General features: G+C 31.9%; 55 protein-coding genes and 1 tRNA gene (2 of these 56 cut by a window edge). 46 read left to right on the top strand and 10 right to left on the bottom strand.

What is annotated here, in order from left to right; genetic code table 11:
- The 12 genes from rsxC to M915_RS03645 all read left to right on the top strand — a co-directional run.
- Window positions 1-29, top strand: the final stretch of a protein-coding gene (gene rsxC, locus M915_RS03700) for an electron transport complex subunit RsxC (RefSeq protein ID WP_036729452.1). Its footprint begins 1300 nt before the window's first position; the window shows 29 of its 1329 coding nt (coding positions 1301-1329); its start codon lies beyond the left edge, outside the window; its stop codon occupies window positions 27-29.
- 11 nt (window positions 30-40) lie between these two features.
- Window positions 41-1024, top strand: coding sequence for an RnfABCDGE type electron transport complex subunit D (locus M915_RS03695; RefSeq protein WP_009221924.1), 984 nt, complete (start codon window positions 41-43; stop codon window positions 1022-1024).
- Entirely contained in the window at window positions 1025-1612 is a 588-nt protein-coding gene (locus M915_RS03690) for an FMN-binding protein (protein WP_036729448.1), read from the top strand. It begins immediately after the preceding gene.
- A gap of 11 nt (window positions 1613-1623) precedes the next feature.
- Window positions 1624-2220, top strand: a complete 597-nt coding sequence (rsxE, locus tag M915_RS03685; RefSeq protein ID WP_009221926.1) for an electron transport complex subunit RsxE — start codon at window positions 1624-1626, stop codon at window positions 2218-2220.
- A gap of 1 nt (window position 2221) precedes the next feature.
- Window positions 2222-2800: an electron transport complex subunit RsxA gene (gene rsxA, locus M915_RS03680; protein ID WP_009221927.1), complete on the top strand. Its 579-nt coding sequence runs from the start codon at window positions 2222-2224 to the stop codon at window positions 2798-2800.
- Window positions 2801-2810: 10 nt separating this feature from the next.
- The gene (locus M915_RS03675) at window positions 2811-3761 is read left to right on the top strand and encodes an RnfABCDGE type electron transport complex subunit B (protein WP_036729445.1); all 951 of its coding nucleotides are present in this window, start codon (window positions 2811-2813) and stop codon (window positions 3759-3761) included.
- A 157-nt stretch (window positions 3762-3918) separates the two neighbouring features.
- A complete protein-coding gene (locus tag M915_RS03670) occupies window positions 3919-4431 on the top strand; it encodes an NUDIX hydrolase (RefSeq protein WP_036729442.1) in 513 nt (170 codons plus the stop codon).
- Window positions 4432-4639: 208 nt separating this feature from the next.
- The gene (cysS, locus tag M915_RS03665) at window positions 4640-6037 is read left to right on the top strand and encodes a cysteine--tRNA ligase (protein ID WP_036729439.1); all 1398 of its coding nucleotides are present in this window, start codon (window positions 4640-4642) and stop codon (window positions 6035-6037) included.
- Window positions 6022-6447, top strand: coding sequence for a Mini-ribonuclease 3 (locus M915_RS03660; protein ID WP_009221931.1), 426 nt, complete (start codon window positions 6022-6024; stop codon window positions 6445-6447). Before cysS ends, M915_RS03660 begins: the two co-directional genes overlap by 16 nt.
- The gene (gene thyX, locus M915_RS03655) at window positions 6437-7204 is read left to right on the top strand and encodes an FAD-dependent thymidylate synthase (protein ID WP_009221932.1); all 768 of its coding nucleotides are present in this window, start codon (window positions 6437-6439) and stop codon (window positions 7202-7204) included. Before M915_RS03660 ends, thyX begins: the two co-directional genes overlap by 11 nt.
- Complete coding sequence (gene rlmB / locus M915_RS03650; protein ID WP_036729436.1) at window positions 7201-7917, top strand: 23S rRNA (guanosine(2251)-2'-O)-methyltransferase RlmB; 717 nt, start codon at window positions 7201-7203, stop codon at window positions 7915-7917. The genes thyX and rlmB overlap by 4 nt, the downstream gene beginning before the upstream one ends.
- Window positions 7904-8437, top strand: a complete 534-nt coding sequence (locus M915_RS03645; protein WP_036729434.1) for an NYN domain-containing protein — start codon at window positions 7904-7906, stop codon at window positions 8435-8437. Before rlmB ends, M915_RS03645 begins: the two co-directional genes overlap by 14 nt.
- A gap of 157 nt (window positions 8438-8594) precedes the next feature.
- On the opposite strand, the gene M915_RS03640 is transcribed toward M915_RS03645, so the two are convergent.
- Together M915_RS03640 and M915_RS03635 are read right to left on the bottom strand one after the other, a co-directional pair.
- Entirely contained in the window at window positions 8595-9326 is a 732-nt protein-coding gene (locus tag M915_RS03640) for a radical SAM protein (protein ID WP_036729431.1), read from the bottom strand.
- Window positions 9319-10848, bottom strand: a complete 1530-nt coding sequence (locus tag M915_RS03635) for a YjjI family glycine radical enzyme (protein ID WP_036729429.1) — start codon at window positions 10846-10848, stop codon at window positions 9319-9321. Before M915_RS03635 ends, M915_RS03640 begins: the two co-directional genes overlap by 8 nt.
- Before the next feature lie 108 nt (window positions 10849-10956).
- On the opposite strand from M915_RS03635, the gene M915_RS03630 reads away from it, so the two are divergent.
- Window positions 10957-11622 (top strand): Crp/Fnr family transcriptional regulator, encoded by a 666-nt coding sequence (locus M915_RS03630; RefSeq protein WP_036729426.1) that lies wholly within the window; start codon window positions 10957-10959, stop codon window positions 11620-11622.
- 164 nt (window positions 11623-11786) lie between these two features.
- Here the strand turns inward: M915_RS03630 and M915_RS03625 are convergent, their stop codons facing one another.
- Together M915_RS03625 and M915_RS03620 are read right to left on the bottom strand one after the other, a co-directional pair.
- Window positions 11787-12692 carry an LCP family protein gene (locus M915_RS03625; protein ID WP_051259782.1) on the bottom strand — a complete coding sequence of 302 codons (906 nt, stop codon included), beginning with the start codon at window positions 12690-12692 and terminating at the stop codon, window positions 11787-11789.
- 97 nt (window positions 12693-12789) lie between these two features.
- Window positions 12790-13359: a hypothetical protein gene (locus M915_RS03620; protein ID WP_036729423.1), complete on the bottom strand. Its 570-nt coding sequence runs from the start codon at window positions 13357-13359 to the stop codon at window positions 12790-12792.
- A 93-nt stretch (window positions 13360-13452) separates the two neighbouring features.
- Between M915_RS03620 and M915_RS03615 the strand changes: the two genes are divergently transcribed.
- Both M915_RS03615 and M915_RS03610 read left to right on the top strand, forming a co-directional pair.
- On the top strand, window positions 13453-14520 hold the full coding sequence (locus M915_RS03615) for a M24 family metallopeptidase (protein WP_036729421.1): 1068 nt from the start codon (window positions 13453-13455) through the stop codon (window positions 14518-14520).
- 9 nt (window positions 14521-14529) lie between these two features.
- Complete coding sequence (locus M915_RS03610; RefSeq protein WP_036729418.1) at window positions 14530-15372, top strand: bifunctional 5,10-methylenetetrahydrofolate dehydrogenase/5,10-methenyltetrahydrofolate cyclohydrolase; 843 nt, start codon at window positions 14530-14532, stop codon at window positions 15370-15372.
- A 110-nt stretch (window positions 15373-15482) separates the two neighbouring features.
- On the opposite strand, the gene M915_RS03605 is transcribed toward M915_RS03610, so the two are convergent.
- Both M915_RS03605 and M915_RS03600 read right to left on the bottom strand, forming a co-directional pair.
- Window positions 15483-16712: an MFS transporter gene (locus M915_RS03605; protein ID WP_036729416.1), complete on the bottom strand. Its 1230-nt coding sequence runs from the start codon at window positions 16710-16712 to the stop codon at window positions 15483-15485.
- Entirely contained in the window at window positions 16709-17509 is an 801-nt protein-coding gene (locus M915_RS03600) for a zinc dependent phospholipase C family protein (RefSeq protein ID WP_036729414.1), read from the bottom strand. Before M915_RS03600 ends, M915_RS03605 begins: the two co-directional genes overlap by 4 nt.
- Before the next feature lie 124 nt (window positions 17510-17633).
- Between M915_RS03600 and M915_RS03595 the strand changes: the two genes are divergently transcribed.
- The 7 genes from M915_RS03595 (at window position 17634) to tuf (ending at window position 30646) form a co-directional block, all read left to right on the top strand.
- On the top strand, window positions 17634-18461 hold the full coding sequence (locus M915_RS03595) for an endo alpha-1,4 polygalactosaminidase (RefSeq protein WP_036729411.1): 828 nt from the start codon (window positions 17634-17636) through the stop codon (window positions 18459-18461).
- A gap of 157 nt (window positions 18462-18618) precedes the next feature.
- Window positions 18619-22374, top strand: coding sequence for a DNA-directed RNA polymerase subunit beta (gene rpoB, locus M915_RS03590; protein ID WP_036729409.1), 3756 nt, complete (start codon window positions 18619-18621; stop codon window positions 22372-22374).
- Between the two features lie 33 nt (window positions 22375-22407).
- Window positions 22408-25977: a DNA-directed RNA polymerase subunit beta' gene (gene rpoC, locus M915_RS03585; protein ID WP_036729406.1), complete on the top strand. Its 3570-nt coding sequence runs from the start codon at window positions 22408-22410 to the stop codon at window positions 25975-25977.
- Between the two features lie 386 nt (window positions 25978-26363).
- Window positions 26364-26777 carry a 30S ribosomal protein S12 gene (gene rpsL / locus M915_RS03580; protein ID WP_009221948.1) on the top strand — a complete coding sequence of 138 codons (414 nt, stop codon included), beginning with the start codon at window positions 26364-26366 and terminating at the stop codon, window positions 26775-26777.
- Between the two features lie 89 nt (window positions 26778-26866).
- Window positions 26867-27337 (top strand): 30S ribosomal protein S7, encoded by a 471-nt coding sequence (gene rpsG / locus M915_RS03575; protein ID WP_009221949.1) that lies wholly within the window; start codon window positions 26867-26869, stop codon window positions 27335-27337.
- 15 nt (window positions 27338-27352) lie between these two features.
- Window positions 27353-29431, top strand: a complete 2079-nt coding sequence (gene fusA / locus M915_RS03570; protein ID WP_036729403.1) for an elongation factor G — start codon at window positions 27353-27355, stop codon at window positions 29429-29431.
- Window positions 29432-29452: 21 nt separating this feature from the next.
- A complete protein-coding gene (gene tuf / locus M915_RS03565; RefSeq protein ID WP_036729400.1) occupies window positions 29453-30646 on the top strand; it encodes an elongation factor Tu in 1194 nt (397 codons plus the stop codon).
- A 55-nt stretch (window positions 30647-30701) separates the two neighbouring features.
- Here the strand turns inward: tuf and M915_RS03560 are convergent, their stop codons facing one another.
- Together M915_RS03560 and M915_RS03555 are read right to left on the bottom strand one after the other, a co-directional pair.
- A complete protein-coding gene (locus M915_RS03560; RefSeq protein WP_009221953.1) occupies window positions 30702-31085 on the bottom strand; it encodes an SdpI family protein in 384 nt (127 codons plus the stop codon).
- Between the two features lie 35 nt (window positions 31086-31120).
- Window positions 31121-31588 carry a YbaK/EbsC family protein gene (locus tag M915_RS03555; RefSeq protein ID WP_036729398.1) on the bottom strand — a complete coding sequence of 156 codons (468 nt, stop codon included), beginning with the start codon at window positions 31586-31588 and terminating at the stop codon, window positions 31121-31123.
- Between the two features lie 157 nt (window positions 31589-31745).
- On the opposite strand from M915_RS03555, the gene M915_RS03550 reads away from it, so the two are divergent.
- From M915_RS03550 to pyk, 13 genes are all read left to right on the top strand, one after another.
- Entirely contained in the window at window positions 31746-32021 is a 276-nt protein-coding gene (locus M915_RS03550; RefSeq protein ID WP_009221955.1) for an autorepressor SdpR family transcription factor, read from the top strand.
- Between the two features lie 2 nt (window positions 32022-32023).
- Complete coding sequence (locus M915_RS03545) at window positions 32024-32662, top strand: SdpI family protein (RefSeq protein ID WP_051259781.1); 639 nt, start codon at window positions 32024-32026, stop codon at window positions 32660-32662.
- Window positions 32655-33254, top strand: coding sequence for a YhfC family glutamic-type intramembrane protease (locus M915_RS03540; protein WP_051259780.1), 600 nt, complete (start codon window positions 32655-32657; stop codon window positions 33252-33254). The genes M915_RS03545 and M915_RS03540 overlap by 8 nt, the downstream gene beginning before the upstream one ends.
- Complete coding sequence (locus M915_RS03535) at window positions 33251-33658, top strand: DUF3887 domain-containing protein (protein WP_036729395.1); 408 nt, start codon at window positions 33251-33253, stop codon at window positions 33656-33658. The genes M915_RS03540 and M915_RS03535 overlap by 4 nt, the downstream gene beginning before the upstream one ends.
- Before the next feature lie 188 nt (window positions 33659-33846).
- A complete protein-coding gene (pyrB, locus tag M915_RS03530; protein ID WP_009221959.1) occupies window positions 33847-34761 on the top strand; it encodes an aspartate carbamoyltransferase in 915 nt (304 codons plus the stop codon).
- 1 nt (window position 34762) lies between these two features.
- A complete protein-coding gene (locus tag M915_RS03525; RefSeq protein ID WP_009221960.1) occupies window positions 34763-35191 on the top strand; it encodes an aspartate carbamoyltransferase regulatory subunit in 429 nt (142 codons plus the stop codon).
- Between the two features lie 3 nt (window positions 35192-35194).
- Window positions 35195-35896: a dihydroorotate dehydrogenase electron transfer subunit gene (locus M915_RS03520; protein WP_036729392.1), complete on the top strand. Its 702-nt coding sequence runs from the start codon at window positions 35195-35197 to the stop codon at window positions 35894-35896.
- Window positions 35889-36788, top strand: coding sequence for a dihydroorotate dehydrogenase (locus tag M915_RS03515; RefSeq protein ID WP_009221962.1), 900 nt, complete (start codon window positions 35889-35891; stop codon window positions 36786-36788). Before M915_RS03520 ends, M915_RS03515 begins: the two co-directional genes overlap by 8 nt.
- 137 nt (window positions 36789-36925) lie before the next feature.
- Window positions 36926-37882, top strand: coding sequence for a DNA-binding protein WhiA (gene whiA, locus M915_RS03510; RefSeq protein WP_036729390.1), 957 nt, complete (start codon window positions 36926-36928; stop codon window positions 37880-37882).
- Window positions 37863-38132, top strand: a complete 270-nt coding sequence (locus tag M915_RS03505; RefSeq protein ID WP_009221964.1) for an HPr family phosphocarrier protein — start codon at window positions 37863-37865, stop codon at window positions 38130-38132. The genes whiA and M915_RS03505 overlap by 20 nt, the downstream gene beginning before the upstream one ends.
- 63 nt (window positions 38133-38195) lie before the next feature.
- Window positions 38196-41645, top strand: a complete 3450-nt coding sequence (locus M915_RS03500) for a DNA polymerase III subunit alpha (protein ID WP_036729387.1) — start codon at window positions 38196-38198, stop codon at window positions 41643-41645.
- A gap of 10 nt (window positions 41646-41655) precedes the next feature.
- On the top strand, window positions 41656-42615 hold the full coding sequence (locus M915_RS03495) for an ATP-dependent 6-phosphofructokinase (RefSeq protein ID WP_036729384.1): 960 nt from the start codon (window positions 41656-41658) through the stop codon (window positions 42613-42615).
- Window positions 42616-42630: 15 nt separating this feature from the next.
- A complete protein-coding gene (gene pyk, locus M915_RS03490; RefSeq protein ID WP_009221967.1) occupies window positions 42631-44379 on the top strand; it encodes a pyruvate kinase in 1749 nt (582 codons plus the stop codon).
- Window positions 44380-44413: 34 nt separating this feature from the next.
- Here pyk and M915_RS03485 read toward each other — a convergent pair.
- Window positions 44414-44490 (bottom strand) — tRNA-Pro (locus M915_RS03485).
- Between the two features lie 59 nt (window positions 44491-44549).
- On the opposite strand from M915_RS03485, the gene M915_RS03480 reads away from it, so the two are divergent.
- Window positions 44550-45185, top strand: a complete 636-nt coding sequence (locus M915_RS03480) for an epoxyqueuosine reductase QueH (protein WP_036729382.1) — start codon at window positions 44550-44552, stop codon at window positions 45183-45185.
- 9 nt (window positions 45186-45194) lie between these two features.
- Here the strand turns inward: M915_RS03480 and M915_RS03475 are convergent, their stop codons facing one another.
- Window positions 45195-46241, bottom strand: a complete 1047-nt coding sequence (locus M915_RS03475) for an aspartate-semialdehyde dehydrogenase (RefSeq protein WP_051259779.1) — start codon at window positions 46239-46241, stop codon at window positions 45195-45197.
- Between the two features lie 106 nt (window positions 46242-46347).
- Here M915_RS03475 and M915_RS03470 point away from each other — a divergent pair, with 106 nt between their 5' ends.
- The 10 genes from M915_RS03470 to M915_RS03425 all read left to right on the top strand — a co-directional run.
- Window positions 46348-47535 carry a homoserine dehydrogenase gene (locus M915_RS03470; RefSeq protein WP_036729377.1) on the top strand — a complete coding sequence of 396 codons (1188 nt, stop codon included), beginning with the start codon at window positions 46348-46350 and terminating at the stop codon, window positions 47533-47535.
- Window positions 47536-47659: 124 nt separating this feature from the next.
- Window positions 47660-47986 carry a hypothetical protein gene (locus M915_RS03465; protein WP_036729374.1) on the top strand — a complete coding sequence of 109 codons (327 nt, stop codon included), beginning with the start codon at window positions 47660-47662 and terminating at the stop codon, window positions 47984-47986.
- 11 nt (window positions 47987-47997) lie between these two features.
- Window positions 47998-51306 (top strand): S-layer homology domain-containing protein, encoded by a 3309-nt coding sequence (locus M915_RS03460; RefSeq protein WP_051259778.1) that lies wholly within the window; start codon window positions 47998-48000, stop codon window positions 51304-51306.
- 140 nt (window positions 51307-51446) lie between these two features.
- Window positions 51447-51776, top strand: coding sequence for a hypothetical protein (locus M915_RS03455; RefSeq protein WP_036729371.1), 330 nt, complete (start codon window positions 51447-51449; stop codon window positions 51774-51776).
- A gap of 12 nt (window positions 51777-51788) precedes the next feature.
- Window positions 51789-52739 (top strand): 2-hydroxyacid dehydrogenase family protein, encoded by a 951-nt coding sequence (locus tag M915_RS03450; protein WP_036729368.1) that lies wholly within the window; start codon window positions 51789-51791, stop codon window positions 52737-52739.
- A gap of 12 nt (window positions 52740-52751) precedes the next feature.
- On the top strand, window positions 52752-53195 hold the full coding sequence (gene rpiB, locus M915_RS03445) for a ribose 5-phosphate isomerase B (RefSeq protein ID WP_036729365.1): 444 nt from the start codon (window positions 52752-52754) through the stop codon (window positions 53193-53195).
- A gap of 59 nt (window positions 53196-53254) precedes the next feature.
- Window positions 53255-54757 carry a glycoside hydrolase family 26 protein gene (locus M915_RS03440; RefSeq protein ID WP_235043756.1) on the top strand — a complete coding sequence of 501 codons (1503 nt, stop codon included), beginning with the start codon at window positions 53255-53257 and terminating at the stop codon, window positions 54755-54757.
- Window positions 54758-55232: 475 nt separating this feature from the next.
- A complete protein-coding gene (locus M915_RS03435) occupies window positions 55233-56828 on the top strand; it encodes a CTP synthase (protein WP_036729360.1) in 1596 nt (531 codons plus the stop codon).
- A gap of 88 nt (window positions 56829-56916) precedes the next feature.
- Window positions 56917-57285, top strand: a complete 369-nt coding sequence (locus M915_RS03430) for a NusG domain II-containing protein (RefSeq protein WP_036729358.1) — start codon at window positions 56917-56919, stop codon at window positions 57283-57285.
- On the top strand, window positions 57282-57671 hold the 5' portion of the coding sequence (locus M915_RS03425) for a Gx transporter family protein (RefSeq protein WP_036729355.1). 123 nt of this gene lie beyond the right edge of the window; 390 of the gene's 513 nt are visible here — the first part of the coding sequence; it begins with the start codon at window positions 57282-57284; the stop codon falls past the right edge of the window. Before M915_RS03430 ends, M915_RS03425 begins: the two co-directional genes overlap by 4 nt.

Here is a 57671-nt window from a genome sequence, read left to right as displayed (position 1 = left end):
GTGAAATTAAATCAAGGGTTAAGAGATAGGAGGGGCGATAATGGAAAATAAAAAAATAGTAAAAGAGCCCGCAACATTAAAGGGCAATGAGTTTTTTGTTTCTCTTGCACCTCATTTAAGGTCAAAAGATTCTGTTCAGAGGATAATGCTTGATGTGATAATAGCATTAATACCTGCATTAGCAGGAAGTGTTTATTTCTTCGGGTTAAGAGCGTTGATGCTTGTTATGATTTGTGTAATTTCATGTGTTGCTACGGAGTATGTATTTCAAAAATTTATGCACAAAGAAATTCAGATTGCAGATCTATCTGCAGTGGTTACAGGTATCTTAATTGCATTTAACTTACCGGCAACTGCACCATGGTGGATGGCGGCATTCGGATCTATATTCTCTATTGCAGTTGTTAAGGAATGTTTTGGCGGTATAGGTTGCAATTTTATGAATCCTGCGCTTGCAGCTCGTATAGTTATAATGGCATCTTGGGCGAAAAAGATGACGGATTATGTAGCGCCTGTTCGTCAAGTTGCAGTAGATGCGGCAACATCGGCAACACCGTTACAACTTATTAAGGCGGGAGATTTTACAAATTTACCGGCTTTGAAAGACATGATAATAGGAAACATATCAGGTGTAATAGGAGAGACGTCAGCAATATTGCTTTTAATAGGCGGCATATATCTTGTAGTTAGAGGAGTAATAAACTTCAGAATACCTTTAGTATATGTAATTACGACAATAGTATTTTTATTTATATTCGGAATTCCGGCAGAAATAATTCCTTATGAAGTATTTGGAGGAGGACTTTTCCTTGGAGCTATATTTATGGCTACGGATTATACGACAACGCCTATGAATAATAGAGGAAAAATAATTTTTGCTTTAGGATGTGGAATTATAACTGCTGTAATAAGAGTTAAGGGTTCACTTCCGGAAGGAGTATCATATTCAATATGTCTTATGAATGTTGCAACTCCACTAATTGATAAACTTACAAGAACAAGTGCTTATGGGGAGGCGAAATAAATGAAAGAACCTGTAAAATTTGGAATAATCTTACTTTTATTTTGTGCATTGTCAGCGGGGCTTTTAGCTGTGGTAAATGGATTTACAGCTCCTATAATTGCACAAGCCGAGCTTGAAAGCACATTAGAATCATACAAAGTTATATTTGGAGAAATTGCAGATGAATTTGAGGAGTATGATCAAGAAAAATTAGCAGAAATTCAAAATGTATATCCTGAAGTTTTAAATATATTTGTTGCAACAAAATCAGGCGAAGTTGTCGGATATGGAATTAATGTTACAACTAGCGGATTTGGCGGAGCAATGACAAATGCTATCGGAATAATATCTGAAAGTGATAGAATAGCAGGGTTTAGAAATATAGTTAATGCTGAAACCAAAGGATTTGGAACTCAAATAGAAGAAGAAAAATATTATTCTTCTTATAATGATAAGTCTGCAACAGGAGAACTTAAAATAAATATATCTCCTGAGGCGGAAGATGAAGTTCTTCAGATAAGTGGAGCTACAGTTACATCAAAAGCGGTGTTAGTTGGAGATAATATTGCACTTTCAGCGTATAATGAGTTTTTAAAGGAAAATAAATAGGGGGGAATTAAATGAAACTAAGACAGGTTTTTATAAACGGTATAATAAAAAACAACCCCATATTTATGCAGTTAATAGGACTTTGTAGTGTTCTTGCGATAACGAATACTTTACAAAGTGCAATTGCAATGGGAATTGCAGTAACATTTGTACTTATAATGAGTAATGGAGTAGTGTCAATTTTAAGAAATGTAATACCTGATAAAATCAGAATTCCATGTTTTATAGTTGTAATTGCCACATTCGTAACTCTTGTTCAAATGGTTTTACATGCTTATGCACCTGCGATCTATGGAGCATTGGGTATATTTTTACCTTTAATAGTTGTAAATTGTTGTATACTTGGAGAAGCAGAAGGATTTGCATATAAAAATAAATTAATTCCATCTTTAGTTGATGGTCTGGGAACAGGTTTTGGATACACATTGGCAGTAGTCAGTATGGGGCTTATAAGAGAGTTATTTGGATATGGAACTCTTTTAGAGAAACAAATACTTCCGGCGTCATATCCCGGAATAGGACTGATGGGAGCTCCGGCAGGCGCATTTATACTTCTTGGATTTCTAATAGCCGGATTTAAAAGAATTTTAGCAAATAGGGGGGAATAGTATGCTTAATAATATTATAACGATTTTAGTTTCTACAATTCTCGTAAATAACTATATATTTGCTCAATTCTTAGGTATATGTCCATTTCTTGGAGTATCTTCAAAAACAGAAACTGCAGTTGGAATGGGAGTTGCGGTAACTTTTGTAGTAGTAATAGCATCTGCTATTACATGGTGTTTACAAGTATTTATTTTAAATAAATTTGGACTTGAGTATTTACAGACAATAGTATTTATTTTAGTTATTGCATCATTAGTGCAATTTGTAGAAATGGTTATTAAGAAAACATCACCTGCACTATATACGGCAATGGGAGTTTATCTTCCACTTATAACTACAAATTGTGTAGTTCTTGGAGTAACAGTGCTTAATGTTCAAAATGGATATAATCTAATTGAAACTGTATTTAGTGGATTAGGAGCATCAATCGGTTTTACGCTTGCATTAGTACTTATGAGTACACTTAGAGAAAGACTTGCATTTGCGAATGTCCCTAAGGCATTGCAGGGAGTTCCTATTGCATTAATAAGTGCAGGACTTATGGCTCTTGCATTTTCAGGATTTTCAGGGCTTGTATAGGGGGTAGAATATGGATTTTAAACTAATAATACTTCCAATGATAATATTAGCGGTAATTGGAGCAATATTTGGCGTGGTACTTTCAATAGCATCAAAAGTATTTGCTGTGAAGGTGGACGAAAAAGTTACAGCAATTAGAGATGTTCTTCCGGGAGCAAACTGTGGAGCCTGTGGATTTCCGGGATGTGACGGACTTGCACAAGCAATAGCCGACGGTAAGGCTCCGGTAACAGCATGTGCTATAGGAGGTAAAGAGGTTGCAGACTGTATTGCAGATGTAATGGGTGTAAACGCCGAAAATGTAGATAAAATGGTTGCGAATGTACTTTGCCAAGGAACTTGCGGTAAAGCTAAAGAAAAATATAATTATAATGGATTGGTTGATTGCAGGCTGATTTCAGATTTTCAAAGAGGTTCAAAGTCATGTAACTATGGTTGTGTCGGAGGCGGAACTTGTGTAACGGTTTGTGAATTTGATGCGATTCATATAGTTGACGGGGTAGCAAAGGTAGATAAAGAAAAATGTGTTGCATGTAAGAAGTGTATAGAAATATGTCCAAAACATTTAATAGATTTAATACCTTATAAGGCAAAGACAGTTGTAGATTGTCATTCAAATGATGTCGGAAAAGATGTCAGAGTTAATTGTTCTGTAGGATGTATTGCTTGTAAGTTATGTGAAAAGAATTGTCCTAAAGATGCAATTCATGTGGTTGATAATCTTGCAAGAATTGACTATACAAAGTGTATAAATTGTGGAATTTGTGTTTCTAAATGTCCGACAGGGGCCATATTCTGTGAATATCCTGAAAGAGTGGAAAAGATGAAAGAAAGACAAAGACTCGAAGCGGAAAAGAAAAAGAAAGAACTTTTAGAAGCTAAAAGAGCCCAACAAGAAGCGGCAGAAAAAGCTAATGCAGAAATTGTCAATTCTGATACTAAAGAAAAAGTTTTGAATTAATCTAAATAATAATTTATATAAAAGCACTGTAAAGGTGCTTTTATATTTTTATGTAAAGAGTTATTTTGAAATTATGATAAAAATGAAAGTCTTTATAATAATGTAATTTACTAAATGAGAATTAATGGTTATAATGTTATTAAAGGTGGTAGTTTTTATGGCTGAATTTTGGGATATTTATAATAAACAAGGTAAAAAAAAGAATAAAGTTGTAAGAAAAGGACAACCTTTATTAAATGGAGAATATCATTTAATTGTCGAAGGATGGATCAGATGTGGAGAAGATACTTTTTTAATTCAAAAGAGAAGTTCAAATAAAAAGTTATTTCCGAATATGTGGTATTGTTCATTAGGAGGATCTGTTCAAGCAGGAGAAGATGCCAAGCAAGGTCTTATAAGAGAAGCGAAGGAAGAACTTGGAATAGATATTTCTAATGATTTAATAAAATTAAAGAGAATTATAACTGAAAATTACTGTATCTTTTACATTTATTTGATTGAAAGAGATATTGATTTAAAAGAAATAGTGCTACAAAAAGAAGAAGTTGCAGATGTTAAAATAGCAACCAAGTCTGAAATTTGTGACTTAATAAAAAATAATGAGATGATTTATCTTGATTATTATCAAAAATTTTTTGAGAATATTGAAAAGGTTCCTTATTTAAGATAAAATTATATAGTAATGACTGTGATGCAGGAGATTGTATTTAAACTTTTAAGAGAGTAGTCTTATTTGCTGAAAGAGATTATATAGTGAGAATACATGTGTGCACTTGTGGAGTTTTAGCATGTCGGCGTATAGACATTAAAGTTTTAATTAGAGTGGAACCACGATAATACGTCTCTTTATTGAGACTTTTTTTTATATGGGGGTATTTATGAGATTATACAACACACTTACAAGAAAAAAAGAAGAATTTAAACCTTTAAAAGATGGATTGGTAACAATGTATAACTGTGGGCCTACAGTTTATAATTATATTCATGTGGGTAATGCAAGACCTCTAACTGTATTTGATACACTTAGAAGATATTTTATTTATAAGGGTCTTGATGTAAAATTTGTTGTAAATTTTACAGATATAGATGATAAGCTTATAAATAAGGCAAATGCAGAAGGAATTACAGTAGCGGAAGTTGCGGAGAGATATATAAAAGAATTTAAGGTGGATGCAAATGGACTTCATTTATATGATTATGAAACATTAAATCCACGTGCAACAGAACATATAAATCAAATTATAGATTTCATACAAATCCTAATAGATAAGAATGCAGCTTATGTATCAGAAGGAGATGTATATTTTGATATTAATTCTGCAAAAGACTATGGGAAATTATCTCATAAGAAACTGGAAGATTTAATAAGCGGAGCAAGAGTTGATGTATCTGACATTAAGAAAAATCCCGCTGATTTTGCTCTTTGGAAGGCAAAAAAAGAAGGAGAACCATATTGGACGGCACCGTGGGGTGAAGGAAGACCGGGTTGGCATATAGAGTGCTCTGTTATGGCAAAGACACTTCTTGGAGAAACAATAGACATACATTCCGGTGGAGAAGATTTACAATTTCCACATCATGAGAACGAAATAGCACAATCTGAAACTTGTAATGGAGTTCCATTTGCAAAATTTTGGTTACACAACGGAATGATTACCGTTGATAATGAGAAAATGAGTAAGTCTAAAGGAAACTTTTTTACAGTTAGAGAAGTATCGGAAGAATTTAATCTTGAAGTACTTCGATTTTTCTTACTGGGTTGTCATTATAGATCACCAATTAATTTTTCAAGAGAGATAATGGAACAGACTAAAAACGGTTTAGAGAGAATTTATAATGCTAAATATAAATTAGAAGAATTTTTGGAAAATTGCATAGATAGAGAATTTAGCGATGAAGATAAAAAACAATTGGGAATTATAGCTGATGAAATTAAATTTTTTGAAGAATCTATGGAAGATGATATAAATACTGCCGATGCAATAACTGCAATTTATAATATTGTAAAATTCATAAATGTAGAGTTAAATGAAGATTCAAATAAAAAATTAGTCGATGAAATTTATAATACATTATTAAGATTATCAAAGGTGCTTGGAATTTTAGAGCTCGAAAGAGAAAATATAGATGAAGAAGTGGAAAGGTTAATTAAAGAAAGAGAAGATGCAAGAAAAAATAAAGATTTTAAGCGTGCAGATGAAATAAGGGATATTCTTGCGTCAAAGAATATATTAATTGAAGATACAAGGACAGGTACAAAATGGAAGAGAGCTTAAAGTTTTTAGCACTTTCAAAAAAATATGATGAGAATTCTATAAGGGAACTGTCACCACTTGCCCTTGCGTTTTTAGGGGATGCAGTGTATGAACTTTTAGTTAGGACATATATTTTAAGTGAAAATAAAAATCCTAAGAAACTTCATATTGAGGCAATAAGTTATGTAAAAGCAAAAGCACAGGCAAATTCAATTCATAATATTTTAGACAGCTTGACTGAAGAAGAGATTGCTATTTATAAGAGAGGACGTAATGCGAAATCTCATACAATGCCTAAAAATGCTGATGTTTTAGATTATAGAGAGGCAACAGGATTTGAGTGTCTATTTGGATATTTATATCTTTTAGATAGGGGTAGTAGAATTTTAGAACTTTTTAAAAAAATGGAGGGGAATAAGAATGAAGGTTGAAATTATTGCGCACACGCCCAATCCTGAAGAGGTAATAGCACAAGCGGCTAAGTTGTGTTATTCTGCGGTAGGAGTTGGAGAAATTAAAGAAAAAATGACGGAAGAGAGCAGAGATAAATTTCTTTCAATGTTAATGAGTTTTTCTCATGCATCACCGCTTGAGCATGCAAGTTTTACTTTTGCTGTTGAAGGAGTTTCGAGAACTCTTACACATCAACTTGTGAGGCATAGAATAGCAAGCTATTCTCAACAGTCACAAAGATATGTAAGACTTGACAATTTTGAGTATATAATTCCACCTGAAATTGAAAAGGATAGCGAAGCTCTTGCAATTTATAAAGAAATTATGGAAAATGATAAGAAGGCATATCAAAAATTAACTGAAATTTTAATTGCAAATAAAGCTAAGAAGTTAATTGATAGAGGAATGGATGAAAAAAAAGCAAGGCGCCTTGTTGAAAAAGATTCTATTGAAGATGCAAGATATGTATTTCCTAATGCTTGTGAAACTAAAATAGTATTTACTATGAATGTTAGAACTTTGATACATTTCTTTGATTTAAGATGCTGTACAAGAGCTCAATGGGAGATAAGACAATTAGCAACGGAAATGTTAAAACAATGTAAGAAGATAAGTCCGATTTTATTTAAAGATTCCGGACCTGCATGTGTAAAGGGTCCTTGTAAAGAAGGAACTATGAGTTGTGGAAGAGCAAAAGAAATAAGAGAGTATTATAAAAAATTAGGTGAAGAATGAAAGAATATGTTTATGGAAGAAATCCTGTAATAGAAATTTTAAAGAATAAGAAAGCGGATAAGCTATATGTTCAAATGGGAAATTTTGAAGGCTCTATGAAGAAGATATATGCTATGGCAAAGGAACAAAATATTTTAATCACAGAATTGAACAAGAAGAAGCTTGATGAATTAAGCGAGGGGGCTAACCATCAAGGAGTTGTTGCTCTTGTAAGCGGATATGAATATTCTACACTTGAGGATTTAATTTTAAATGGAATAAATCAGATACTCATACTTGATAAAATTGAAGATCCGCATAATTTAGGTGCAATAGCAAGATCTGCCGAAGCTTTTGGGTTTAAAGGAATAATAATTCCGAAGCATAAAAGTGTATATGTAAATGATGTTGTATATAAAACTTCAGCAGGTGCCATTGATAATGTGAGTGTTGTGATTGAAACAAATTTATCCAACTCAATAGAGAAGCTTAAAGAAAATGGATATTGGATATTCGGAGCGGATATGGAAGGTGAGGAGTATTTTAAATCCGACCTTAAGGGTAAAATTGTGCTTGTAGTTGGAAATGAAGGCAAGGGACTTTCACCTGCAGTCAGAAAACACTGTGATAAAATAATTTCGATTCCAATGGCAGGAAAAATTAATTCACTAAATGCTTCATGTGCGGCATCAATTTTAATGGCAGAAGTTTTAAAACAAAATGAAGCCGATTAGGTATCTTAAAAATTATGAATATCTATTTGTAGATGGATATAACATAATAAATTCATGGGAAGTATTTAAAAATTATAGAGAAGATCTTGAAGATCAAAGAAAAAGACTTATAGATATACTTTCAGAATATTCTCACGTGATTCAAGAAAAAATTATACTTGTATTTGATGGATATATGGTAAAAAAATCACCGGGAGCCATATATGAGCATGATAACATTTTAGTCGTGTTTACAAGGGAATTTGAAACTGCGGATCATTTTATTGAGAGACAGCTTGATGAAATGGGACGTGTCAGAAAAATTAGAGTTGCAACCTCTGATAACATAGAACAGCAAATAATTTTATCTCGTGGAGGAATTAGAATATCGGCGAGAGAATTTGAAGTTGAGGTTGAAAATGGAATGAAAAAAATAAATAAAAACATTGTAACTCTAAAGAAAAATTATAAAAATGAATTATTGCTTGATGATGAAGTAATAAGGAAATTAAATAAAATAAGAGGAAGTATTAAGGAATAATATTTCCTCTTATTAATTATGTCATTTATTGTAAAATTCAATTATTATTGTCAGAATAGGTTAATAATTATAAATATTTTTAATCTTAAATTGCAAAGAAGATTTAAGATTAATATGTGTTAATAAAAAGAGAAATGTAATTTACATTTCTCTTTTTTTAGATTAAAACTATATCTGTAAAGCCGTTTTTCTGTGCAACTGTTTTTAAATATTCTTTTTCATTATCTGAAACGGAATGCAAATTTGAAAATTCACTTCTAACGCCAAAAGGCCTATAAGAAATAAGCTTATATCTAATATTTTTAATTTTCAAATAAGGAGATAATTCTTTTGTTATCGTATCAACTATTTTAAGATTATCTTCTCCCGCCATTAATACAGTTCTTATTTCTTCAAGTTTACCAAGTTTCGCAAGATAATGCATATTTTTTAAAACTGTCTTGTTTGAACTGCCGGTAATTCTTTTATGTGAGCTTTCTTCAAGTGCCTTTATATCCAGCATAAAGCCGTCAGTTAATTCAACGAGCTCTTTCATATTTTCATTTGACAAATCAATTAATCCGTTTGTATCCACAAGTATATTTAAATTCAATGTTTTTATTTTTTTAAAAAATTGAATTAAAAATTTATGATGAATAGTACATTCACCGCCACTTGTCGTAATACCTACGATAAACGGTCTGATTTTTTTTACTTTTTCAAATAATTCATCAACAGAATAAAATTTTATATCATCATTTTCTTCTTCCGAATGTATTATTTTTATAGTTTCAGGATTGTGACAAAAACTGCAATTTAGATTACAACCTTGAAAAAATATTGCACATCTGTTACCGGGACCGTCAACTAAACTCATCGGAAGAAATTGATTTACAGGAGCTCTACACATTTCTTACCTTACGATTTAGAAGTTCATACTTATTAAAAGCATCTTGTGCATATTGAACTGTATCATAAGAAACTTGTTCGCATCTATTTATTTTTTCTATGTCTGATTTTTTTACAAGATAACCTGTAACTCTTATTAAGTCAGAGTCACTTCCATAAGAAGAAATATATCTCATACCCATTTCAAATGCGGCTTTGAATATGTCAAGTACAGCTTTTGGATTCTTCTTTGCAGTATTTTCAAACGGAAAATGATCACCAACTCCTGACGGAAAATATTTATGAAATTTTGCAGCTTGAGTTATGTGTTCATACATCATAGGTTCTCTGCCAATTTTAATTCTAACACCTGCAGTTGTGCCCTCGTCATTTGCCGCACCTACTTGAGAGTGAAGCATAAATTCGTGATTCCATATATTTGAATACTTGCTTTTAAATGATTTAACTCTTTTTTCAAGTTCATCCATTACCCTAAGACCTATTTCATCTGCTTTATCACTATGTCCGAATTCAATATCTTCATTGAGCTTTTTTGCAAGTTCATTTACACATTCATACAGTCCGACAACACCAAAAAGACCTACAAAATTTTCTTTCTTTACAAATCCTTCTTTTACTAAAAAATTTGTTTCAAAAAATTGGGTTTTATTAACTAAAAAATCAATTTTGCTTTCCATAAAATGGAGCATTGTATCTATTGCGTGCGGCATAGTATTTTCAAAAAAGTCATCATATGATTTTGCTGCAAGTGCTATTTTGTTAAGTCTCAGTCTTGAAAGCGTAAATGCTCCTCCACAAACCGGGAGTGCATTGTAGCAACTTGCGATGCCGAATTTATTTTTTCCGAAGTCTTTTTGATAATAATTTAAATTTGCAAATGCAGGATTGGCAGAGTCGATAGATGCCTCAATAGCTTTTTCCGCAAAACTATCGGGAGTTAAATCCTTATCATATAGCAGTGTTAGGTTTGGAGTTACATTTTGAAGTGAGGCAAGATTATTTAAAATTATGTTTCCTGCTTTTGTTTCTTCAGGACCTATGTTTGCATGACAAAATGAATCGTCGATTGTTCTGTCAAGTTGGATTAAAAATAATCTTATAATTTCATCGGCATCTTTTTCATCTTCAATAAACGGTTCAAGAAGTCTATCAAGTGAACCGATATAAACGGGAAACCTTGTAACTGACGGAACGTGATGATAAAAGATTAAAAGATTATTTATTGCTTCTCTTAAATTTTTTGCCGGAGTAAGTCTTAAAAACTCACAGCCTTCTTTAAGAAGTTTTTCATAGTCCGGAAGTATATATCTTGGAGCATAAGGAGCATGACCTTCGTCAAGATCACAAATCTCTCCAAGCTCATATAAATTATAAAAATCATCGTTTTCATTAACGGGATAATCCATAATATTTTCTGATATTTTAGCTAATCTTGAAGTTTGTTGCTCATATGTAAGAGCAGGATTTTGCATAGTATTTAATACTTCATTTTTAATTTGTTCTACTGTAAAAAATCTTTCCATAAAAATTCCTCCAAAGCTTTATATTATCTTGATAAGATTATATAATAGTGTCGATAGATAAAATATGACTTATGTCACTTTTAATTAAATTTACATTAGGAGAAAATTATGTTAGGTGCATTTTTAAAATCAATTTTCAATGGAGAACAAATTGACGAAAAGTTTTTAATTAGAAATAAAATGTCAATTTATGATTTTTTTCAGGGAGAAATAATTATAGCTGAAGATGAAAGAGTTGAGTATATAGATTTTTTGGTACAGGGTAGTGTATTTATAAGTAAATTTTCAAAAAGTGGAGAAAGAATTATAGCAAATAGCCTAAAAGCTCCGCAGATTTTTATGTTGCTTGAATTTTTAGGAGGAATGGACAATACAATTGGAACAATTACAAGCCTTACAAATATAAAAATAATCAGAATTCCATTGTCATTATTTAAAAAAGAGCTTAAATATGATATTGAACTTTTAAATTTAACATTAAATTATGTAAGTAATTTTGCTGTAGAACTTATGAGTCAGCAAATAATTAAAAAATCACACAGCATAGAATATAATATTTTAAATTATTTTTATAGCATAGTACTTGAAAATAAACTGCCATGTAAAATTGAATTCAATAAAAGTTTTTTAGCAGACTTGTTTAATATAAACGTAAGGACAGTTTATAGATATTTAAATGAGTGGGAGGAGAAAAATTTTATAAAACGACAAGGGCAAAATATTATAATAAATAAACAGGGATTTACGAAAATAGAAAAATTTTTAGATTTATAATCTGACATGCTGATTTTAAATATATTGTGTATTTATCAGAGCAGATAGGCGAAGTCAGACGAGTTTGCATGTAATTATAATGATGCCTGTTATCTTTATGTGTGAAGATAGTATTCTAAAAAAGCAAGATGAAATTTAACTCATCTTGCTTTTTAATCTAATTATTATTTTTCATAATCTTCTGAGAAAACTTTTCTTGCAACATCTTGATCTATTTTGTAGAAAGATATTTTTCCCGGTTTATATTCATCGCCGGGTAATGTCTTGAAGTTTATTTCATCTTTTTTTATGTTTTTTACTCCGTAGAATCCGAGTGAGAGGATTTCATTTCTCGTCATATTTGTCTGTGTGTTTTCGGCAATTATTTTCAAAAATTTAGGTATTAAAACTACATTTTTAGGATTTTTAACTTTTTGAAAAAGTTCCGCCATAAAATTTTGTTGCGCTTTTATTCTGTCTATATCTTGATTCTTATATATTTTTCTTGTTCTTAGATAGTTTAGTGCAGCTTGACCGTCTAAATGGTTGGGACCATGTTTTAAATCGATTACAAGAGGTGGATTTACCCATTCATCTGTATAGTAATAGTCGTCATATTCCCAATCTATATCCATACCTCCTACGGCATCTATAGTTTGTATTACTGTGTTATAATCGACGACTATATATTTATCAATTTTTGTATCTAAGAATTTTTCTATTGCAGCTATTGTTCCTTCTGCTCCGTTTATAAAAAAGGCTGCATTTATTTTTTGATGTCTTTTTTTAGAACCGGGTAGATACTCAAAGTATGTATCTCTTGGAATAGACACTACCTGCATTTTATTTGTAGCTTTATTTATTGTTGCAAGCATTAGTGTGTCTGAATGGGCAGGTGCATTAGGATCGGGCGTATCAAGTGTAACCGGTGATTCCTTTCCGATTAGTAATATATTTATTTTATCTTGACCTTTAAATAGGTTGTTTATTGCTGCTTCATCCATCTTTGGATATAAAAAGTATATTGCTGCTGCTGATACTATTATAATCGTAAAAATAAAACCTAGTAAAAATTTAAAAAATTTTTTCATATATCCTCCTGTTTTTGACATAATAATATAATACATTATTTTTTCAAAAAGTGTGAGTAAAAATTGAGATAATTTAAAAAATTTTTTATTACAATAGTTAATAAATGTTAAAGAATTTATTGCAAAACTCAAGACTCAATAGGAAAAAATAAGGCGCAGTAAAAATTGCCAACGATAACGCAATTTTCTTTTTCAAAATTTTTGTCAGGTCTGTTTTTGTAAAACTGTATTTTGAATTAAATATATAGATTAATATGCCTGCTATTACTATTGCGGCAAAGACTAACAAAAAGCTCGGCAAATTTTTTGTAGGATTATAAAACGCAAACTCAAAGTAATCTATGAATGGTTTATTTTTGAATAATCCCTGTAATATTTTGCTGTTACGTGAAATTGCCGTTAAACCCATTAGAGAGAATAATAGAGCTATTCCTGCTATAATATCACTTAGAAAACCGAATATAACTATTTTCATAATTGATTTTTTATATATTTCTTTTTTATTTTCAATGTTTAAAAATTTCAATGTGAATAAAAATACTATACTGTCTACTATAAAATTTGCAGGGATTGTATATATCCAGACAACTGGAAATGCTATTAAAATCCATATCGGCAAAATTAAGTTATATAATTTTATTTCTTTTTTATTTTTTGTTTTATTCATAAAATTATCCTCCTTTTCCTTGTATTATACCATATTAGTTGATAAAATTTATTATATTAATTGATGGAAAATTAATTAAGAGGAGTGATTTAGATGAACAGTAGAATTAATAATGTTAAATTGTATATGAATAGAGAAGAAATTAATAAGCTGCTTATAACTGACCCGTATTCAATATTTTATTTGATAGGTAAGTGGTTTAGTCCGGGAGAGAGATTACTTATGCTTTTAATAGATGCAAATGGAAATATGAAATTATTTTTAAATAGATTATTTCCTGCAAGTGATGATTCAGAACCTGAAATTATTTGGTATTCTGACTCTGAAAATCCTTTTGATATGATAGCTTGTAATTTATCGGGTGTTGTCGGTGTGGATAAGAATATGCCGGCAAGATTTTTATTACCTCTTATGCAAAACTGCAATGAGATTGATTTCGTTGAAGGATCATATATTGTAGATGATTTAAGAGGGGTCAAGGATAAAGATGAAATTGAAAAGATGATAAAGGCCTCTGAAGTAAATGATGCGGCTATGGATATGATGAAAAGAAAACTTTCGGAAAATTTAAGTGAGGAAGAAATGGCAAAGTATCTTTTAACTGCATATGAAAGTTTAGGGTCCAATTCCTTCAGCTTTGAACCTATAATAGCTTATGGGGTCAATGCTTCTGATCCGCATCATGAAAATGACAACTCTCTAAAAAAAGAAGGAGATTGTATTGTAGTAGATATGGGATGTTTACTTGATGGATATTGTTCCGATATGACAAGAACATTTTTTTATAAAAATGTAAGTGAAAAAGCTAAAGAAGTTTATGAAACTGTTCTTGCGGCAAATCTTGCAGGTATTGCAAAAGTAAAACCCGGAGTTAGATTTTGCGATATAGATAAAGCTACAAGAGATGTAATAGAAAATGCAGGCTATGGCGAATATTTTACACATAGAACAGGACATTTTATAGGTCTTGAAACTCATGATAAGGGAGATATTTCTTCTGCCAATACTAAGGTGGCGGAGGTTGGAAATATATTTTCTATAGAGCCGGGAATTTATATTCCGGGTGTTGTTGGCGTTAGGATTGAGGATTTAGTTCTTGTAACGGAAGACGGCTGTAAGGTTTTAAACAACTATCCTAAGAAACTTACTATAGTAGAATAGGAGGAAATTATGATTATAAGAGGAGCTGAAATTGCAAAAAAACTTACAGTGGATATAAATGATTCCATAGATGAGTTAATGGGAATAATACCTTGCATTACAATTATAAGAGTAGGAGAAAAAGCTGCAGATCTTGCATATCAAAGGGGTGCTGTTAAAAAATTATCTGAATTCGGAATAAAATGTGTTATAGAAGCTTTTCCGATGGAGATTACACAAGATGAATTTATAGAAAACTTTAAGAGGATAAATGATGATGAAAGTGTTCACGGAATTTTACTTATGCGTCCTCTTCCTGATCATTTAGATGATTCTTTAGTAGAGAGGATAATAAATCCGCTTAAAGATGTTGATGGAATAAGTCCGATGAATCTTGCGGGAATTTATCTTGGAAATGAAAAGTTTTTTGCACCATGTACTCCACAAGCTGTAATGGAAATTTTAGAAAGTATTAATTATGAGCTCAGGGGTAAAAAAGTTGTAATAGTTGGTTGCGGCAAAGTTGTAGGAAAACCCCTTTCACTTCTTATGATGGCGAAGGATGCCACAGTTGTAAGTTGCAATGAATTTACGAGAGATTTAGTTTCGGAATGTAAAGATGCCGATGTTTTAATTTCTGCAGCCGGAGTTAGAAACTTAATAGGGAAAGAACATATATCATCAAAAACTGTTGTAATTGATGTTGGAATAAATCTTGATGAAAATAATAAATTGTGCGGGGATGTAAATTTTGATGAAGTATCTGAAATAGTCTTTGCAATTACACCTGTGCCCGGAGGAGTAGGTTCGATAACAACACATGTACTTGCAAAACATCTTATAAAAGCAGTTAAAAATTTAATGAATAACTGATAGTTGTTATTTTATAAATTATAAAGAAATTGGGAAAAATAAGAATTTTATTTTGATTATAAATTCGGTTTAATAAATAAAAGACTACATATTATTGTAGTCTTTTTCATTTATTGTTTAACTTTTGAAGCCTTATCAAATATGAAGTATCCTATTACAAAAAGTATTAGTAAAAGTGATATTGCTTTATTTTGTTGTCCGGTTATTTGAGACACAATCGAAATTAAAAGAGTTCCAAAAACAGATGCTCCCTTACCGCATATATCATAGATTCCAAAGTATTCTCCGGATCTTTCAGCAGGTATTATTCTTACATAGTATGAACGTGATAGGGCTTGTATAGCACCTTGGAACATACCTACTGCAACTGCCAGTATCCAAAATTCATATAATTGGTCAAGTTGTATTGCATATAGGGCTATAAGTCCATAAGCTATTATACAAATTTTAAGAAGCTTATCTGTTGAGTACTTTTTAGAAATATGAGCAAACCATATTGCACACGGAAAAGCTACAAGTTGTGTAACAAGCAGTGCAAGTATTAATCCGTTTGACGATAATCCGAGAGATTTTCCGTAAGCTGTTGCCATATTTATTATTGTGTATACTCCGTCAATGTAGAATAAGAAAGAAAGCAGGAACAAAAATACTTTTTTATCTACAAAGATTTCTTTAAGCGTAAATAACAGTCTTGAATACACTTCTTTAATCCCTACAACGCCGGTATCTAAAAAGTGAACTTGCTTATAGCTTTTAATAAGAGGAAGCGAAAATGCAAGCCACCATACTGCGTTTAATAAGAAAGAAATTATAATGGCATTTGACATACTTAAATGCAGTTTGTCTTTGCCGAATATTATTGCGATTGAGATTATAAAAGGAACGCAGCTTCCGATATATCCCCATGCGAAACCGTACGAAGAAACTTTATCCATATTTTCATCCGTTGTAACATCCGGCAGCATACTGTCATAAAATATCAATGAGCCGTTATAACCTATTTTTGTTATGACATATAGAACTAAAAAGAGCATATAATTTTTAGAAAACGGCATTAAACTTAGAGACATTACTCCAAACATAACAAATATTGAAAATAATAGATTTTTTCTTCCTTTATTATCTGCTATTGCACCTAAAACAGGACCTAAAATTGCAACCACAATCGTAGATATTGTTATACCGTACCCCCAATATGCAAGGTATGTAGCCGCATCAAGGAATTTCTCTGCAAGATTGTTAAATACAATAGGAATCATAGTTGTAGACAGCAATATAAAGGCGCTGTTACCTACATCATAAAATATCCACTTTTTTTCAAGCGGTGTTAATTTTTTCATACTTCCCCCTCATAATTAATATAAAAATCTTTTGCCGGCAGGTCATCTTCAAATATTACATTAAATATGTTGTCAATAAGTTTTGGAGCTGATTTAAGTGAACTATAAAAAATATCGGATAAAACTTCATTTGAGTGTTTAGATTCTTTAAAGGGAACAGCTCTTAGTATTTGACCGCTGTAATCTTTTTTAACTCCAAGTAAATCCATTAATGATAATAGAAAGTTCTCCTTAAATTTACTTTCGCAATGGAAAAATTTTTTCCAACTTCTAAAGCCGCTTAAGGAATTTTTTACATCGTTAAAGCTGACGTTGTAGCTTTCATAGAGTGGATGTATATTTTTGCAAATTGCATTTGTATTTGGGATTAAATTATATTCTTTAAATCTTTTAGGATCAGAATCATCTGTAATTAAAAAATATCTGTCGAGTTCATATTCAATATCACAGTGTGAATAATCAGATGTTATAAGTGCATTTACATCAGGATGAATTTTACTGTCCAGTATAAAATGACATATTGAACCCAAAAAATATGCACTTACAGGGGAATCTATTTTTTCACTCATTATAAGATTTTTATTTCTATTTAAAAAATCGATAAAAGATTTAGAATGAATTTCATCTGCAAGTTTTATTTTATGAATTATAAAACTTGTATTAAAATAAAAAGGATCAGGACCTTGTTGACCGATTAAATATTCCGCTTCATATTTGTATGCAATTTCCTTTAAATCTTCTCTTAAGTTATCTCTAAGCATCAGCCCGAATTTATTGTGTGTATATAAATTTGCCATATTGACCTCCCAAACTTATTTTAACACATTAGCCGAGTATTTAATATGTTAAAATAACTTAAAAAATATTGATTGATGATGTAAAATTATTTTATAGAATCTATTAGTTGAGGATGGTGATAGTATGAGAAATAAAACTGAAGTAAAAATTTTATCTATAATCATGATATTTAGTATTTTATTTTTTAGTGCATGCAATATTGATGAAAACAATAAAAAACCATATGGAGTTTTTATAGGGGCAGGACCTGATTCAATAGAGAAAATGAAGAATTATGAACTTATTGTTGTTGATGCGAGTAATTTTTCAGATACGGATATTGCAAAAATTCATTCTAACGGGCAGAGAGTGTATAGTTATTTAAATATAGGATCTATCGAAAGTTTTAGACCATATTATGATGAATTCAAGTCTATTACAATGGGAAACTATGAAAATTGGAGTGAAGAAAGGTGGATAGATGTTTCTGACAGCAGATGGAAAAAATTTATAATAGAAGATATTGCCGGAAGCTATATTGACAAGAAGATAGACGGTTTTTTTGTAGATAATATAGATGTGTGGTATGAATATCCGAGTTCCGAAATATATGAAGGTATTTTAAATATTTTATATGAATTAAATAAACTCGGTCTTCCGATAATAATAAACGGAGGCGACAGTTTTATGAGAGAGGCTGTTAAAAGTGATGAGATTTATAAAATAGTTGACGGAGTAAATCAAGAGTGTGTATTAACATCAATAGATTTTGAAAATGATAGACTTTGCGAGAGAAATAATATAGAAGAAATAAATTATTTTAAAGAATATTTGTCAATATGTAAAAATTTTGGTATGAAAGTATATGTTTTGGAATACAGCACAGATAAAAACATTAAAAATAAAATAAAACAATGGTGTGAAAATGAAAATTATCTCTATTATATTTCTGAATTGATAGAACTTTTATGAAATTAAAAAAATATCAATAAAGTTTTGTTAAAACCTTGCAAAAATGCTATGAAAATGGTAATATAATAAATTGCATAATAATAATTAGAGTGGCGTAGTGTTCTCTAAATTAGGTAGCAGTTTAATCTGCGATAGAATTTGAGGGGTGAATAATTTAATGGTACATCCTGTGAAATATGGGAAGAGAGAAAGAATGAGTTTTTCTCGAATAGACGAGGTACTAAGTCTTCCAAACCTTATTGAAGTGCAGACAGATTCTTTTGAATGGCTTTTAAAAGAAGGATTGAAAGAGGTTTTTGACGATGTATCTCCAATTGAAGATTATTCGGGAAATTTGATTTTGGAATTTGTTGATTATTATATTTCCGACGAGATTAAATATGATATTGACGAATCCAAACAAAGGGATACAAATTACTGTGCACCGCTTAAGGTTAAGGTAAGGCTTATTAATACCGAAACCGGGGAAGTGAAGGAGCAGGAAGTTTTTATGGGAGATATTCCTTTGATGACTCCTAACGGAACTTTCATAATAAATGGAGCGGAACGTGTTGTAGTATCTCAGCTTGTTAGAAGTCCTGGTGCGTATTATAAGGTTGAAACGGATAAAACCGGAAAAAAATTATATTCTTCAACTTTAATACCGAATCGTGGAGCTTGGATTGAGTTTGAAACGGATGCTCAAGGTGTAGTAAATGTTAGAATTGACAGAACAAGAAAAATTCCTGCAACAATACTTCTTAGAGCTATAGGTATTGAATCAAATCTTGAAATCAAGCAAATGCTTGGTGAAAGTGAAAGTCTCTTAAAGACATTTGAAAAAGATACAACTTCAAACAAGAATGAAGCTTTACTTGAAATTTATAAAAAGTTAAGACCTGGTGAGCCTCCTACAATAGATTCAGCTAAGTCTTTATTTGAAAATATGTTTTTTGATAATAGAAGATATGATCTTGCTCATGTAGGAAGATATAAGTTCAATAAGAAACTTGGAATTTCTGCAAGGATTTTAAATCACTATGCAAGTGAGGATATAGTAAATCCTGAAACTGGAGAAATTCTTGTATCTGAAGGAGAACTTATAAATGAAGAAATGGCATCTGCTATTGAAAGATGTGGAATTAACAGATTGACTGTTACAATTAAATCTCAACATGATGGAGAAGCTGATAGAGACGTAATAGTTATAGGAAATAATTTTGCATATGCGGATGATTTTGAATTACCTTTCGACTTAAGAGAGCTTGGATATAGAGAAAAAATTTATTATCCTCTTTTTAAACAAATAGTTGAAGAAAATTCAGAAGACGTAGAAACTTTAAAGAATGAACTTAAAAAGAATATTAATCTTTTAAGTCCTAAACACATTATAGTTGATGATATTATTGCTGCTGTAAGCTATGAATTCGGACTTTTTGAAGGAGTAGGCGTTGTAGATGACATTGATCATCTTGGAAATAGAAGAATAAGAAGTGTAGGAGAGCTTTTGCAAAATCAATTTAGAATTGGTATCTCAAGAATGGAAAGAGTTATCCGTGAGAGAATGACAATTCAGGATTCAGATGCAACAACTCCTCAATCGCTGATAAATATAAGACCTGTAACAGCTGCAATCAAAGAATTTTTTGGGTCATCGCAGTTGTCACAATTTATGGATCAAAACAACCCTCTATCAGAATTAACACACAAAAGAAGGTTATCTGCACTTGGACCTGGCGGGTTAAGTAGAGATAGAGCAGGATTTGAAGTGCGTGACGTCCATAATTCACACTACGGAAGAATGTGTCCTATCGAAACCCCAGAAGGACCAAATATAGGACTGATAACTTCACTTACAACCTATGCGAGAATTAATGAGTACGGTTTTATAGAAGCCCCTTACAGAAAAGTAAAGCTTGGCGAGGGGATAGTAACTAATGAAATAGAGTATATAACAGCTGATGTAGAATATGAGCAAATAATTGCTCAGTCAAATGAGCCTCTTGATGAGAATGGAAAATTTATTAATGACAGAGTAGTTGCCAGAGGACATGAGGGAATAGTAGATATTTATGATGCAAAGAGCGTAACATGTATGGACGTATCTCCTCAACAAATTGTTGCGGTTGGTACAGCTATGATTCCGTTTCTTGAAAATGATGACGCCAATAGAGCATTAATGGGAGCAAATATGCAGCGTCAGGCAGTTCCTCTATTAACTACTGAAGCACCTATAATCGGTACGGGAATTGAATATAGAGCGGCAAAAGACTCAGGAGTAGTAATTGTAGCTACTGATGATGGAGAAATAGTAAAAGTTGATGCCACAGAAATCCATTTAAAGAGAAGTGGGGATGGAGTGGTTGATAAATATAAATTGCACAAATTTGTAGGTGGTAACCAAGGTACTACTATTAATCAAAGACCTATTGTAGAAAAAGGCCAAATGGTGAAAAAAGGCGAAATAATTGCCGACGGACCTAGTACAGATCAGGGAGAAATGGCTCTTGGTAAAAACATACTGATTGCATTTATGAACTGGGAAGGTTACAACTATGAAGATGCGATACTTGTAAATCAAGAACTTGTAATAAAAGATACTCTTACATCTCTTCATATTGAAGAATATGAATCGGAAGCAAGAGATACAAAGCTTGGACCGGAAGAAATAACAAGAGATATACCTAATGTTGGAGATGACATGCTGAGAGATCTTGATGAGCGTGGAATTATCCGAATCGGAGCAGAAGTAAATCCGGGAAATATATTAGTTGGAAAGGTTACTCCTAAAGGAGAAACTGAACTTTCTGCAGAAGAAAGACTACTTCGTGCAATATTTGGAGAAAAAGCGAGAGAAGTAAGAGATACATCTCTTAGATTACCTCATGGAGAATCCGGAATTGTAGTGGATGTAAAGACATTTACAAGAAAGGGTGGAGATGAACTTCAACCCGGAGTAAATGAAATGGTAAGAGTTTTTGTAGCTACAAAGAGAAAAATCCAAGTTGGAGATAAGATGTGCGGTAGACACGGAAATAAGGGTGTTATTTCAAGAGTTCTTCCTAAAGAAGATATGCCTTATATGCCTGATGGAACACCAATTCAAATTGTACTAAATCCTCTTGGAGTACCTTCTCGTATGAATCTCGGACAAGTACTTGAGGTTCACCTTGGACTTGCAGCAAAAAAATTGGGTTGGCATGTTGCAACACCTGTATTTGACGGTGCAAATGAAAAAGATATAACAGATGCGCTTGACCTTGCGGGTTACCCTATTGATGGAAAAATTCAACTTAGAGATGGAAGAACCGGGGAAGAATTTGATCATCCGGTAACAGTGGGATATATGTATATGTTAAAACTTCACCATCTTGTTGATGAAAAAATTCACGCAAGAAGTACAGGACCTTATTCTCTTGTGACTCAACAACCTCTTGGAGGAAAGGCACAGTTTGGAGGACAAAGATTTGGAGAGATGGAAGTTTGGGCTCTTGAAGCATATGGAGCAAGCTATACTCTTCAAGAAATGCTTACAGTTAAGAGTGATGATATAGTAGGAAGAGTTAAGACTTATGAATCAATTGTTAAGGGAGAAAATATTCCTCAACCGGGAATTCCGGAATCCTTTAAGGTTTTAATTAAGGAACTGGAATCTCTTGCTCTTGAAATTAAGGTACTTGATGATGAGGGAAATGAAGTGGACCTTCAAGTTGACGATGATGATTTAGATAAGATTGATACTATCGGAAATGATTCTGATGAAGTAAAAGAATTAATTGAAAACAATCAAGCGCCTACACAGGGAGCTGTCAGAAAAATGTCTCATGATGAAGATGTTAATTATGATGATGATATTGAAGATGAAGAAGATGAATTTGAGGGCACTTTTGAGGAAGATTTAAGTTCCTTTGAAAATGAGCCTGATTATGAGTAGTAATAAGTTATCAAGGAAAGGAGAGTGTGCTCCTTGAGCGAACATGAATTATTTCATTCAATAAAAATCGGTCTTGCATCTCCTGAAAAGATCAGAGAATGGTCTTATGGAGAAGTAAAAAAACCTGAAACTATAAATTATAGAACTCTTAAACCTGAAAAAGATGGACTTTTCTGCGAAAAAATATTCGGGCCTACGAAGGACTGGGAATGTAATTGTGGAAAGTATAAGAGAGTTAGATATAAGGGAGTAGTATGTGAGAAGTGTGGAGTAGAAGTAACAAAGGCTAAGGTGCGTCGTGAGAGAATGGGACACATCGAGCTTGCTGCACCTGTTTCTCATATATGGTACTTTAAGGGAATACCATCAAGAATGGGGCTTGTACTTGACATGAGTCCAAGGGCTCTTGAAAAGGTATTGTATTTTGCATCTTATGTTGTAACATATGTTGAGCCCGGCGAAACAGCTCTTTATTTAAAGCAACTTTTAAGTGAAACTGAGTATAGAGAATATAGAGCTCAATATGGAGATAAATTTAAGGCTAAGATGGGTGCTGAAGCAATAAAAGAACTTTTGCAAAAAATAGATTTAGATGCTGAATCTAAGGCACTTACAGAAGAACTTGAAAGATCTACAGGACAAAAAAAGGTTAGAATTTCAAGAAGACTTGAAGTCATTGAAGCTTTTATAAAATCAAACAATAAGCCTGAATGGATGATACTTGAGGCAATTCCGGTTATTCCGCCGGATATCAGACCTATGGTTCAATTGGACGGAGGAAGATTTGCAACATCAGACTTAAATGATTTATACAGAAGAATAATAAACAGAAATAACAGACTTAGAAAGCTGTTAGACATAAATGCACCTGACATAATTGTAAGAAATGAAAAAAGAATGTTACAGGAAGCGGTAGACGCTTTAATAGATAACGGTCGCAGAGGCAGACCTGTAACAGGACCGGGGAATAGACCTTTGAAATCACTTTCTGAGATGCTAAAAGGTAAACAAGGACGTTTTAGGCAAAATCTTCTTGGAAAGCGTGTTGATTATTCAGGGCGTTCAGTAATTGTAGTAGGACCTGAACTTAAATTTTATCAATGCGGTCTTCCAAAAAATATGGCACTTGAACTATTTAAGCCTTTTGTAATGAGAGAACTTGTTGCAGGCGGGTTTGCACATAATATTAAGAGTGCAAAGAGAATGGTAGAGAGAATGCGTCCGGAGGTTTGGGATGTACTTGAAGAAGTAATAAAGGATCATCCTGTACTTTTAAATCGTGCTCCTACATTGCATAGACTTGGAATTCAAGCATTTGAGCCTGTACTTGTAGAGGGAAAAGCCATAAAACTTCATCCACTTTCATGTACTGCATATAATGCGGATTTTGACGGGGACCAAATGGCTGTCCATCTTCCGTTGTCAATGGAGGCTCAAGCAGAAGCAAGACTTCTAATGCTTTCTACTAATAATATTCTTGCATTAAAAGATGGTAAACCTATTACAACTCCAACACAGGATATGATTTTGGGTTGCTATTATCTAACACTTGATAGAAAAGATCACTTAAAAGGTGACGGAATGATCTTTAAAGATTTTGATGAAATGATGCACGCTTATTTAAGTGGGTATCTTCATTTACAATCTCATGTAGGCGTTAGAAAATATGCAGATGAAAATGATAGAAGCGGTAAAATTGTAAACTCTACTGTCGGAAGATTTATAATAAATTCATTTATTCCTCAAAATTTAGGTTTTGTAGATAGAAATGTAGATAAATATTCTCTTGAAATAGATAGAGTAATAGATAAAAAATTATTAGGTGTAATAATTGAAAAAACCTATAAAAAACATGGAAATATAGAGACTGCAAAACTGCTTGATAATATAAAAGCAACAGGATATCACTATTCAACAATAGGAGCAATTTCCATTTCCATGGGAGACGTAGAAGTTCCTGACATTAAACCTGAAATTTTAGCAAAAGCTGATAAAGAAGTACAAAAGTATGAAAAAGCTTATAGAAGAGGTTTAATATCGGATGAAGAAAGATATGAAAAGGTAATTGAAATCTGGAATAATGCAACTGATGAGCTTACAGATGAAGTTATGAACGGTTTTGATTCTCTTAATAATATTTATATAATGGCTGACTCAGGAGCCAGAGGTTCTAAAAACCAAATTAGACAACTTGCCGGAATGCGTGGACTTATGGCATCTCCGTCAGGAAGAACAATAGAAGTTCCTATAAAGTCAAACTTTAGAGAAGGGCTTTCAGTACTTGAGTTTTATATGTCTGCCCACGGTTCACGTAAAGGACTTGCAGATACAGCGCTTAGAACAGCAGACTCAGGTTATTTGACAAGAAGACTTGTAGATGTATCACAACAAGTAATAATAAAAGAAGAAGATTGCGGTACGGATGAATATTTAGTAGCAAAAGATTTTACGGACGGCAAGGAATTAATTGAAGGGTTAAAAGACAGAATTGAAGGAAGATATTCATTTGAAGATGTAATTGATCCGCAAACAAATGAAATAATTGTTCATGCCAATACTGAAATTACAGATGATGATGCAGATAAAATAGTAGCTGCCGGAATAAAAGAAGTTAAAGTTCGTACAGTACTTGGATGTAAATGTAAAACAGGCGTGTGCGCTCATTGCTATGGTAGAAATCTTGCAACAGGTTCTAAGGTTGGAATTGGAGAAGCGGTAGGTGTAATAGCGGCTCAATCAATAGGAGAGCCCGGTACTCAGCTTACAATGCGTACATTCCATACAGGCGGTGTAGCATCGGCGGCGGATATAACTCAAGGTCTTCCTCGTGTAGAAGAGCTTTTCGAGGCAAGAAAACCTAAGGGACTTGCAGTAATATCTGAAATTGAAGGTACAGTAGAAATTAAAGAACAGAATAGAAAACGTGAAGTCATAGTAACTTCTAAGAACGGAGAAAGACAAAGCTATAATATAGTTTACGGAGCAAGAATTAAAGTTAAAAACGGAGACTATGTTCAAAAGGGCGATGAACTTACTCAAGGTTCAGTATATCCTCAAGATTTACTTCGTGTAAAAGGCGCTAAAGGTGTTGAGGAATATATTGTAAAAGAAGTTCAAAGAGTTTATAGACTTCAAGGGGTAGATATTAACGATAAGCATATAGAAATAATTGTAAAACAAATGCTTTCTAAATATAAGATTGAAGATCCCGGTGATACAATGTTCTTACCAGGTTCACTTGTAGAAGCAAATGAATTTAAAAATACAAATAAAGAAATGATAGATAAGGGGCTTCAACCTGCAACAGGAGAAGTAAATCTACTCGGTATCACGAAAGCATCACTTGCAACTGACTCATTCCTATCAGCTGCATCATTCCAAGAAACAACAAGAGTGCTTACGGATGCGGCGATAAAAGGAAAGCAAGATATGTTAAACGGATTAAAAGAAAATATCATAATTGGACAATTAATCCCTGCGGGTACCGGAGCAAGACAAAACAGAACAGTGCAAATAGGAATTTCGGAAAAACTTAAAGAAAACTTTAAACTGCTTGAAAATTCAGAATTACTTGATGAAAGTGAGTTTGAAGAAGTTGAATAATATAAAAGATCTGTCGGAGAAATCCGACGGATCTTTTATATTTTTATTGTGTAAGACTGGTTTACAAGTCATGTTGTAAATATATTTGACTTTGTATAATATTATTCATATATATTTTTTATTTTTGATTTCAAATTTATTGAAATGTTACATACAAAAACAGAGAATTATCGGATAAATAAAGTTGACTTAAGACTTACTCAGTGATATACTTATTAGGTATTTTAGTAATTATCTAAGACTATCTATATGGATAGTCTTAGTGGTGTGTTATTTTAGATGTTCTTAATTGAAAGTTAAAAATTAATTTAGATTAGAACTGTTGGTATAGGTATTAATGCCATAAAGGCAATATTAATATAAAATTTAAACAAGGAGGTGCCTTAATGCCAACTATAAACCAATTGGTTAGAAATGGTAGAAAAAAGGTTGAAACAAAGTCAAAATCACCGGCACTTGATGTAAACTACGATTCACTTAGAAAAGTAGAAACAGAGGTAAACTCTCCACAAAAGAGAGGGGTATGTGTAGCTGTAAGAACAGTAACACCTAAGAAACCTAACTCTGCATTGAGAAAGGTAGCCAGAGTTCGTTTAACAAACGGATACGAAGTAATGGCTTATATTCCGGGAATCGGACACAATCTTCAAGAGCATAGTGTTGTATTAATTCGTGGTGGAAGAGTAAAGGACTTACCGGGGGTTAGATATCACATTATTAGAGGAACTCTTGATACAGCAGGTGTTGACACAAGAAGACAAGCAAGATCTAAATATGGTACTAAGAGACCAAAGAAGTAATTTGATTTTTAATACTTTTATATAGATTTTTGGCTTACGAAAAGTTCGAGTACCAATGAATCGACTATAAATAGTTAAGGAGGGAAGTTATGCCAAGAAAAGGACATATACAAAAAAGAGAAGTGATGGCTGATCCGGTTTATGAAGATGTTGTTATAACAAAGCTTATTAACAACGTAATGTTAGATGGAAAAAAAGGAACAGCTCAAAGAATAGTATATAAAGCTCTTGAAAGCATCCAAGAATCAACTGGAGAAGAAGCTTTAGAGGTATTCTATAAGGCATTGAATAATGTAATGCCTGTATTAGAAGTAAAGGGTAGAAGAATCGGGGGAGCAACATATCAAGTTCCAATCGAAGTTAGACCTGAAAGACGTCAAACATTAGGACTTAGATGGTTAGTAAAATTTGCAAGAGCAAGAGGAGAACATACAATGGATCAAAGGCTTGCTAAAGAAATTTTAGATGCATCTAACGGATTAGGCGCAAGCGTGAAGAGAAAAGAAGAAATGCATAGAACAGCAGAAGCTAATAAGGCCTTTGCTCACTATAGATGGTAAAAAGGGAGGAAGCCGATGGCTCGAGAAATACCATTAGATAAAGTAAGAAATTTAGGTATTATGGCCCATATTGATGCCGGAAAGACTACAACAACAGAGCGTATTCTTTACTATACAGGAAAGATTCACAAGATTGGGGAAACTCATGAAGGTGCAGCTCAAATGGACTGGATGGCTCAAGAACAAGAAAGAGGTATTACAATAACTTCAGCAGCAACAACTGCTTTTTGGAAGGGACATAGACTAAACATTATAGATACTCCGGGACACGTTGACTTTACAGTTGAGGTAGAAAGATCACTTAGAGTACTTGACGGTGCAGTGGCACTATTTGATGCAAAGAGTGGTGTAGAACCTCAATCAGAAACAGTTTGGAGACAAGCTGATAAATATCGCGTTCCAAGAATAGCACATATCAATAAGATGGATATAACAGGTGCTGATTTCTTCAGATCAGTTGAAACAATTGATAGAAGATTAAAAGGTAATCCTGTTCCAATTCAAATTCCTATGGGAGCAGAAGATCATTTTATAGGAATGATTGACCTTGTTGAGATGCTTGCTGAAATATACAAAAATGAAGACGGTACAGAAATTGAAGTAACAGAAGTACCGGAAGAATATAGAGAACTTGCAGAACAATATAGAGATAATTTAATTGAAAAAGTTTCTGAATTTGATGAAGAACTTATGATGGCTTACTTAGAAGGCGAAGAAGTTACTAAGGAACAGCTGAAAAAAGCAATCAGAAAAGGAACTCTTGCAGTTGAAATGACTCCTGTAACTTGCGGTTCATCATATAAAAACAAAGGGGTACAATTACTTCTTGATGCAATAGTAGATTATCTACCTGCTCCAACTGACATTCCTGCAATAAAAGGTATATCAGTAGATACAGGAGAAGAAATTGAAAGACATGCATCAGATGAAGAACCACTATCTGCATTAGCATTTAAGATAGTAACAGACCCATATGTAGGAAAACTTGCATATTTTAGAGTTTACTCAGGAAAATTAACAGCAGGTTCTTACGTATTAAATTCAACAAAAGGTAAGAGAGAAAGAATAGGTCGTATTCTTTTAATGCATGCAAACAAGCGTGAAGAAGTTGAAGAAGTATATGCAGGAGAAATTGCTGCTGCAGTAGGATTAAAAGATACTACAACAGGAGATACACTTTGCGATGAAAAGAGCCAAGTAATTCTTGAAAAGATGGAATTCCCTGAACCTGTAATATCTGTAGCAATCGAACCGAAGACAAAAGCATCTCAAGATAAGATGGCAATAGCACTTCAAAAACTTTCAGAAGAAGATCCGACATTTAGAACTTATACTGATGAAGAAACAGGTCAAACAATCATAGCAGGAATGGGAGAGCTTCACCTTGATATTATCGTAGATAGAATGTTAAGAGAATTTAAGGTGGAAGCTAATATAGGTAACCCACAAGTATCTTATAGAGAATCAATTACTAAGCCTGCAGAAGGTGAAGGAAAATATGTACGTCAATCGGGTGGACGTGGACAATATGGTCATGCTAAGATAAAAGTAGAACCACTTGAACCGGGTAGCGGATTTGTATTTGAAAATGCAATTGTTGGTGGATCAATTCCTAAAGAATATGTAGGTCCTGTTCAACAAGGTATTGAAGAAGCATTAAAATCAGGTATCCTTGGCGGATATGAAGTACTTGATATAAAAGTTACACTATATGATGGTTCATACCATGAAGTAGACTCATCAGAAATGGCATTTAAGATAGCAGGTTCTATGGCTCTTAGAGATGCACTTGCAAAGGGTTCACCTGTATTACTTGAACCAACAATGAAAGTTGAAATTACAACTCCGGAAGAATATATGGGAGATGTAATCGGAGATGTCAATTCAAGACGTGGAAGAATGGAAGGTATGGAATTAGTAAGTGGAGCTCAAATAGTTACATCTTATGTTCCACTTGCAGAAATGTTCGGTTATGCAACAGCACTTCGTTCAAACACACAAGGTAGAGCAAATTATTCAATGCAATTTGATCACTATGAACAAGTACCAAAGTCAATAGCTGACGAGGTATTAGGAGATAAAAATAAAAATTAATTCCTTAGGAGGTTTTTTAAAATGGCAAAAGCAAAATTTGAAAGAACAAAACCGCACGTAAACATTGGAACAATAGGACACGTAGACCACGGTAAAACAACATTAACAGCAGCAATAACATTAGTATTAAGCAAAAAATTCGGTGGCGGAGAATTCGTAGACTACGCACACATAGACAAAGCACCGGAAGAAAGAGAAAGAGGAATCACAATCTCAACATCACACGTAGAATACGAAACAGCAAACAGACACTACGCACACGTAGACTGTCCGGGACACGCCGACTACGTAAAGAACATGATAACAGGAGCAGCTCAAATGGACGGAGCAATCCTAGTATGTTCAGCAGCAGACGGTCCAATGCCACAAACAAGAGAACACATACTACTAGCAAGACAAGTAGGCGTACCACAAATCGTAGTATTCCTAAACAAAGAAGACCAAGTAGACGATCCGGAACTAATAGAATTAGTAGAAATGGAAGTAAGAGACCTATTAAACGAATACGACTTTGACGGAGACAACACACCAATCGTAGTAGGATCAGCATTAAAAGCATTAGAAGATCCGGACGGAGAATGGGGAGAAAAAGTACTAAAACTAATGGAAGAAGTAGACAGATACATTCCGGAACCGGCAAGAGACGTAGACCATCCATTCCTAATGCCGGTAGAAGACGTATTCTCAATCACAGGAAGAGGAACAGTAGCAACAGGAAGAGTAGAAAGAGGAACAGTAAAAGTAGGAGACAACGTAGAACTAGTAGGCCTAACAGAAGAAAAGAGAACAGTAGTAGTAACCGGAGTAGAAATGTTCAAAAAACAACTAGACCAAGCACAAGCAGGAGATAACATCGGAGCACTACTAAGAGGAGTACAAAGAACAGAAATCGAAAGAGGACAAGTATTAGCAGCACCAAACTCAATACATCCACACACAAAATTCGAAGCCGAAGTATACGTACTATCAAAAGAAGAAGGTGGAAGACACACACCATTCTTTAACGGATACAGACCACAATTCTACTTCAGAACAACAGACGTAACAGGAGATATCCAATTGGCAGAAGGAGTAGAAATGGTAATGCCAGGAGATAACTCAACATTTACAGTAACTCTAATCACACCAATCGCAATGGACGAAGGATTAAGATTTGCGATAAGAGAAGGTGGAAGAACAGTAGCATCAGGAGTAGTATCAAAAATAATTGAATAATATAAAATAAAAATACCTCGAGAAATCGAGGTATTTTTTTATGTCATTTGTAATGTTATTGAATTTTTTTATTTCCGTTTGAATCAAAACTTTTTTTGAGTGCCTTCTCAGTCGGGATTATACTTAAAATTAATACTATAAGCTGTAACAGACATATAATTCCGCCGATTTTACCAACTGTATTTATATCTTTTTTTATTATAAAAAGCATAGATATAATTGAAATAGGCAGCATTATTATTCCTAATGAAGAGCACAATTTTCCGTGGTATTTTTGGGCAAAGATCCATGTTTCATTATTTTTCATGGACATACTTGTTCTGTATCCGTGAAATTTGTTTATTTTCATAGGTGGATTTTTCTTATATTTATATCCGATTATAATTAAGCTGAACGGAATTAGTAAGTTCATTATTAACATAAATATCCAAAATTTCATATCAATCTCCATAATAATTATATAGGGATATATGCCTAAATTAATTTACAGACATCAATCCAAGAACTGAACATGGAGTATTTTTCAAGTTCTTCAACTGTAAGTTCTATTGCACTGCTACTGCTTCCGCATGCCGGAAAAACAGTATCAAATCTTTTTAAAGATTCATCAAGATATACTGTTACACCATCATTTATTGCAAATGGACACACTCCACCGACTTCGTGACCTATTAAATTTAATACCTCATCATGGGTTAGCATTTTTGCCTTTGCTTTAAATGTACTTTTATATTTTGCATTGTCAATCTTCATATCTCCTGCAACGACTATTAGAATAGGATTTTCACCGATTTTAAAGGAGAGAGTTTTTGCTATTCTGCAAGGCTCACAATTTGCGGCTTTTGCTGCAAGTTCAACAGTTGCACTTGAGGTTTCAAATTCTAATATTCTGTTTTCCATATTAAATTTTTTAAAATATTCTTTAACTTTTTCTATAGCCATAAAAATTCTCCTTACAAATTTAATTTTATTAAAGAATTATAGCATAGTGATTTTTGAAATTCAAATTATTGAGTACAAGTTGAAACTATTTTAAAATTGACTTTTTAATTTATATATACTATAATCTATTTAGAAATATTTCAAAATAGGTGAGTATATGTCGTTGGAAAAAACCTTTAAGGCATTAAGTGATAATAATAGACGAGAAATTTTAGAAATGTTGAAGAATGGCATGATGAGTGCAGGTGATATAGCCGAAAATTTTGATATGACTCAAGCAACTGTATCGTATCATTTATCAATTTTAAAAGATGCCGGGCTAATTCTTGAGTATAGAGACGGTAATTTTAGAAATTATGTTTTAAATACATCTGTATTTGAGGAGCTTATGTCATATGTTTTTAGTATGGTGAATGAAAAAGGGGAAACTTAAAAATGAGTAGAAGTAAATTATTTAAAATAGGTCTTTTGATAACATTTATACCAATTATTATGGGAGCTATTTATTATAACAGGCTTCCTGAGAGTATGCCGATTCATTTTGGAAGTGATAATCTTGCCGATGATTATGCAAGTAAAAATTTTGCATTGTTTGGTATTCCGTTATTTATGATGATTTTATATGTTGCGACATACTTTATAACTGATAAAGATCCACGAAGGAAATATCAGGGAGAAGGTGCTATGAGAATAGTTCTTTTGATTATACCTGTATTGAGTGTGGCTATATCATATTTGTCAATTTCATATTCACTTGGAAATCGAATTGATATTTCAACATGGGCAAGGGGATTTATATATGTGCTATTTATTTTAATGGGAAATTATTTTCCAAAGACAAAAAGAAATTATACTGTAGGAATAAAACTTCCATGGACACTGCACAGTGATTATGTTTGGGATAAAACACATAGATTTGGCGGATATGTGTGGATAGGCGGAGGAATATTCGGAATAGCTTCAATGTTTTTAAATAAATTTGAAGACATAATAATGATTGCCATAATATTGGTAATTACATTCCTTCCAATGATATATTCATATATTGTATATAAGGAGATTTTAAATGAATAAAAAATTTTTTAATTATATCACTATATTTATATGTGGTATGTTGAACTTTTTTATTTCTCAAAAATTAATTAGAATGCCAATTTTAACATATTTATATTCAACATTCTTTTTTTCTGTTTTATTAGTAGAAATGCCTACACTCTTAAATTTCGTTATAGCTTTCAGTGCAGGCATTTTTGAAGAAACATTTAGATTTTTATTTAAAAAGTTTCTAATAAGAAATTCTAAGGATATAATTGAACCTATAGTTTTTGGATTAGGACATGGAATTGCTGAAGCTGTTATAATTATAAATTCTGTTCTTTTATATGTTAATATATCTCAATTCAGTATGCTAGGAATATATGAAAGATTTTTAGCTATAATATTTCATATTTGTGAAAGTGTAATTATATGGAATGGATTTTTATACAATAAGAAGTATAGATATTTATTAGTGGCAATAGTTATCCACGGCTTATTTGATTTTTTAATTTATATTGGAAATGTATTTAATTTTGAATTAGGAACATTATACTTTATATGGAGTGCTATAGATATTATTTTAGTAGGATATGTTTTAAAGAATAGAAAATATTGGAGGAGTTTATGAAAAAATATAAAATTTTAGTAATGTTGTTTTTATTCGCTTTGTTAGTTTCCGCTTGTGGAAATTCAAAGAAAGCATCCGCTGAAGATGTTGAAAAATATTCAAAAAATGCGCAGAAAGTTATTTCGATAGTTAATTCTAAAGAGGTATCTAGATTGAAAGATATATGTTCAGATGATTTAAAAAATGCGTTGACAGATGAGATTATAGAACAGATAAATGTTGATGTAGGTAGTAAAGGTGATTTTGATTCTTTTATGGATGTTAATGTATCATACCAAAAAGATAAAAATACAGGACAGGATTATATTTTAGTAATACAAAAAGTTAAATATAATAATGGGGAATTGATATATACATTAACTTTTAATAATGACGAAAAACTTTTAGGGATTTTTTATAAATAATTTTATTATGAAAAATATTATATCATGCTTGAATAAAAATATTGACATTAGATTAATATTAGTATATATTATTTCAAGAAGAAAATTACTTTTAAATTAGTGCGGGACGCTAAAAAAGTAATAGATATAATATGAGTCTATTTACTTGCCAATCCTGCACGGCAAGTTTTTTTTATTGGGAGGACAATATGTTAAGACATTTAATAGAACCGTCGGACTTTACAACTGAAGAATTTGAAAGATTATTTGGACTGGCTGATAACATTTTACAAGACCCTGTTAAATATGGTGATGTTTGTAAGGGAAAGTTATTAGCAAGTCTTTTTTTTGAACCTTCTACAAGAACAAGATTATCTTTTGAATCTGCCATGCTGAGACTTGGAGGACAAATTATAGGTTTTGCAGATGCAAAAGTATCATCAACAGCAAAAGGAGAATCTCTTTCGGATACTCTTAGAACTATTGAAAATTATGCGGACATAGCTTGTATGAGACATCCTAAAGAGGGGGCAGCATTACTTGCATCTAAGCACATGACAAGAATGCCGATTATAAATGCAGGAGATGGTGGACATCAACATCCCACACAAACTCTTACGGACTTAATGACAATAAGATATTATAAAAAGAGATTTGATAATATGACTATAGGGCTTTGCGGAGATTTAAAATTTGGAAGAACAATACATTCTCTTGTAAGGGCAATGAATAGATATGAAAATATAAAGTTTGTATTTATATCACCTGAAGAATTGCAAATGCCTAAGCAATTTAAAGATGAACTTGATCCGAAGTGCTATACTGAAACAACAAGTCTTACTGATGCAATAAAAGATCTTGATATACTATATATGTCCAGAGTTCAAAGAGAAAGATTTGTATCGGAAGAAGAATATTTAAGATTAAAGGATTTCTTTATACTTGATAATGAAAAGATGAAGCTTGCAAGAGAAGATATGATCGTATTGCATCCGCTACCAAGAGTTAATGAGATAGCAACAGAAGTTGACAGTGATAAAAGAGCTGTGTATTTTGAACAGGCAAGATTTGGAATGTATGTAAGAATGGCACTTATAATGTTCTTACTTGGAATGGAGGGCTAATATGATAAATGTTTCTAAAATAAAAAAGGGAATTGTACTTGATCATATTGAATGTGGCAAGGGACATATATTATACAAGGCATTAAAGCTTGATGAGGTTACAGATCCGGTTGTTCTTATGCAAAATATAAGTTCAACATCACTTGGAAAAAAAGATCTTATAAAGATTGAAACAGATTTTAACCTTGATTTCACAGTACTTGGACTTATTGCTCCTCATACAACTGTAAATTTTATAGAAGATGGAGAAAGAGTTAAGAAACTTAGGATGGAACTTCCTGAAAGAGTTGAAGGAATAATGCACTGTAAAAATCCAAGATGTATTACAAATATTGAAAATGTACAAGATCATGCTTTTGCTCTTGTGGATGCGGAAAAGAGAGAATATAAGTGCGAATATTGTGATTCTTTGACTATTTATGCGGAGTAAAATATGGCGAGTGTAATATATAATAGAGAAGTTGATAAGAACTATTTTTTAATGAAGGTGGACGAGATTAGCAATGTAGAACCCGGGCAGTTTTATATGTTAAGGGCGTGGGATAATTATCCCACGCTCTCTCGTCCAATTAGCGTATTTGATGTGCAAGAAGACGGTATATTATTTTTATATGAAGTTAGGGGTATCGGAACAAAACTTTTATCTAAACTTAGAGAAAATGATGAGATAAAACTTTTTGGACCATATGGAAATCATTTTTGTTATAAAAATAAAAGGGAGATATCACTTGTTAGCGGAGGTGTAGGAGCAGCACCTTTTTACTATCTTTCAAAATGTTTGAAAAGATATAATGAGTCAGTTAAAATTGATTTATATATCGGAGAAAGAGAAAATCAAAACTTGGAAATGCTATTTAAAGATTTAGATGTAAACTTAAAGGTAAAAAAAGGCGGGTTTATAACAGATATATTGGAGTATGATAAAAAACTCATATACACTTGCGGACCTGAAATTATGATGCGTAAAGTATTTGAGTATGGCAATGAAAATAATTGTGAAGTATACATGTCACTTGAAAACAGAATGGGATGTGGAGTAGGAGCATGTCTTTCTTGTGTATGTAAGACAAAAGATGGGAATAAGAGAGCCTGTAAAGAAGGGCCTGTGTTTTTTGGAGGAGATTTAGTTGAATAGACTTAAAACTGAAATACTGGGAGTAGAATTTAAAAATCCGATTATTCCTGCATCCGGTACTTATGGATTTGGAGAAGAGTATACAAAGTATTATAAACCGTCAATTTTAGGCGGAATTGCATCAAAGGGAATAACATATTATCCAAAAAGCGGAAATGACGGAATCAGAATTTGGGAAACTCCATCCGGAATTATGAATTCAATAGGACTTGAAAATCCCGGAATACATTATTTCGCAGAAAATATATTGGGTAAAATGAATACTCTTGAAACAAATGTGATAGTAAATCTTGGTGGAAATACAGTTGAAGAATATGTTGAAGCTGCAAAAATTTTAAATGATTATGAATTTTTTGCAATTGAACTAAACATTTCATGCCCGAATGTAAAGCATGGAGGAATGGCTTTTGGAATTGAGGCGGATAGTGCAGCATTAGTTACAGAAGCAGTAAAAAAAGCTACAAGACATAGACTTATAGTAAAGCTATCTCCAAATGCAAGAGACATAGTAGAAAGTGCAAAGGCAGTGGAGAAAGCCGGAGCAGACGGAATTTCACTTGTAAATACATTTCTTGCAATGGCAATAGATGCAAAAACAGGTAAAGCGGTTTTCAACAATACTTATGCAGGATTATCTGGACCTGCAATAAAACCTATAGCGCTCAGAATGACACATCAAGTTTGCAAAAATGTTTCAATTCCGGTAATTGCCATGGGAGGTATAACAAACGGAATGGATGCTATTGAATTTATAATGGCGGGAGCATCTGCAATACAAGTTGGAACCGCAAATTTTATGAATCCAAATGTAATTTTAGACATAATAGATGAAATGCAAGAGTTTTTAGAAGAAAAAAATCTTAGGGTTGATGATATAAGAGCAATAATATAATTCTTAACCCTAAGAATTATTTTACATAATTTAATTTTAGACTTTAATTAATGCTGCTAAAGATGTATAATATTAAAGTACAAATATTTGAAAAAAATGTCAAACTTTAGTATAATAAAATCTTAAGAGGTGAGAGTTTGAGTTTTTCTTCCTCTGTAAAAGATGAAGTTGCAAAAATAAAGGTTTCACAAAATTGCGATATAGTTGCAGAATTAAGCGGATTAATTCCGATGTGTGCTTCTTTGAAGTTTAACGAAGGTATAAATATTTACTTTAATACTGAAAATGCAGCGGTAGCAAGAAGGATTTTTACATTTTTAAAGAGATACTATTCTGATGAAGTTGAAGTAGTAGTTTCAAAATCAAAGCAGCTTAAAAAAAATAACATTTATTCTATAATTTTAAAAGATGACGGAGCATCAAGGGTTTTATTGTATGATGTGGACTATCTTAGAAATGAAAACGTATTTACGCCAAACTATATGCCGATATCCATATTAGATATGGACTGTTGTAAAAGAGCATATATTAGAGGGGCATTTTTAGGAGCGGGTTCGATTTCAAATCCGGAAAAATATTATCATTTTGAGCTTGTATCAAGTAAATATGAACATGCAAAATTTTTATCTGAGATAATAAATTCCTTAGGATTTAACTCAAAAATAGTGGGAAGAAAAGAATCTTATATCGTATATATTAAAGAAGCTGAAAAAATATCAGATATGCTTAGTTATATAGGAGCAAGTAAAGCTACGCTTGACTTTGAGAATATCAGAATTTATAAGGATATCAATAATAGAGTAAATAGAATTGTAAATCTTGAAAATGCAAATTTGAATAAAATAGTAAATACATCTGTAAAACAAGTTATGGATATAGAATATATAAAAAATACAATCGGGCTTGAAAGTTTACCTAAAAATTTAAGAGATGTTGCTGAACTTAGATTAGAAGATGATTCGATAAGCCTAAAGGAACTTGGAGAAATGTTAAATCCACCGGTAGGTAAATCCGGCGTGAACCATAGGCTTAATAAGATAAAAGAAATAGCAAGTAAGTTAAGGAGTGAACATAATGGTAACAAAAACGGTTAAGCTGACAAATGAAGATGGGTTGCATGCAAGAGCCGCAGCGCTCTTTGTAAGAGTAGCAAATAATTTTAACTCAGAAATTACCTTACAAGCTCACGGCGATACAGTTAATGGGAAAAGTATTATAGGAGTTATGTCTTTGGGAGTATTTAACGGCGAAGAGGTTGTTTTAACAGCTTTGGGCTCTGATGAACAAGAGGCAATTGACAAATTGGTAGAATTGGTAGAAAATAAATTTATAAATCGTTATTAGAGTGTTGGAGTTTTAATAGGCGGCTATTAAAACTCTTTTAATTTAGAAAACAAAGGTGATATAGTGAGAGATTTTGTGCATTTACATGTTCATAGTGAGTATTCGTTATTAGATGGATCAGCGAGAATTTCAGAACTTGCAAATAAAGCTAAAGAATTAAATATGAAGGCAATAGCTCTTACAGATCATGGAAACATGTATGGAACAATTGCTTTTTATAAGGCGTGTAAGAATGCAGGGATAAAGCCTATAATAGGCTGTGAAGTTTATATTGCGGATGGAAATTATAGAGTATTTGATAAAAATATGAGCAGATTTCATTTGATACTTCTTGCCGAAAATTATACAGGTTTTAAAAATTTGATGAAGATAGTTTCGGAAGGGTTTGTAAACGGCTATTATTACAAACCGAGAATAGATTTAGATGTATTAAGAAAATACCATGAAGGGATAATAGCTACAAGTGCATGTCTTGCCGGAGAAGTTCAAAGGAAATTAAATTATGGAGATTTTACAGGAGCGGAAGAAGCTGCACTTAAATATGAAAAAATATTCGGTAAAGGAAATTTTTTCTTAGAATTACAAGATCATGATATAAAAGAGCAGAAGAAAGTAAATAAATATCTTGAAACACTTAGCGTAAAATTAGATATACCTTTGATAGCTACAAATGATGTTCACTATCTCAATAGAGAAGATGCCAAAGCTCATGATGTTTTATTATGCATTCAGACCGGAACAACAGTAAATGAAGAAAATAGAATGAAGTTTCAAACAGAAGAATTTTATTTAAAAAGTATTGATGAAATGTATGAACGGTTTTCAGGTAATGAAGATGCTTTATTGAACACAGTTAAAATTGCGGACAGGTGTAATGTAAATATTGAGTTTCATAATTTACATTTGCCGCATTTTGAAGTTCCTGCCGGCTTTACTAATGAGAGTTATTTGAGGTTTCTTGTAGACAGAGGACTTAAAGAAAGATATGAGATAATAAATGAGGAAATTTCAAATAGAGTAGAGTATGAATTTCAGACAATAATAGATATGGGATATGTAGATTATTTTTTAATAGTATGGGATTTTATACGATATGCAAGAGATAATGGTATTGTTGTAGGACCCGGACGTGGTTCTGCAGCAGGTTCTATAATATCCTATGCACTTAGAATAATAGATATTGATCCGCTTAAATTTAATCTGCTGTTTGAAAGATTTTTAAATCCTGAAAGAGTATCAATGCCGGATATAGATATAGATTTTTGCTACGAAAGACGTGAAGAGGTTATTGAGTATGTAATAGAAAAATATGGCATTGAAAATGTAGCACAAATTGTAACATTTGGTACTATGGGTGCAAGAGGAGCGATAAGAGACGTTGGAAGAGCTCTTGATATGAGCTATGGCAGAGTTGATTATATAGCAAAACAAGTTCCGGAAGAACTTAATATGACGATAAAAGATGCTCTTGTTGTAAGTCCTTCGTTGAATAAAGAATACAATGAAGATGAAGATGCAAAGAGATTAATAGATATGGCATTAAAAGTTGAAGGTTTGCCAAGACATACTTCAACCCATGCGGCAGGAGTTGTAATTTCAAAAGATGCAATCACAAACTATGTTCCTCTTACAAGAAATGATAAGATTATTGCAACTCAGTTTAATATGAATGAACTTGAGGAGCTTGGGCTTTTAAAGATGGATTTTTTAGGTCTTAGAACTCTTACCGTAATACGTGATGCTCTTAATTTAATTAAAAAAAATTATGGTATTGAAATAGATTTCAGCTCCATGGAATTGAATGACAGTAATGTTTTAAATATGTTTGCAAAAGCGGAGACACTTGGAATATTTCAGTTTGAATCTTCGGGGATGAGAGCATTTTTAAAAGACTTGAAACCGGATGCTTTTGAAGATCTGGTAGCTGCAAATGCACTTTTTAGACCGGGACCTATGAATCAAATACCTAAATTTATAGAGTCAAAACATAATTTAAACAAAATAAGTTATGTTCATGAAAAGCTTGAAGATATTTTAAAATCCACCTATGGTTGTATAGTATATCAAGAACAGGTTATGCAAATAGTTCAAAAAATAGGAGGCTATTCTCTTGGAAGAGCGGATCTTGTCAGAAGAGCTATGAGCAAGAAAAAAATGACCGTAATGGAAGAAGAAAGACAGAATTTCATTTACGGCAAGATTGAAAACGGTGAAAAAATTTGTTGTGGAGCAATTGAAAATGGAGTTGATGAAGCATCTGCAAATAAAATTTATGACCTTATGATTGATTTTGCAAAATATGCTTTTAATAAAAGTCACAGTGTGGCATATTCAGTAGTTGCATACAGAACGGCATATTTGAAATATTATTATCCGACAGAATTTATGGCGGCACAAATATCTTCTTATATGGGCAAAGTAACTCAAGTTACATTGTATATAGAAGAATGTAAAAGGCTTGGAATAGAAGTATTACCGCCTGATGTAAATAAGAGCTTTAAAAATTTTACAGTAGAAGGAAATAATATAAGATTTGGACTTAAAGCGATAAAAAATATGAATGAGAATTTCATATCAACAATAGAAATTGCAAGAAAAGCCGGAAAATTCAGTTCATTTAATGATTTTGTAAAGAGAGTATGTGAAATAAATTCACAAGCTATAAATAAGAGAGCTATGGAATATCTAATAAAATCCGGAGCATTAGACAGTCTTGGCGGAAATAGAGCTCAATATTTAGCAATTTATGAAAAGACAATAGATAATGTAATAGGCAATTTGAAAAATAATGTTAAGGGACAATTTTCACTGTTTGATACGAACTCCTATGAAGATAAAGAAGTTTTACCTAAATTAAGAGATTTTTCAACAAATGAAAAACTTGATTTTGAGAAGGAAATTTTGGGAATATATGTATCAGGGCATCCGTTGGATGCTTATATTGAGACTATAAAAAATATGAATGTTACAAATACAAGTATTATATTTGAAAACAGTAAAAATGCAATGCGAAAGACAGATTCTTATGTAAAAATTGTTGGGCTTTTAAAAAACAAAAAGACAATGATAACTAAAAATAAAAAAATTATGGCATTTGCAAGTTTAGAGGATTTATATGGACAGATAGAACTTGTAATTTTTCCTAACTTATATGAAAAAGTAACGGATAAATTAATTGAGGGAAAAGTTTTATTGGTAGAAGGTCATATCCAAGAATCCGATGTTGAAAATCTGAAAATAATTGTAGATGGACTTAGGACTGTATCAGAACCGTCAAAAAATAAATTATATTTAAGTTTACCTTCTTTTGAAAATAAAGATTTATTAAATGTAATTAAATTATGTTTAAAAAATTATAGAGGTAATACACCTGTTGTATTATATTTTGAAAAAGAAGGTAGTGTATTTGGGGCTGAAAGAGAATTTTGGATTGACAGTTCAAAAATAGGTGATTTAAAATTTGACTTATTACAGTATTTGAATAATGATATATCAAAAATAGTACTTAAGTAGGTGAATGTTAATGAAAAGAATAGCCATTTTAACAAGCGGTGGAGATGCACCGGGAATGAATGCAGTAATAAGAGCTGTAGTTAGAAGTGCAATATATATGGGCTATGAAGTCTATGGAGTGAAGAATGGATACGAAGGACTTATAGATGGAGATATAGTTCAGCTTATTGAGTCTTCGGTAGCTGATATAATTCAGAGAGGTGGAACTATACTTGGTACATCGAGAAGTAAAAGGTTTGAAACCGATGAAGGATTAGATAAGGCTGTCAATATATTGGAAGTCTTTGGAATAGATAAATTAATCGTGGCAGGCGGAGACGGTTCACTTAAAGGAGCATTGGCTCTTGCAGGTAGGGGCATAGATGTTATCGGAATACCGCTTAGTATAGATAATGATTTGGGATATACGGATTATACAATCGGATTTTTTACAGCTATAGATACAGTTACTCATGCAATCTCAAATATAAGAGACACAACAGAGGCACATGGACGTGCAAATATTGTAGAAGTTATGGGTAGAAATTGTGGGGATATAGCTTTGTATTCCGGGCTTTCAGGAGGTGCAGAAAGCATTATAGTTCCTGAGAGAAAGTTTGATATGGAAGAAATTTCTAAAAAAGCAATTTTGGGTAAAAATAGAGGGAAAAGACACCATATAATAATACTTGCAGAAGGAGCCGGGGATGCTTATAAAATTGCTGAGGAGTTTGAAAAACTTACGGAAATTGACACGAGAGTAACAATATTAGGGTATATACAAAGAGGCGGGAATCCAAATGTAGTTGACAGAATTATGGGAGCTGCCATGGGAAATGCCGCTGTTGAATATATAATTTCAAATAGCGGTGCTTATGCAGTTGGGATATGTTCGGGGAAGATAGAAATATTTAATCTTGAAATTGCGCTTAATATAAAAAAAGAATTTAAAGATGATTTATCAGATATACTAAAAAAGATATCAATTTAAAAGAGGTTATAATTTATGAAAAGAACAAAAATAGTTTCAACAATAGGTCCTGCAAGTGACAGTGAAGAAGTTTTAAGGCAGCTTTTTTTAGAGGGCTTAGATGTTTGCAGATTAAATTTTTCTCATGGTTCACATGAGGAACATAAAGTTAGAATTGACAGGATAAAAAAAATTAGAGAAGAATTGAATCTTCCTGTAGCAATAATGCTTGATACTAAAGGTCCCGAAATAAGACTTGGACTTTTTAAAAATATGATTGATGTGGAACTTGATACTGAAGAAAAATTCACTTTGACTACAAGAAATATAGAGGGAGATCAAAATATTGCATCAGTATCATATAAAGATTTACCTAAAGATTTGCAAATCGGCTCAAGAGTTTTGATAGATGACGGGCTTGTAGGTTTAAGAGTTGAAAAGATAGACGGTACGGAAATTGAATGTGTTGTTGAAAACGGAGGAAAAATTTCTTCAAGAAAAGGAGTCAATGTTCCGGGAATACATTTAAAATTACCTGCATTGACTGAAAAAGATAAGGAAGATATATTATTCGGTATAGAAAATGATATTGATTTTATAGCGGCATCTTTTGTTAGAACAAAGTCGGATGTTCTTGAAATAAGAAAAATTTTAGAGGATGCTGATAATTTTGATATTAGAATAATATCTAAAATAGAATCAGAGCAAGGTCTTGAAAATCTTGATGAAATTCTGGAAGTGTCAGACGGTATTATGGTTGCAAGAGGAGATTTGGGTGTTGAAATTGAAACGGAGGAAGTTCCGCTTGCACAAAAAGAAATAATAAATAAGTGCAATCTTGTGGGAAAAGTTGTAATAACTGCAACCCAAATGCTGGATTCTATGATGAGAAATCCGAGACCTACAAGAGCCGAGGCAAATGATGTTGCAAACGCGGTACTTGACGGGACAAGTGCAGTAATGCTTTCCGGGGAAACAGCAAGCGGAAGATATCCTGTTCTTGCTGTAAGAACTATGAGAAAAATTGTAGAAGTTACAGAAAATTCTATAGATTATAGAGCATTACTAAGAAAAAAAATAGAGGATATTTCAAATTCTACGACTAATGCAATAGGCAAAAGTACATGTACAATAGCGGAAGACTTAAATGCAAAGGCAATAATAACAGCTACAACATCAGGATATACAACAAGAGCACTTTCAAAATTCAGACCTAAAAGTGAAATTATAGCAGCTACTACAAATGAAAAAGTGAGAAGACAGCTATCGCTTGAGTGGGGAACTACATCAATTACAGTTCCTAATTTGAAAAGTACGGATGATGTTATAAATATATCAATAGAAAGAGCTGTGGAAGAAAATTTATTAAAAGCAGGAGATACCGTTATAGTAACAGCAGGAGTCCCTGTCGGTCTTGCAGGTTCTACGAATTTAATAAAAGTTCAAACTGTGTCTGAAATATTGACAAAGGGTGTAGGAATGGGTAGTAAAAAACTTACTGCAAGAGCTATAGTTGTAAAAGACGAAGAAGATTTAATTAAAGACTTTAAGGATGGAGATATAGTAGTACTTACGACAACAGATAAAGATATTATGAAATATGTTGAAAGATCATCAGGAATAGTAGCTGAAATTGCAGGATACACATCTCATGCGGCAATTACAGGGATAGCTCTTTCAATTCCGACAATAGTTGGAGCGTTTGGAGCATTAACAAAAATAAAAACAGGTGATATAATAACGATTGATGAATCTGACGGGACAGTTAGAAGGGGAATGTTTTAAATTAAGAATAAAAAAAGCCGTGTATACACGGCAATGGTCGGGATGAAAGGATTTGAACCTTCGGCCCCATGCACCCCATACATGTGCGCTACCAAACTGCGCTACATCCCGACGACATCTAAAATTATATCACAGGTTAAAATTAGATACAATGATTTGGAAGTGTAAATATGAATAAAATAAATTATAATCTTGAAATGGAAAATATAATAAAGAAACTTGATACAGATAATCCACCGAGATTATTACTGCATTCTTGTTGCGGTCCTTGTTCAAGTTCAGTTTTGGAAAGGCTTGGCATGTATTTTAAAATAACGGTTTTATATTACAATCCAAATATAGATACAAAAAATGAATTTTATACAAGAGTAGTTGAACAGAGAAGTGTAATAGAAAGATTGCCTTCAAAAAATAAAATAGAGCTTATTGTAATAGATTACGATTCATCAGAATATTTTGATAAGATAAAAGGATACGAACACGAACGTGAAGGCGGATATAGATGTAAACTGTGTTTTGATTTGAGAATTGAGGAAGCTGCAAAGTTTGCAAAAGAAAAAGGATTTGACTATTTTACAACTACGCTTTCAGTAAGTCCGTATAAAAATTCTCAGTTATTAAATAAAATCGGCGAAGAAATGGCAAAAAAATATGGAATAAATTATCTATATTCTGATTTTAAAAAGAAAAATGGTTACAGGAGAAGTATTGAACTTTCAAAAGAATATAATTTATATAGGCAAGACTATTGCGGATGTATATTTTCAAAATTACAAAGCATGGAAGATAGAAAAAAACTCGGATAACTTCCGAGTTTATTTTTGTTTATCTATTAGATATTCAAGTATTTGAATTGTGTTGAGTGCTGCACCCTTTCTTGTATTATCGGCAACCGATATGAAATTAATTCCATTTTCTACAGAGAAATCTCTTCGTATTCTGCCGACAAATACTTCATTTCGTCCTCTTGCAACTATCGGCATAGGATATATATTATTTTTTACATCATCATATAAAATTATACCTGGTTCGTTTTTGAATATATCAAATATATCGGTCAACTCAAACGGTTTTTCCGTTTCCACATTTATTGATACAAGGTGTGAATCATACACAGGGACTCTTGCGGTTGTTGCGGTAATTTTAATTGAATTGTCTCCAAAAATTTTCTTTGTTTCATTTACCATTTTCATTTCTTCTTTAGTGTAGCCGTCGTCAAGAAAATCATCTATATGTGGGAGAACATTATAGGCAATTTGATGCGGATAGAAGCGATTTTCTCCATCCCATAAACCTCTTTTTAAATCTTCAATTCCGTTTACACCACTACCGGATACTGCTTGATAAGTAGTGTATATTATTCTCTTTATTCCATAGTTTTTATATATTGGATAAAGTGCAACAACTGATTGAATTGTACTGCAATTTGGACTTGCTATTATATTTCCTTCATAAAGTGCTTTTTCAGGATTTATTTCCGGAACAACCAAAGGAATGTCATCTGCCATTCTAAAAGCGGAAGAGTTATCTATAACAGTTATGTTATATTTTTTAGTTAACGGTAAAAATTCTTTTGCAAGAGGAGAATCCAATGCACAAAGTGCATAGTCTATTTTTTTGTTTGCAATGTTTTTTTCACAAAGTTCTTCTACAAAGTGTTCTTTACTGTTAAAAAAAATTACCTTTCCGGCAGAATTTTTTGAAGCAAAAAAATATATGTTGTCTATATTTAAGTTTCTTTCTTCCAAGATGCGTTTCATTTTTTGTCCTACCAGACCTGTTGCACCAAATATTGCTAAATTTATTTTATTCAATTCGTACACCTTCTTAACAATTTTGAGCCTAATATACCATGTCAGCATAATATTGTCAATTCAGCATAATGAAAGATTATTCTGAATAGAAAAATATGTATATTTTGATATAATGTTACTATAAACATCTTTTGGATTTAAGGAGGATTATAATTTGATAAAAATAGCATTACTTGGATTTGGAACAGTAGGAAAAGGAACCTATGAAATTTTGAATAAAAACAGAGAAAACATTAAAAAAATAGTATCAGATGATGTTGTAGTTACGAAAATATTAAAACGAAACTTAAATTTTGAAACAGATTTGGATAAAAAACTTTTTACAGACAACTTTGAAGATATTATAAATGATGAAGAAATTTTATTGATTGTGGAAATGACAGGTGATTTAGAAAACAGTTATATGTATATTAAGCGTGCCATTGAAAATAAAAAAAATGTGGTAACAGCAAACAAGGCCGTTGTATCAGAATATTTTGAAGAATTTACAGAACTTGCTAAAAAAAATAATGTTGCATTTTTATATGAATCTTCAGTGGCGGCCTCATTGCCAATAATAACACCATTGAAGAGTCAAAGTGTAATTAACGATATATATAGAGTGAGAGGAATATTGAATGGAACAAGTAATTTTTTGTTATCTAATATGGAATTAGAAAATAAAGATTATTCAGATGTGTTAAAGCAGGCTCAAAATTTGGGATATGCAGAAGCAGAACCGTTTGATGATGTTGAGGGAATAGATGCACTCAGAAAGCTTAGAATATTATCTACCATTGCATTTAAATCACCGATTAAGAATGAAAATATATTACATTATGGTATAGGCTCAATTTCCAAGGTCGATATAGAGTATTTTAAAAATAATAATTTAAGAGTTAAACTTGTAGCAGAGTCAAAATTAGACGATAAAGGATATACTTCAATAGTTGAACCTGTTATTTTAAGTAGAGATGATAGCTTATTTAACATTAATGATACAAATAATATTGTTGAAATTTTTGGAGATAATTATGATTCACTTTCAGTAGCAGGTCAGGGGGCAGGTTCATTTCAAACAGGAAATGCCGTTGTAATTGATATAATAGATGCACTTTGTAAGAATTATATTGATTTGGAATTTAACAGAGATTTAAAAAATATGTCAGAGAATATGGAAGGAATATATTATCTTCGAATAAGTAATAAATTCAGTATAGATGATAGTTTGATAGATAATCTAAACAATATTGGAGAGAACATTGTTATAAAGACAAAGAAAATAAAAAGAAATATATTATTTGAACAATTAAAAAATATTCCTAAAAAAGAATATTTTGTCGGAAGATATGAAATTGATTGAATTGTACAGGGAACAATAATATAACGGTTTGCCGATTTACAGTACAGCTAAGAATCAGGGTTAGATTAATAAAAGCGTTGAAGTTTTAAAACTTCTATGTGATAATTCTAGTATGGAGGTGAATGTGAGTTTGTGGACTACAGAGGCTAAAAAACAAATTGGCAAACTCTATGAATTAAATAATATCGGAGACAAGAAAGCAATATATAATTTGTTTTCAAGTGATTTTAAAAATTCCTATACATTAGATGAATTCTTGAAAAGTAAAAAATTTAGAGTTCTTGATATAGGGAGATTAAGAGATATTATTTGTGTTCAATCCTGTGGTGAAAAAATATTAGTTAGATGTAAAATTTACATTGGTGGCTGTGAACTTATACATAATTTTAAGTGCATAGTCGAAAAAAATGAACTCAAAATTATATTTGAGAGATTTTTTATTAGAAATTAGGAGGAATATTTATGAAGAAGAGTAAGAGAACCATATCTATATTGCTTTCCTTTTTAATGATGCTTTCTGTTTTAGGATCATTTCCTAAAGTTGCACTAGCTGCAGAAATGAAGCTTTCACAAAATGAAATTCAGGTTACTAAAAAAGGTAAAGTTGAAATTGATGTAGATTTTGGAAAAGAAGTAAAAGCTGAAAATTTAATTTGGACACTTGATAACAAGGATGTTAAAGAATGGAAGAGCTTTAACGAAAAAACTGCAAAATATGATTTAAAACCATGGATAAGCATATCCGGTGTAAAAGTAGACGGCACAAAAGTTCATGCAGTTTTAGAAAACGATTTACCTTATGGTGTTGATACTACAGATCACAGACCATATCCAAGATGGACATTTGAAACTTTAATGGGAACATATCCATTAAAAGTTACAGATAAAGAGTCAAATATCTCTGTTACAGCTCAGCTAAAAATAAACAACTATGAAGGATTTCACCACTATGACGAAATTAAGCCTCACTTAGATAAAATAATTGAAAGTGGAAATAAAAAAGGAGACAGATATTTTGAATATCAATCAATAGGAAAGAGCAGTCAAGGCAGAGACATGCACTTTATAATTGTAGCTAAAGATAGAGCTGCTGTAGATAATTATTTAAATAATACATTTGTTGCAGCACATACAAATCCACAAGGACTTATTGATAAGATAAATAATAAAACAATGGGCAATTATCAAGTTCCTATTTTTATAAACAACGTTCACCCGGATGAATCACCGGGAGTTGATGCTCAAATTAATTTCTTGGAAAGACTTGCAAATAATGATGAAATATCATTTAATACAACTAATGCAGGAGCAAAAAAAAGCTTAAAAGTAGAAGATATACTTGATAATTTTATACTTTTATTTGATATAACTCAAAATCCGGACGGAAAACAAAACAATAAGAGAGAAAATGGATATAATCTTGATTTAAACAGAGATAATGTATATCAAACACAAGAAGAAACAAAAGCATTGGCAAAGACATTTGCAAAATATGATCCGATAGCATTTTTAGACTTACACGGATTTGTTAAAGACTTTTTAATTGAACCTTGTACACCACCTCATGAACCTAACTTTGAGTATGATTTATTAATGGGTGGAATTAGAGATCCTCAAACAAAAGATGTAAAGGGAGCTCCGGGAGCGATAGAACATGCAAGACATATGGGAAATATAGCGATAGCAAATACAAAATATGAAAGCTTTATAATTCCTATGTTTGATTACGGTGACGGATGGGATGACGGATTCTTAGGATATACAGGAGTATTTGCTCTTATCCACGGAACACTTGGACATACAGTAGAAATACCTGATCAAAATGAAGACGGAATGAAAGCTCACGTGCATACTGTAATAGGATCTATTGACTATATACTAAATAATAAAGATGCGCTTTATAAAAATCAGCTTACAGTTTTTAAAAGAGGACTTGAAAACGAGGACAATAAAGGAGTAGATACTTGGCACTTAGATCCTAACGGAAAACAAATAGGAAGACCAAGAGGAAATAACGCCAACTTCTTCCCTGATTATTATATACTTCCACTTGACAGCGCAAATCAAAAAAATGATCTTGAAGTATACAATATGATTGAATATTTCTTAAGAAATGGAGTTAAAGTTTATAAATCAACTCAAGAAGTTGAATATAAGGGAGTAAAATATCCGGCAGGTTCAATAATACTTCCACTTAACCAAGTTAAAAAATCTCTTGTAAATTCAGCTCTGTTTACAGGAACAGATGAATCGGCATGGGGAGCAATGTATGCAGAACTTGTATTAAATTTCCCTGCAATGAGAGGGTTTGACAGAGTAGAAGTTAGACAAAAGGGATTATTTGACGGAAAGATGTCTGAAGTTACAAGTGCTATTGCTAAACCTGAAACACAATTAAATGGTTTAGATTCAGAAAAAACATTAATCAGAAATACAAATAATGACGTAACAAGATTAGTAAATAAAATGCTTGCAAATAATGCTAAAGTTGAAATCGTAACACAAAAATCAAAAACTGCCTCAGCAGGAGATTTTGTTGTTAAAACATCAGATCTAAAAGCAAATGTAAGCGGACTATATGTAAAAGCGGAAGCGTTAAAAGATGAAGTTTCAACTAAAGAATTAACAGCACCTAAGATTTATATAACTCCATCAGGTTCAGACTATGCATCTACAACTGATTCAACAAGATTTGTATTGAAAGATCTTGGATTTAATTTGGTTAAAAATGCAATAGATGCAAACACAATAGTTGATTCATCAGGACAAGTTAAAAAAGAAGAAATAGATGGCAAAAATTATATTGCAATAGGTGGAGAAGCACTTGCGGCGGCAAAAGAAAATAAGTTGTATCCTATTTCAATAAAGATGAATGAAGACGGAGAAGGAAACGAAGGACTTCTAAAAGCAAAATATGATATAAGTTCACCTCTAACAGGAATGTATAATACAGATGACCTTTCATATATTGCAAGCGGTACAGTAATTACAAAAGCAAATCCGAGTGCAAAAGTATTTGCAAAAGTAAAAGATTCAAGTGATTTTTATATTCAAGGATGGTGGCCAAATCATGGTTTCGTAAGAGATCAAATACTTGGATTTGCAGATAAATACAACGGAACAAACTTTGTATTCTTTGCAGAAGATGTTACAAACAAAGCACATACAGCTCATCTGTTCAGACAATTGTCAAATTCAATCTATGCTGTAAATAATGATACCTTTAAAGAAGGAAACGGATTAAAATCAGAAACTTCAGGACTTAAAGACATAAAAGGTCATTGGGCGGAAAATGCTATAAATTCACTTGTTGAAAAGGGAATATTAAATGGATATCAAGATATGACATTTAAACCTGACGGAAAAATTACAAGAGCAGAATTTGTTAAAACTATAGTTTGTGCATTTGATCTAAAATCAAACGAAAAAGTGACATTTAAGGACATCGAAAAACACTGGGCAAAGAACTATATAGAAGTTGCAGCAGCACTTAAAATAGTAAACGGATATTCAGCAGAAGAATTTGGACCGAATAAAAACATTACGAGAGAAGAAATGTCTAAGATAATAGCAAATGTATTAAAGCTTTCAGAAAAAACAGAACTTAAATTTACTGACAATGACAAAATATCAGAATGGGCAAAAGAATCTGTTGAGAAAGTTGTCAAAGCAGAGCTTGTAAAGGGATATCCGGATTCAAGCTTTAAACCTAACAACAATGTTACAAGAGCGGAATCGGCAACAATAATTGAAAGAGCATTAAACAAATAATTACAAACAGCAAACAGTCGGAAATTTATTTTTCCGGCTGTTTTTATGTAAAATTAAAAATTATAATTTACGGCCATAATAATGAGTAAAATATGGTAATTAAATTAAGTTGGGTATAAAATGTAAAAGGAGGTTAGATTATGAGAATAGATAGTTTGGCTTTAAAGTATTTACATGAAAATTCGATAGATTATATTGTAATAAAATCAACTATGGATATTCAGTTTTTAGGATGTGCTTGCGGAGGGGGAACCGAGGCGAAAATTGTTCCTGTTGTTGAAGAAGGAAGAGGAGAATTTAAAGACAGCTCCAAGTTTATTTTAGAGGTTATAGATAATATTAATGTGTATATAGGAAAAAGTATTTTTAATAATCTTGATGATAATTCAGAAATTTCTGTTGAAAACAAATTTTTTAAGAAAAAGCTTGTAGTAAAAAATTTCAAATCTGAGGTTTTAAATAAAATTTAGGGGGAATTTAACTTGAAAATTTTTGTGACTTCTAAGGTTCCAAAGAGTACTTTAAGGATTTTGGAGGAGAATTTTGAACTTGATTATAATGACAGTTTGGTTCCTCTTACAAAAGAACAGATTATTGATAGAATTGGGAATGTTGACGGATTGTTATGCCCTTTATCTGATAAGATAGATAGTGATATAATGGGTAAGTCAAAGAATTTAAAAATTATTGCAAATTATGGTGCGGGATTTGATAATATAGATATAGAAACGGCAAAAAACATGGGTATTACAGTTACAAATTCTCCTACATCATCTTCTGCGGTTTCAACTGCCGAGTTTACATTTGCACTTATTTTAGCTCTCTCAAGAAGACTGATTTTAGGAGAGAAAAGTTTAAAGGCAGGAGAGTTTTTAGGTTGGAGACCGACTTATTTTTTAGGAAATGAGCTTAGAAATAAGACTCTTGGAATTGTGGGAATGGGAAATATAGGAAAGAATCTTGCAAAACGAGCTCTTTCATTTGAAATGAACGTAATTTATTATTCGAGAAATAGGAAGAATGATATTGAAAATATGGGTGTTGTGTATAAAGAGCTTGAAGATGTAATAAAAGAATCGGATTTTTTGTCATTGCATACAGCATTTTCACCTGAGTTAAGACATATGATTTCGATAAGAGAATTTGATTTGATGAAAAAATCAGCTTATTTGATCAATGCGGCAAGAGGTCCGCTTGTTGATGAAAAAGCTTTGGCAGATGCAATAAGAAGTGAAAAAATTGCAGGTGCCGCTCTTGATGTGTATGAGTTTGAGCCGAGTGTTTCAAAGGAGTTGTTTGAATTTGAAAATGTGTTGTTAGAACCGCATCTTGGAAATGCCACCTATGAAGCCAGAGAGGAAATGGGATTTATTGCTGTAAATAATCTTATTGATTTTAAAAATGGAAAAGTTCCAAGAAATAAAATAGTATAACAGGAGGAGAGTATGAGAGTAGGTTTTGGTAGTGATCATGCAGGTTTTTTTCTCAAGGAAATTTTAAAAAAACATCTTGAAGAAAAAGGGTTTGAATGTGTAGATTATGGAACATATAATGAGGACAGAGTTGATTATCCTGACTATGGAAAGCTTGTCGGAGAAAAAGTGGCAAGTGGAGAAGTTGATAAAGGTGTTTTAATTTGCGGCACCGGAATTGGAATATCAATTTCTGCTAACAAAGTTAAAGGTGTTAGAGCTGCAGTTTGTTCAGAACCATATTCGGCAAAGATGACAGTAAGACATAACGATGCAAATATAATTGCAATGGGAGCTCGTGTTGTAGGAGAAGATGTTGCAAAAATGATTGTTGATACTTTTTTCAGTGAAGAGTTTGAAGGCGGAAGACATTTGGATAGAGTCAATAAGATGATGAAAATAGAAGAAGAAAATTAATTAATATTGCAAAAAAAATTGCAAACCCCTATACTTTAATCAAGGTAGGGGTTATTATGATGTTAAAAAAAATTCTTTTAATATTTATATTTGTTTTGTGTGTTTCATCTAAGGTTCATGCAATTGAAAATTATGAGATTGTAGAGCTTAATTATAATACGTCGATTTTTAAAAATTATGTTGATGGATATTCAATACAAATTCCAAAAAAATCTGTTTTGAAATTTGATGATAATTTTTATAAGAGTGAGATTAACTTTAAAGATACATCTGTAAAAATATTTGTTGAAAAATTTAATTCAAATTCAAAATATGATTCATATTTGTATTATACGTTAAAGGGTATAAGAGATTCAAAGTATGAACACAATATAACTTTTGACGGAATAAAGAGCAGTCCTATTGGGAATATGAATGTAATTGAATTTAATAGGAGAAAGTTATCTAAAATTAATGGAGATAAGAATAACTATTTTATTGCAATCGGTAATTTGTCAGATGAGCGGGCAGTTACTTTTATGGTTAAGTCTGAAAGAGAAATTAATAAAAAATTTATAATGTCCATGATAGACAGTTTCAAATTAAATTCTGAGATTAAGCCATATAAGATAAAGAAAGTTAGAAACAATACTACACATTATCATTGGGATATTGAGACGGCAAATTTATATAGAGAAGATTTTTTATATTCGGATAAAGTAACTTGGGGGCTTTTTGTTCATGATTTTTGGAGAAGTCCTGACATGAGTAATATAGAAAATAAAATTGAAAGTAAATTTAAGTATGCACTTTTATATCATAGTTTTAATTTTCCGAATGCTCAAGTGAGACAAGCTATAGATTATTGTAAAGTGTCTAATCGAAATTTGGAACTTACATTTCAAACTGATATAAAAAATAATAAAAATTTGATATATGATGTACTTGATGGGAAAAAAGATGAATTTTTAAAAGAGCTTGCACTTATAATAAGTTCCGAGCAATATCCTACGATATTTAGGCTTGCAAATGAAATGAACGGAGATTGGTGCAGTTATTGTGCTTGGAATACGGGGCTTGACAGTGATATATATGTTGAATTTTATAATTATGTATATAATATTTTTGAGGAAGCAGGAGCAAATAAGTATTTAATTTATGTATTTAATCCAAACGGAAGAAGTTTTCCAAATTATAAGTACAACAATGAGAGTATGTATAGACCAAGTAGCAGCAGATATGACATTTTAGGGCTTACACTATATAATACAGGAACCTATTATAAGGACGAAAAGTGGGAAGAGTTTGACAGTTTATATGATAACTTATATAGAGATTGTATTAAGAAGTATGATAAACCGTTTATGATAACGGAGTTTGCATGCAGCAGTATTGGTGGAGACAAGATTAAATGGACTGAAAATATGCTGAATGTTTTAAGTGATAAGTATAAAAAAATTAAGGTTGCCATATGGTTTAACGGAATAGATTTAGATGAAAATAAAAATCCTGCAAGAATTTATAAAATAGACACACCAAAAGAAACTCTTGATATTTTTAAAAAATATTTTAAAGGGAAATAGCTTATGGAATAAAAAGATATTATTATCGATATTTTTATAGAATTTGTTGCATGGTTAATATCAAAATACATAAAACCTATTGGAAATGAAAAGTTAAGAGATAAAGTATCTTTTGCTACAAATAATTTGGTATAGTTTATGCATTTATGTATTGATTTAAAAAATTTTTTGAAGGCATAATAATGAGCCTATTGACAATCTAAAAAAATATATGTATCATAAAAGAAAACACCTCATAAATAGGGGTTATACGTTTTTTTCATATTGGCGAAGTTATTTTGCCAATTTTTTATTTGTGAGGAAATATAAGAAGTAAATTGATTAAAAATTTTGGCTCAATTACATAATAAGGCTGAGATTAAAGAGAAAATTTCATAAAAATAGTTTATTAAGAGAGTAAATTAAAGTGAAAAGCATAACAATTATTTTATGTCAATGTGAGGATATATTTAATTCATTAGTATAGGAGGATGAAATGACTAAATTTATTTTTGTTACAGGAGGAGTTGTTTCGGGAATAGGTAAAGGAATTTCCGCAGCAAGTATAGGAAGGCTTTTAAAGGATAGAGGGCTCAGTGTTTTTATGCAAAAATTTGATCCCTATATCAATATTGACCCGGGGACAATGAGTCCATATCAACATGGAGAAGTATTTGTTACTAAGGATGGAGCTGAAACGGATCTTGATCTTGGACACTATGAAAGATTTATTGATGAAGAGCTTACAAAAAGAGCAAGTATAACAACGGGAAAGGTATATTCAAAAGTAATAAATAAAGAAAGACGTGGAGATTATAACGGAGCAACTGTTCAGGTTATACCTCATATAACTGATGAAATTAAAAAGTCTGTTTATAAAGCGGGAAAAGAATCCGGTGCAGATATAATAATAACAGAAATCGGAGGCACAGTAGGAGATATAGAATCACAACCCTTTTTAGAGGCAATAAGACAAATTCACTCTGAAAATAAGGCGGAAGATGTTTTGTTTGTGCACACTGTTCTTGTTCCGAAAATTCCGGGGTCCGATGAGCTTAAGACAAAACCTACACAACACTCATTTAAGGTATTGATGAGTTATGGAATTAAGGCGGATATAATAATAACGAGATCAGATGGAGAGATTACCGATTCAATAAAGGAAAAAATATCATTATTCTGTGATGTACCTAAGGAAGCGATAATAGAATCAAAAACTGTTGAACTAATATATGAAGTACCTATTATCTTCCACGAACAGGGAATTGACGAATATATTTTAAATAAGCTTAATTTATCAAATCAACCCCAATCTAAAAAGAGTTGGAGTAAAATGGTCTGTGAATTTAAAAAGGCAAAAAGAGAAGTTTGCATTGCTCTTGTAGGTAAGTATACTGAGCTTCACGATGCTTATCTTTCTGTGACACAGGCATTATTTGATGCAGGATATGCAAATGGAGCAAGAGTAAAAATAAAATGGATTAATGCTGAAAGTCTTGAAAAGGGAAATGTTGAAGATATATTTAAAGATGTAGACGGAATTATAGTTCCCGGCGGATTTGGCAGTAGAGGAACTGAAGGGATGATTTCAGCAAGTAAATATGCAAGAGAAAATAATATCCCTTATTTTGGAATTTGTTATGGTATGCAAATTGTTTTGATAGATATTGCAAGAAACAAATTAGGATTTAAAGGTGCAAATAGTACAGAGATAGATCCTGAAACAACTTATCCGATAATAGATCTTCTTGAAAATCAAAAGACAGTTGAAAATCTGGGAGGTACATTAAGACTTGGAAATTATGAGTGTACTTTAGAAGAGGGAACAAAGGCAAGAGAGCTTTATGGAGTTGAAAAAGTTGTTGAACGTCATAGACATAGATATGAATTTAACAATAGATTTAGAGGAGATATAAGAAAAGAGGGAGTTATATTTTCTGGGATAAATGAAGATCTTGATCTTGTTGAAATAATAGAACTTAATTCTCACAAGTTCTTTGTTGCTTGTCAATTTCATCCTGAATTTAAGTCGCGTCCAAATAAGATTCATCCATTATTTGACGGTTTTATAAAAGCATCACTTGAGAAATAGAATAAAGAGCTGATTTCAATTAGAGAAATCAGCTCTTTATTCTTTATTTAATTAATAATTATTGCTATAATTTAGTTGAGGTATGTTTATGAAAAAAGGCGACTATGTAGTTATATTATTTATAGTTTTACTTGCAGTTTCTGTTTTTGGAATTACTCATAGAAAAATTGAAAATAACGGCAAATTATATGCTGTTATAAAAGTAGACGGGAAAGAGATTGCAAGGTATGAAATGGGAGTTAAGAAAGAAATTCATCATATTGACAGTAAGTATGGTCACAATGAGATAGAGATATATGATAATAGTGTTAAGATATCAGAATCAAATTGTAGGGATAAAATTTGCATTCATATGGGAAGTATAAATAGGCAAGGTCAATCTGTAATATGTTTACCAAACAGGCTTATTGTAACTATTGAAGGTGAAGAAAATGAAGTGGATGTGGTTTTACATTGAAAAATAGAAAAATGATTTTTTTAGCACTTCTTGTAGCGCTTGGAATTGTAATAGGACTTTTTGAAAATGTAATTGCGCTTCCTGTTGCGCTGCCCGGAGCAAAACTTGGGCTTTCAAATATAGTTGTATTAGTCAGCATTGTATCTTTTGGATTTGCAGAAGGTCTTATAGTTGCATTTTTAAAATCAATTTTATTAATTGCAGTAACAGGTTCCGTTTCTTCTTTTATTTTTTCTTTTACCGGTGCTATGTTAAGCAGTTTTATAATGATTTTAGCATTGAAATATTTGAAGAAATATGTGTCATTAATAGGAGTCAGTTTACTTGGTTCAGCATTTCATAATATAGGGCAGGTTCTTGCGGCAAGCTTTATATTAAAGAGCCTT

Origin of the sequence: Peptoniphilus mikwangii, from assembly GCF_000468535.1 — a bacterium.
Classification (GTDB): domain Bacteria; phylum Bacillota; class Clostridia; order Tissierellales; family Peptoniphilaceae; genus Anaerosphaera; species Anaerosphaera mikwangii.
The sequence above is the reverse complement of the archived record's forward strand: the minus strand, read 5'-3'. Positions and strand labels throughout refer to the sequence as shown.

Excerpts from the sequence above, each read along its gene's own strand:
- M915_RS03675 (WP_036729445.1), top strand. The coding sequence starts at position 2,811 with ATGGATTTTAAACTAATAATACTTCCAATGATAATATTAGCGGTAATT.
- M915_RS03535 (WP_036729395.1), top strand. The coding sequence starts at position 33,251 with ATGAAAAAATATAAAATTTTAGTAATGTTGTTTTTATTCGCTTTGTTA.
- M915_RS03525 (WP_009221960.1), top strand. The coding sequence starts at position 34,763 with ATGATAAATGTTTCTAAAATAAAAAAGGGAATTGTACTTGATCATATT.
- M915_RS03695 (WP_009221924.1), top strand. The coding sequence starts at position 41 with ATGGAAAATAAAAAAATAGTAAAAGAGCCCGCAACATTAAAGGGCAAT.
- M915_RS03610 (WP_036729418.1), top strand. The coding sequence starts at position 14,530 with ATGATTATAAGAGGAGCTGAAATTGCAAAAAAACTTACAGTGGATATA.
- rsxE (WP_009221926.1), top strand. The coding sequence starts at position 1,624 with ATGAAACTAAGACAGGTTTTTATAAACGGTATAATAAAAAACAACCCC.
- M915_RS03615 (WP_036729421.1), top strand. The coding sequence starts at position 13,453 with ATGAACAGTAGAATTAATAATGTTAAATTGTATATGAATAGAGAAGAA.
- M915_RS03545 (WP_051259781.1), top strand. The coding sequence starts at position 32,024 with ATGAGTAGAAGTAAATTATTTAAAATAGGTCTTTTGATAACATTTATA.
- rlmB (WP_036729436.1), top strand. The coding sequence starts at position 7,201 with ATGAAAGAATATGTTTATGGAAGAAATCCTGTAATAGAAATTTTAAAG.
- M915_RS03625 (WP_051259782.1), bottom strand. The coding sequence starts at position 12,692 with ATGAAAAAATTTTTTAAATTTTTACTAGGTTTTATTTTTACGATTATA.
- M915_RS03430 (WP_036729358.1), top strand. The coding sequence starts at position 56,917 with ATGAAAAAAGGCGACTATGTAGTTATATTATTTATAGTTTTACTTGCA.
- M915_RS03670 (WP_036729442.1), top strand. The coding sequence starts at position 3,919 with ATGGCTGAATTTTGGGATATTTATAATAAACAAGGTAAAAAAAAGAAT.
- M915_RS03440 (WP_235043756.1), top strand. The coding sequence starts at position 53,255 with ATGTTAAAAAAAATTCTTTTAATATTTATATTTGTTTTGTGTGTTTCA.
- pyrB (WP_009221959.1), top strand. The coding sequence starts at position 33,847 with ATGTTAAGACATTTAATAGAACCGTCGGACTTTACAACTGAAGAATTT.
- M915_RS03505 (WP_009221964.1), top strand. The coding sequence starts at position 37,863 with ATGGTAACAAAAACGGTTAAGCTGACAAATGAAGATGGGTTGCATGCA.
- M915_RS03605 (WP_036729416.1), bottom strand. The coding sequence starts at position 16,712 with ATGAAAAAATTAACACCGCTTGAAAAAAAGTGGATATTTTATGATGTA.
- M915_RS03620 (WP_036729423.1), bottom strand. The coding sequence starts at position 13,359 with ATGAATAAAACAAAAAATAAAAAAGAAATAAAATTATATAACTTAATT.
- rsxA (WP_009221927.1), top strand. The coding sequence starts at position 2,222 with ATGCTTAATAATATTATAACGATTTTAGTTTCTACAATTCTCGTAAAT.
- M915_RS03640 (WP_036729431.1), bottom strand. The coding sequence starts at position 9,326 with ATGTGTAGAGCTCCTGTAAATCAATTTCTTCCGATGAGTTTAGTTGAC.
- M915_RS03455 (WP_036729371.1), top strand. The coding sequence starts at position 51,447 with ATGAGAATAGATAGTTTGGCTTTAAAGTATTTACATGAAAATTCGATA.
- cysS (WP_036729439.1), top strand. The coding sequence starts at position 4,640 with ATGAGATTATACAACACACTTACAAGAAAAAAAGAAGAATTTAAACCT.
- M915_RS03435 (WP_036729360.1), top strand. The coding sequence starts at position 55,233 with ATGACTAAATTTATTTTTGTTACAGGAGGAGTTGTTTCGGGAATAGGT.
- M915_RS03480 (WP_036729382.1), top strand. The coding sequence starts at position 44,550 with ATGAATAAAATAAATTATAATCTTGAAATGGAAAATATAATAAAGAAA.
- M915_RS03560 (WP_009221953.1), bottom strand. The coding sequence starts at position 31,085 with ATGAAATTTTGGATATTTATGTTAATAATGAACTTACTAATTCCGTTC.
- tuf (WP_036729400.1), top strand. The coding sequence starts at position 29,453 with ATGGCAAAAGCAAAATTTGAAAGAACAAAACCGCACGTAAACATTGGA.
- M915_RS03600 (WP_036729414.1), bottom strand. The coding sequence starts at position 17,509 with ATGGCAAATTTATATACACACAATAAATTCGGGCTGATGCTTAGAGAT.
- M915_RS03520 (WP_036729392.1), top strand. The coding sequence starts at position 35,195 with ATGGCGAGTGTAATATATAATAGAGAAGTTGATAAGAACTATTTTTTA.
- M915_RS03635 (WP_036729429.1), bottom strand. The coding sequence starts at position 10,848 with ATGGAAAGATTTTTTACAGTAGAACAAATTAAAAATGAAGTATTAAAT.
- M915_RS03495 (WP_036729384.1), top strand. The coding sequence starts at position 41,656 with ATGAAAAGAATAGCCATTTTAACAAGCGGTGGAGATGCACCGGGAATG.
- fusA (WP_036729403.1), top strand. The coding sequence starts at position 27,353 with ATGGCTCGAGAAATACCATTAGATAAAGTAAGAAATTTAGGTATTATG.
- M915_RS03475 (WP_051259779.1), bottom strand. The coding sequence starts at position 46,241 with ATGCTGACATGGTATATTAGGCTCAAAATTGTTAAGAAGGTGTACGAA.
- rpsG (WP_009221949.1), top strand. The coding sequence starts at position 26,867 with ATGCCAAGAAAAGGACATATACAAAAAAGAGAAGTGATGGCTGATCCG.
- M915_RS03690 (WP_036729448.1), top strand. The coding sequence starts at position 1,025 with ATGAAAGAACCTGTAAAATTTGGAATAATCTTACTTTTATTTTGTGCA.
- pyk (WP_009221967.1), top strand. The coding sequence starts at position 42,631 with ATGAAAAGAACAAAAATAGTTTCAACAATAGGTCCTGCAAGTGACAGT.
- M915_RS03645 (WP_036729434.1), top strand. The coding sequence starts at position 7,904 with ATGAAGCCGATTAGGTATCTTAAAAATTATGAATATCTATTTGTAGAT.
- rpsL (WP_009221948.1), top strand. The coding sequence starts at position 26,364 with ATGCCAACTATAAACCAATTGGTTAGAAATGGTAGAAAAAAGGTTGAA.
- M915_RS03540 (WP_051259780.1), top strand. The coding sequence starts at position 32,655 with ATGAATAAAAAATTTTTTAATTATATCACTATATTTATATGTGGTATG.
- M915_RS03550 (WP_009221955.1), top strand. The coding sequence starts at position 31,746 with ATGTCGTTGGAAAAAACCTTTAAGGCATTAAGTGATAATAATAGACGA.
- M915_RS03630 (WP_036729426.1), top strand. The coding sequence starts at position 10,957 with ATGTTAGGTGCATTTTTAAAATCAATTTTCAATGGAGAACAAATTGAC.
- M915_RS03595 (WP_036729411.1), top strand. The coding sequence starts at position 17,634 with ATGAGAAATAAAACTGAAGTAAAAATTTTATCTATAATCATGATATTT.
- rpiB (WP_036729365.1), top strand. The coding sequence starts at position 52,752 with ATGAGAGTAGGTTTTGGTAGTGATCATGCAGGTTTTTTTCTCAAGGAA.
- M915_RS03555 (WP_036729398.1), bottom strand. The coding sequence starts at position 31,588 with ATGGCTATAGAAAAAGTTAAAGAATATTTTAAAAAATTTAATATGGAA.
- rpoB (WP_036729409.1), top strand. The coding sequence starts at position 18,619 with ATGGTACATCCTGTGAAATATGGGAAGAGAGAAAGAATGAGTTTTTCT.
- M915_RS03660 (WP_009221931.1), top strand. The coding sequence starts at position 6,022 with ATGGAAGAGAGCTTAAAGTTTTTAGCACTTTCAAAAAAATATGATGAG.
- thyX (WP_009221932.1), top strand. The coding sequence starts at position 6,437 with ATGAAGGTTGAAATTATTGCGCACACGCCCAATCCTGAAGAGGTAATA.
- M915_RS03460 (WP_051259778.1), top strand. The coding sequence starts at position 47,998 with ATGAAGAAGAGTAAGAGAACCATATCTATATTGCTTTCCTTTTTAATG.